Raw genomic sequence first — 56,850 nt, 5'->3', positions numbered from 1 at the left:
TGACTCCCCCGCCTGGGCTCCTCGGTGCTTTCCTGCTTCTCGGCGTCCACGACGCCCTCCCCTCGCTGGTGCTGATTCCGTACTTGTCGATCACTACTCGGCGAACCACGCTACCTATTCCCCTAACGGGTGAGCCGGATGGATCCGAGAACCACCCCGTCGCGTCGAACCGGTGAATGAGTCACGATGAGACTGGTCACAGCGTCGGCCCGGCCGTCGCACCGCACTATGGGGAGGCTCCATGTCCGCCGAGTTCGAGCAGCTGGTCGCGCAATTCGACCAGTTCCAGTCGCAGCTCCGGAACGTCGACGATCGGCTCGCGAGCATCGGCGGCATGCAGGACGAACTCAGCAGGATCGAGGCGACGGCGTCCTCTTCGGACCGTTCGGTGACGGTGGTGGCGGGGCCCGGCGGCGCGATCATGGACGTCAAGTTCACCGAAGACGCCCTTCGCCAGCGTCCGGACGCGCTTTCGTCGGCGCTGATGTCGACCATCCAGCAGGCCGTGGCCGAAGCGGCCCGCAAACAGGCCACGATCGTCGAAGAGCACATGGGCGACGACCTCAATCTGGTGGACCAGGTGCTGGAGACCCAAGCCGACCTGTTCGGCACCACCGTCGAGGAGATGCGGGCCCGGATGGAAGAGGAGTCGCCTTCGCAGCCGGCCGCCGAGCCGCACGCCGACGACTACTCCGAGCGTTCCGTCCTCAAATCCGCCGACGAACCGCAGCGGCCACAGACCCCGCCGCCCCCGGCGTCGAGCGCCTCGGACGGCGACCGTTTCCTGAAGAACCTCTTCGACGACGACCACTGATCCCGGGCCGGATCGCGTTTCGCGGGCTGAACGCGATCCGGGGCGCTGGGAACCGCGGGCGGGGCAGCCGGGTCCAAGGCGCCGATCACGACGAGCCGCATCGGAAGGTGCGCGAAGGGAGGGACCGCCGATGGCCGGAGGGCATGAGGTGGTGATCAGCGCTCTGCGCACCTACTCGGGCAAGCTCGGGCAGGACGTCCAGATCCCGAACGAGGTCGGACGGCTGACGCAGCAGTCCGACGTCGGCGACGAGTCATGGGGAGTCGTCGGCCTGTTCGTGAAGCACGAGTACACGTCGATGCTCACCGATCTGCAGGATCTGCTGATCGAGATGTCCGCGGGGCTGACCGCGGCTTCGGAGAAGCTCGGCAACGCCGCCACCGCCTACGAGCGGAACGAAGACGACAACGTCAAGGCGCTCAACGAAATCCTCAAGCTGCTGGAGCAGCCGGCGCAATCGAGGACACCGAAGATGGGGCCGGCCAAGTAGCGAGGGGGACTGATCGTGGCCGATCAGAAGATCACCGGCGAACACACCAAGATCCAGATCAACGACTACAACCCGGACACCATCCGCACGGACAAGATGCTGACCTCGCTGCCCGGGCCGATCGGCAGTGGTTTCAGCACTTTCGACACCGTCAAGAAGGCGACCGCAGACGGGTTCCAGGCCAGCGACATCGGGACGATCGCGGCCAGCGGCGCCGGCTTCGTCAGCTCGTGCATGGGCGTCGCGGACATCGCCAGCGACCCCATCGGCTGGCTGGTCGGCCAGGGGCTCAGCTTCCTGATGAACGTGTGCCAGCCGATCCAGGACGCCATCCACATGGTGAGCGGCGACGGTCCGGCGTTGTCGAACGCGGCGGGCAACTTCAACAACATCGGCGTCTACCTGCAGAACTACAGCAAGAAGTTCGGCGAGGACGCGAAGACGTCGCTGTCCCAGTGGACCGGTGACGCGGCGAACGCGGCGGGCGAGAAGCTGGCGAAGTTCGCGCAGGGCATCGACGGGATCGCGGCGCAGGCCGGGGACATCGCCCAGCTGCTGCAGATCTCCAGCATGGTGATGACGGTGATCGAGGAGTTCATCAAGGCGATCCTCACCGAGTTCATCACCTGGCTGATCATGATCTGGATCCCGGCGCTGGCCGCGGCCGTCCCGACCTGCGGTGGTTCGACGGCGACCGCGGGCGGGCTGACGGCCACCCGCGCGGTCTCGACGACGTCGAAGGTGCAGAAGTTCCTGAACAAGCTCCGCCAGCTGCTCGACAAGATCAAGCAGTTCCTCGGCAAGCTCAAGGAGTTCTTCGGCAAGTGGAAGGGCAACTACAAGGAGCTGATGGCCCACAACAAGTCCACCGCACAGCTGGCGGCGGGGCCGGGCGCGTCCGCGTGGGGCAAGTTCGCCTCGAAGGACGGCGCCATGGGCGGCAGGCTCGCGGACGGTTTCGGCGAGCGGATGACGTCGGCCACGAAGAAGGCCGCGCTGAACACCGTCGGGCTCGGCAAGGCCACGAATTCGGACGGCAGCTGGAAGACGCCGGAGACGGGCCGCGAGAAGGGCGAGGTCGCGGCGGGGGTCGCCGGGAAGGCCGGAACGTACACGTCGGGCGGGATCAAGGCGGGCCAGTACGGTTCGGTGGGTGACGACGAACAGACACCCGAGGAAGCCTCCGACAATCTGGACTTCTGAGCCGTGACCGCGTGGATCATCGCCATCGCCGCGGTGGCGTTGCCGATCGTGCTCGCCGTTTGGTGGATTCTCGCCGGGGCGGCGAAGAAACGCGGGCTGGCCACGTTGGCGCGGGAACGGGGCTGGGACTTCTACAGCGGTGCCAGGCTCGGTGCCGCGGGCGGGCGACACGAGCAGCCCGCGACGGGCCGGGCACCCGCCCCGTTGCGGCGGGCGGGCGAGTCGATCGACCAGGCGGTGGTGGGCACGCACCGGGGGAAGCCGTTCGGTGTCTACCGGTATCACCGGCCGGGCGCCGGGTTCCGGCAGGACGGCACCCGGGAGTCCGGTTCGCTGCGGACGGTCGTGCACGTCGAGACGGGCGCGGCCATGCCGGACTGCACGCTCTCGATCAGCGGATCCGAAGTGGACTGCTCGAATCCCGCGTTCGTCCTGCGTCCCGAGGTCCGTGACTGGCTGACGGGGAACGCGGGCCGGTGCCGCGAGTTCCATACGTCCGGGCGGACGGTGGCGGTGGTCCCGAAGGTGCTGCCGAGCGGGAAGCAGCTCCTGCGCACTTTGGACTATCTGGCCGACGTCGCCGACCGGGCCCCGCTCACCGCCACCCCACCGGATCGCGTTTAGGGGGCTAAACGCAGGTCAGGCCGTCCGCGCCGCCCGGATCGCCTTTCGCGGGCTAAACGCGATCCGGGACTTCCAGGGACTTCGCGAAGAAGTGGTGGGCGAAGGGTTCGTTGTTGAAGGGCTCGACCTCGTCGTAGCCGAGGCGCGCGTACAGGGCCCTCGCCTCGACCAGGTCGCGCCTGGTGTCGAGACGGATCAACGAGGCGCCGAGGCCGCGGGCGACGTCTTCGGCGGCGGCCACGAGCAGCGCGGCGCCGCCCTTGCCGCGCTCGGCCTTCCGCAGGAAGACGCGGGTGAGCTCGGTGATGTCGGGCGAGACGACCCGCAGCCCCGCGCACCCGGCGAGCACCCCGTCGCGCCAGGCGAGAAGGAAGGTGCCGGTCGGCGGGACCAGATCGCGGCTGTGGTGCTCCAGGAGCAAGCCGTCGAGCTCTTCTTCGGTGACCTGGCGCTCGTAGAAGCGGGACGCGATTTCGTCCAGGTACTCCCGCAGCAGCTGGGCGGCGTCCGGGTGATCGACGGGGGTGACTTCGAAGCTCCAGGTCATGACTACATTCTGCCGACCCTGGCCACCGGTTTTCCCCCTGCCGCCAGATCGCGATTAGGGGGCTAAACGCAGGTCAGGAGGGGGCGAGGCGGCCGGCGCAGGTGGCGACCTCCCCGGGGGCGGACTTCTCCGAAGTGACCACGGCGCCGCCCACGGCCACCCGGCATTCGACGACGCCCTCGCCCTGCCCCATCAGCTGGACGGTCGGCGGGGTGCCGGTGTTCTTCCACGTGAGCTCCTTGCGCCACGGCAGCGTCACCTGCAGCTCCTGGTGCACGAGTCCCAGCCCGTTCGAGTCGTAGACCACGGTCGCGGTCCCCGTCCCGGCGAGCTCGTACGCGATCCGCCAGTCGTTCGACACCGGCTGCGGCTGCGCCTGGCTGAGCGTCCGCGTGATCGTGCGGTCCGGTCCCCGCGACGGCGCGGCCTCGGTCGGTTCGCCGACCACGGCCACGGTCTCGGCCTGCGGCTCCTCGCCGCCGTTGAGCAGCACCACACAGGTCGCGAGCGCGGCCACCACGATCCCCGCGATGGCGATCCGCCCGATCAGTTGTCTGTCGGCCATCGGTCTCCTCACCGAAAGCGGCGGCGCGGCCCGTGAGCCGCGCCGCCACGGAAGTCAGGACGGCAGCAGCCGGCCGGGGACGCCGTTGAGCGACTGGATCAGCCCCAGCACCGGGACGCCGAGCGGCGCGAACGTCCAGATGTTGTTGAGATCGCTCGTGTCCGGTTCGTCGACGACCACGACATCGTTCGGGGCGTCCTGCGCGGCGAGTGCCGGAGCGGCCGAGCCGAGCACGACGAGACCGGCGAGCGCCGCGCCGGTGACCGCGCGGACGAAGGTCTTCTTCATGAGATTCTCCTTTGCTGGTAACGGTTTTACGAAATGGGCGTGATGATCCCGTAGATCGGGGCGAGGACGTCGGTCGGCACGGGGACGGTCGGTCCGAGCAGGCCACCGAGGTCCAGCCCGGGGATCAGCCAGACCGCGGGATTGCCGCCACCGGTGGGCAGACCCGGCAGCGGGTCGGCCGAGGCGACGCCGCCGGCGAGTCCGGACAGCGCGCCCGCGACGGCGAGTGGCAGCAGCACACGGGCCGCGATTCGCTTCATTTCTTCTCCCATTCTTTTGGTGAAATCACCGCAGTACCGAACTGATCGGCACGATCGTTCCGTCGGGGATCCATTGCCCCGCGTAGTTCCGGTCGGCGATCATCCCGACGGCGTGCGGTTCGCCCGGGTACATCGGCATGGCGTTGACCTGCGCCGCCGCGAAGATCTGGACGTCGCCGTTGATCGACCGCCACTGGTCGCCCAGCCAGCTCCGGAACCCGCCGAGCGTGGGACTTTCGCCGCCGAAGGCGTTGCCCGCGGCGACGGCGAAGCTGACGGCGACCTGCTCGCGCGGGTCGAACCTCAGCGGTATCGAGGAACTCGCGACGGAGTTGACGATCGGCCCGTTCAGCAGCCAGGGCGCCAGGTACAGGCCGTACTGGTGGGTCGGCTTGAGCCGTTGGGACTCGGCCGCGCGGGTCATCGCCGTGTAGCCGCCCGCCCAGCCGGACACGACGAGCAGTGCGGTGTTCGGCCCCGCCTCGGCCTGCACCGGCAGCCCGGCCTTCGCGGCGGTCTCGCGGACCAGCTTCGCGGCGGCCACACTGCGCGGCGAAGTGTCCTCGACGAGGGTGAGCGCGGAAGGCTTACGTCCGGCGAGGAATTCGACCAGTTTGACCAGAGAACCGCTGTCCTCACTGGAAAGCGCGTCCGCGGGGCAGGACGTGAGGACTTCACGGCGGTCGGCGATCAAGCCGCCCAAGGCGGCCGAAGCGCATTCGGGCGCGTCCGCGTCTTCGATGGCGAGGCCCGGCTCCTCCCCCGCGTCGACCTCGATCGTCGTCTTCTCCCCGCCCCGGCTGATGATCAGGTCGCTGCGCCCCTTCGGCAGATCGACCTCGGCCCAGGTGCCTTCGGCGCCGGGGCGCACGATGGCCTTGCCGATCAGGCCGCCTTCGATTCCGGCGGACAGGTCTTCTCCCGCGCTCGCGGGGAAATGGACTAGGTTCTTGCCGGGCCGCTGCGGGCTCACCAGTACGGGGAACCGCTGCTCACCCAGGGCGGCGTCGGCGAGCAGCGCGACACCGGGAGTCGGCAGCTTGGGCGGTTCGGGAATGGCCGCGAGGGCGCTCCAGGCGACGAAACCGACTGCCACAGCGGCCGCGCCGAACCGATAGGCACGCGTGGATTCCTTGTCCGAGAAGAAGAAACCCGCGACGACGGTGGCGGCGACCGGCAGCAGCGCGATCACCAGCAACGTCAGACCGAAGAGCGTGCCGTAGATCCGGCGGTCGAACCCCAGACCGGAGGAGAACAGCTGGACCGCACCCGCGACGACGAGAAGTCCGCCCAGGGTCAGGGAAAGCGGGCCGAGCCGGAAGTTGGTCTGGCGCCATTGCCCGGCAGGCACCCAGATGGAGAGAACGGTGACGCCGAACCACAAGGCCGCGGCCGCGACGTAGACGGTGTCGATGGCGAATTCGACGCCTGTCCGTCCGAGCGACGTTTCGAGCACGACCAACGCGGCGAGCGCGAGCGAGGCCCAGCGGCCTGCCGACGGCCAGCGGATCAGCACGGGAATCGCCAGCGCCAGCACGAGATGCACGATCAGCGCGATGACGTTGACATCGGTCGCGAAGGCGGAAACCGCGGCGAGCACGGCGGAAATCCCGCCGAGGGCGGCGATGGTGAGGCGAAGTCGGCTGGGCAGGTCACCCACCAGCGGGCGCAGGATCCCTGTGCCCGCGAGGAAAGCGGTCGCCAGCAGAAGTCCGAGCCGGAGCAGGACGAGGGCGATGTCGGCTCCGGCCGAACCCGAGCTCGCCGGTATGACGTGGTGATCCATGGGGGCCTTCTCCGAGCAGATCGGCGGAGCCGTGGGTGGCGGAGTGTGCCCGCCACCCACGACCTTCCGCGCCGAACAGGGTTACTTGAGATCCGCGTCCGCCACGACGAACAGTTCGGAGTGCGGCTTGGCGTTGCCGAAGGACCCGTGCGGCCAGGTCTTCCGGTTGAAGTTGATCCCGACCTGCCCGGTGAACTCGTCCCGGAAGTTCTGGTCGACCGCGACCTTCCCGTCCTCGCCGAGGTTCAGCAGGTTCACCTTGTGGTCACCGTCCAAACCGGACCGTGCGACGAAGTAGTTCGACACCGCGAGGTGCTGCGGCTTGTCGGTTTCGTGGTAGTACCCGTCGTCGCCGAGCACGAAGTTGTCGTACGCGCCCCAGTGCGGGCCGCCGCCGGAGGTACCCGGGTTGATCGGCGCCGCGCCGACGACGGTCGGCAGGTCGCCGCCGCCGCCCTGCTGGGACTTCTCCTTCGTGTCGATCCGGCCCTTGATGTTCTCGACCTTGTCGCCGGCGGCGAGCAGCTTCTGGATGTCGAGGACGTACACGCCACCGGTGGTGCCGGGGTCGTCCGGGCCGAGCGCGCCCTTGGACCGTCCGGTGATCGCGCGGTAGAGGTACTTGTCGTCGGGACTGGTCTGGATCCAGCCGCCGTTCGACCCGCCACCGTTGGAATCGTTGTTCGGGTGGATCGCCTTGTTCGCCGCGCCGTCGTCGAACACCTGGATCCAGTGCGGCTCCTTGGCGGTGATGTCCGGCGTGTAGAACACCGCGCCGCCCTGCATGGTCTGGGCGAACGCGCCCTTGTGCCCCGGCAGGTTGGTCACCGTGGTCTCCATGACCGCGCGGCTTTCCGCGTGCAGCGGGTCCGCGGGATCGGCCCTCGGGCCGTCCGGCAGGTACGAGACCGCCTTGAGCTTCGGCTTGTTGCGGTCGGAGATGTCCCACGTGCGGACGGTCGGCCGCCGCAGGTACGGCGACGGCTGCTTCACCGGGTCGAGGATGATGTTCCGCGGCTCGGCGTAGTCGCTGGTGACCAGGGTGTTGAGGTCCTCGCGTGCCTGGATGCCGTGCGGGTTGGCGCAGGTCGGCTTGTCCAGCTGCGGGAGGTTGTCGCACAGCTTCTTGTTGTCGCCCTGCGGTGTGGCGGCCGGGGACTCGGAAAGCACCTGCGCGTTCTGGTCGAAGCGGACGACCTCACCGGGGCTGCCGGCGAAACCGTTGCCCACCACGGTGGAACCGTTAGCGTAGGTGTGCGGGCCGGGCACGACCGGGCCGCCCATGTACGTGCCGTAGGCGGTGCCGTCCTTGAGCACCCAGTACGCGTCCGGCACGGAACCGCCGAGGGTTTGGGTCGGGAGGCTGACGCCCTTGAGCTTCAGCTGCGGCAACGCGGAGACATCGAAGGCGTACGTCGCCGCGGCGAACAGCGCTCCGGCGTAGATCGTGTCGCCCTTGTGCCACACGTACTGCATGTGGTGCGGCTCGTTCTCGACGAGCGGGCCGACGGTGGCGGTGTTGACGACCTTGCCGTAGGTCGGCGAACCCTGCGTCGCGTCGATCACGGCGAGGAAGTCCGGACCGGGCAACGCGTTCTTGATCTTGTTCAGGCCGCCGCCGAGCGAGCCCGGCAGGTTCTTGATGTCCTTGACCAGGGTGTCGGCGATGTTCTCGTCACCGGCCCAGACCAGCAGCCACTTCTTGCGCTTGCCGTCCGCACTCCGGGACGCCGCGACGTCCTTGGACACCAGATGGTTCTGGACCCAGTACTCCTTGCCGTCGGCCGCCTTCTTCGCGTCCTTGACGACCTGGACGTCGGCGTAGGCACTCGTCGAGGAGCCGGTATAGGTCACCGTGCCCGCGGCGAGTGCCGCCGCCAAGGCGCCTATCACCACTTTTCGCCACTTGGGCGAGTTGGATAGCATTCTTTCTCCCTGTTTTCGCTACCGAAGCGCCAGACAATCGGCACACCTCTCCCCTATTCCGCGCAGGCGTCACCGCACGGACCGAAGGGGAAAGCAATCAACCGCCGGTTCGCACAGGGAACCGTTGCGGCACAGTGGAAAGCGTCAGCGCACGGGAACCGGCGCATCCGTTTCGGATACGCGAATCAGCCTGCGTCGCGACAAACCCGGAATAGGTCAGGAATCCATACACAGCGCGCTTGCTTGCTGCCGCAAGTCAACGTGCCGGCGCCACACCAAGGCGACTGGGGATTGCATGGGCGAAATACTCGTGTGAACCCGCCGGAGTGTCAATCTCGTGATCAAAGAATGAGACATGCCACGGTCGGGTGATTTTCCCACGATGCGGATGGGCCATTGGGCCGAACGGGTGGCGGTTTTCCGAGCAGTGGGAACTAGACCACTTGGCGGCACTACGGCAGGTCACAACGGACCAGTAACCCTGCTCGCGACCCTCATCGCGGCGTTATGATTTCGTTACTCAATCCCGGGAACTCAGATGCCTCGGAGCCTTCAGGGACGAAGTTGCCATCGGAGCTTTTCGCTCCGCTCCTCGCGCTACGCCCCGGCCCCGACCTGCGCCCGCCCGCTCCGGATCGCGTTTAGGGGGCGAAACGCAGGTCGGCGCCGGATCGCGATTAGGGGGCTAAACGCAGGTCGGAGGTGGGGCCGCAGAGGGCCTGGTGCTTGAGGGTCGCCAGGGCGTCGTCGATGGGGTGCAGGGTTCCTTCGGGGTCCGGCTTGCGCCACCGCACGAGGTTTATCGCGGCGGAGAACTGCCGTCCGCCGTCGGCGCCGGCCCAGGCCATCGTCAACGCTCCCCAGACCGTGCCGTCGTGCCCCCAGAAGACGCCATGCCCCGGGATCTCGGTCTTGTACAGGCCGAGCCCGTAGTCGATCAGCCGCCCGTCCTGCGCGATGACCGGAACCAGACGCTGCATCTCCGCCAGCGAAGACGGGCTGACGATCTCCCCGTCCAGCAGTTTGCGGTAGAAGCGGTTGAGATCGTCGACGGTCGAGACCAGTCCGGCACCGGCCATCACCCAGGACATGTTGTAGACGCTGTAGTCGCGCGGCGGATCGATCACGCCGAACAGCGCTTCGTACATCCGCGAGTGCGGCTCATCGATATGCGGACCGGCGGGAAAGCCGGTGTTCGCGAGACCCGCGGGTTCGATGATGGCGCGGGAGATGTGCTCCTCCATCGGGACGCCGGTCAGGTGCTCCAGCAGTTCGCCCAGCAGCAGGTAGTTCGTGTTGGAGTAGACGCCGGGAGTACCGCCCGGCTCGCCGGTGGCGGGCGCGCCGACACCGAGCGCGATCAGGTCGGCCGGACGGAACTCCTGAAACCGATTGTCGTCGAGGCTCTCGGGAGCGAGCTTCTGAAGCGACGGGAACGCGTAGGGCAGGTACTCAGCGAGGCCGCTGGTGTGGTTGAGCAGCATGCGGATCGTGATCGCCCGGCCGCGTTCGCCAGGGACCAGCAGCGGCAGGAAGCCGCCGATCGGCGCGTCGAGGTCGAGCCGCCCCGCCTCGACCTGACGCAGAACCGCGGCGGAGACGAAGGTCTTGGTGATACTGCCGACGCGCTGCCGCATCCCGGTCCCGACGGGGTGCCCGGTTTCGAGGTCGGCGACCCCGGCGGCACCGCGCCAGATCCGCCCATCCGCCCGCACCTCGGCGAACACCCCCGGCACCCCCGCCCGATGGACGTCGTCCAAGGCGGACCGCAGGTTCTTCGTGGCCGAGTTCTCTTCTGTCACAAGGGATTCCATATCGACCATCCTTTCGACCGGCGGTCCCGGGATCGCCCGCCATCCGTCGCGCATCCAGGCGGATACCGCGCCGATCGTCGGCCGGATCGCGATTAGGGGGCTAAACGCAGGTCGGGGCGGGCAAAGGGAAAGCCCCCGGGTTGGGAGGACCGGGGGCTTTCTCGGGGTGATGGCCGCTATTCGGCAGGCTGACGACGGCGGCGGGAGCCGAAGACCAGAACCGCTCCGAGGCCCAGTGCGGCGAGCGCGAGCGCGCCGAGCCAGATCACGTCGGCACCGGTGCTGGCCAGCCCCGAACCACCTTGACCGCCGCCACTGCCCTGCCCGGCGGGCGTGGTCGTCGGCGCCGGGGTTTCGGATTTGCCGCAGTCCGCGGGCTGCGTGGGCACGGTGGGCGCGGACGCCTCGCCTGTCTCGGCCAAGATCCGGATCGGGAAGGGCTTGTCCTCCGGCCCGACAACCTGGATCTGCATCGGGTTCTCACCCCGGATCCGCCAACCCTGCGGTGTCAGGAAGTACAGCTTGTACTCGGGCCCTGGCGCCACCTTGCGGAACTCGAAGCGACCGTCAGCGTCGGTCGTACGCTCGCCGATGACGGGGCATTTCCCGTCGGAGACGAGCACGACCTTGACCCCGCTCACTCCCTTCGGATCACCCTGGCCGGCGAGGTGGACCACGTCACCGACGACGGTGGCCAACCCGCCCGGAACCGCTGCCTGGTCATGGGCCAGAGCGTGACCGTCGACATCGACCTCGCGATAGCCGAAGTCACAGCTCACCGTGACCACACCGCGGTTGAGCGCGGCGTCCGGCACCTTCTCGGCCACGTCGATCTTGCGCGTCTCACCGGGCGCGATCGTCACACCTGTCCCGAAATAGCCGAGATCTCCCCAGCTGTCTCGGCCCTTCAGGGCATAGTCGGCTCCATAGCGGTCGCAAGCCGCGACGATGCCCGTGAGCGGAATCGAGCCGGAGTTGGTCAGGGTCACGGAGACATGCGCGAGCTCGCCGGGTTTGTAACTGTCCTGCGTGAAGGCCATCGATGCCTTCAACGCACCGTTCAGCGGTGGCGCCCCCCGGATGAGCAACTCCTTCGGTTCGGTTCCGATCTGCACGAACTCGAACGGGAAGTGCCAGCCCTTGAGTTCCGCGCCGCCGAGGCGGTACCTGGCGACCGGGACTTCGCCGAAGTCGATCTTCCCCGCGTCGTTGCTCGTGGCCTCGTATTTGACGGCCCCGGAGTACTCCAGGATCAGGGTGATGCCGGACAGCTGTTCGCCGTCGTCGGCGCGGCCGTTGCCGTTCCTGTCGCCGAACACGAATCCCGTCGCGTGCCCGGTGACCTTGGCTACGGTGACGTCGCCGTAGAAGCCGCCGACGCCGAACCCGGTCACGTCGAAGAGATTGCCGCGGACGACGGCCTTGTCCTTGTCGATGCCCTGGATATGCCCGGTGGCAGCCACCTCGACTGTCGCGCCTGGCGCGATATCCACGCCCTCTTTACCCCAGCCCAGATCGCCCCAACTCGACACCGACAGATCGGCCGGGTCGGTGATGGATTGTGACACCTTCACATCGACCGCTGGGATCTCGCTGATGTTCTTGATTTTCAAGGTGAATCGGACGTTCTCGTCGGTCCGATACTCCTGCTTTTCGAAGACAACGGACGCTTCGAGCTTCGTCCGCTCGGCCTGCTGCTTCGGCGCCACCGGAGGTGCGCTCTCCGCAGCCGACGAACTAGGCGGCGCGCTGGAACTCGCCGGTGCTTCGGACGTCGCCGACGCACTCGACGGCGGTGAAGAGGGTGCCGGATCCGCTCCGGCTGGCGCGGCGAATACGCCGGTCAATGCCGCTACCGCGGCGAAGGTCGCGAGATAGATCGCCCCAGTACGTGAGCGGGATCTACCACTTGGCGATTTGTTCACGCAGAGTCACCCCTGATTACCAGATGGAAATGCGCATAGCCCCCGAATCGCGTAGAACCGGATCACCTTAACCGGATTCGTCAGGGGCCTGTACTCATTTCGGGTGTCTCGAAAACGGGAAGGGCCCCCGCCGGATCGGCGAGGGCCCTTCTCGTGGATTTCGCTTCGGTCAGCGGAAGTCGCGGCCGAAGTCGTAGTCGTCCAGCGGCACCGCGGCGCCCGGCGTGGAGCCGAACACGTCCGGGGTGTAGTAGCCGTCGTCGTAGGACGGGATCGCGTAAGCGGCGACCCGCGCCTCCTCGGTCGGCTGCACCTGGATGTTGCGGTACTTGTTGATCCCGGTACCGGCCGGGATCAGCTTACCGATGATCACGTTCTCCTTGAGGCCCACGAGCTTGTCCGAGCGGCCGTTGATGGCCGCGTCGGTCAGGACACGCGTGGTCTCCTGGAACGAGGCCGCCGACAGCCACGAGTCCGTGGTCAGCGAGGCCTTCGTGATCCCCATCAGCACCGGGCGACCCGAGGCCGGCTCGCCGCCTTCGGCGACCGACGCGCGGTTCTTCGCCTCGAACTTGGTCCGCTCGGGCAGCTCGCCCGGCAGGAAGTCCGTGGCACCGGAGTCGATGATCGTCACGCGGCGCAGCATCTGCCGCACGATGACCTCGATGTGCTTGTCGTGGATCGACACACCCTGCGCCCGGTACACCTTCTGGACCTCGTCCACCAGGTGCATCTGCGCCTCGCGCGGCCCCATGACCCGCAGGACCTCGTGCGGGTCCGGCGTGCCTTCGAGCAGCTGCTGGCCGACCGCGACACGGTCACCGTCGCCCAGCGGGCCGTTCGGGGTGTTCGCGAGCCGCTGACGCTTGGACAGCTTGTCGAAGACGATCTCTTCGCTGCCGTCGTCCGGGATCAGCGTGATCTTCCAGAACCGCTCGCTCTCCTCGATGCGCACGCGGCCATCGACGTCGGCGATCGGCGCCTTGCCCTTCGGGACCCGGGCTTCGAACAGCTCCTGGACACGGGGCAGACCGGTCGTGATGTCGTCACCGGCGACACCACCCTGGTGGAACGTACGCATCGTCAGCTGCGTACCCGGCTCACCGATCGACTGGGCCGCGACGATACCCACGGCTTCGCCGACGTCGACGAGCTGACCGGTCGCCATGGACCGGCCGTAGCAGGTGGCGCAGATACCGACGGCCGACTCGCAGGTCAGCACCGAACGCACCTTGACCTTGGAGATCCCGCTCGAGATGAGCTTGTCGATCGCCGGGTCACCGATGTCGTCACCGGCGTTGAGCACGACGTTGCCCTTGGCGTCGACCGCGTCGGTCGCCAGGTTCCGCGCGTACACGCTGGTCTCGACGTGCTGGTCGCGCAGCACCTTGCCGTCGCCGATGTCCTCGCCGATCGGCATGTTGATACCGCGGGTGGTACCACAGTCGATCTCGCGGACGATGACGTCCTGCGACACGTCCACCAGACGACGGGTCAGGTAACCCGAGTCGGCGGTACGGAGCGCCGTGTCCGCCAGACCCTTACGGGCACCGTGCGTCGCGATGAAGTACTCCGCCACCGACAGGCCTTCACGGAAGTTGGCCTTGATCGGACGCGGGATGTACTCACCCTTCGGGTTCGACACCAGACCACGCATACCGGCCAGCGACCGGACCTGCGTCATGTTGCCCGCCGCGCCCGACTTCACGATCATCGCGATCGGGTTGTCGTCCGGCAGCGCCGTCTCCATGATCTTGTGGACCTCTTCGGTGGCCTGCGTCCACACCTTGACGAGCTCGTTGTTGCGCTCGGCGTGCGACAGCTGACCACGCTGGTACCGCTTCTCGACCTGGTCGGCCTTGCCTTCGTACTCGTCCAGAATGGCCTTCTTGCCAGCCGGGACGAGCACGTCGGAGATGGCGACCGTGACACCCGAACGGGTCGCCCAGTAGAAACCGGCGTCCTTCAGGCGGTCCAGGGTCTGCGCGACCTGGGTCATCGAGTAGCGCTCGGCGAGGTCGTTCACGATCGCGGCCTGACGCTTCTTCGGCATCGGCTCGTTGATGAACGGGTAGTCCGCCGGCAGCAGCTCGTTGAACAGCACGCGGCCCAGGGTGGTCTCGGCCAGCCACGCCTTGCCCGGCTCCCAGCCGTTCTCCGCGAGCCTCGCCTCGTCGGCCTTGGCGGGCTGACGATCGGTGACGCGGATCTTGATCGGGGCGTGCAGGCTCAGCGCCTTGCGGTCGTACGCCATGATCGCCTCGGCGGGCGACGAGTAGGCGTTGCCCGCGCCGTCGGCGTTCTCGTTCAACCGGGTCAGGTGGAACAGACCGGTCACCATGTCCAGACGCGGCATGGCGAGCGGGCGGCCCGACGCCGGCGAAAGGATGTTGTTCGCCGACAGCATCAGGATGCGGGCCTCGGCCTGCGCCTCCGCGGAAAGCGGGAGGTGCACGGCCATCTGGTCACCGTCGAAGTCCGCGTTGAACGCTTCACAGACCAGCGGGTGCAGCTGGATGGCCTTGCCTTCGACCAGCTGCGGCTCGAAGGCCTGGATACCGAGGCGGTGCAGGGTCGGCGCACGGTTCAGCATCACCGGGTGGCCGGTGATGACCTCTTCGAGCACGTCCCACACCTGCGGACGCGACCGCTCCACCATCCGCTTGGCGGACTTGATGTTCTGCGCGTGGTTCAGGTCGACCAGCCGCTTCATGACGAACGGCTTGAACAGCTCGAGCGCCATGTCCTTCGGCAGACCGCACTGGTGCAGCTTCAGCTGCGGACCGACGATGATGACCGAACGGCCCGAGTAGTCGACACGCTTGCCGAGCAGGTTCTGACGGAACCGGCCCTGCTTGCCCTTGAGCAGGTCGGACAGCGACTTCAGCGGGCGGTTACCGGGACCGGTGACCGGGCGGCCGCGGCGGCCGTTGTCGAACAGCGCGTCGACGGCCTCCTGCAGCATCCGCTTCTCGTTGTTCACGATGATCTCGGGCGCGCCGAGGTCGATCAGCCGCTTCAACCGGTTGTTCCGGTTGATGACCCGGCGGTAGAGGTCGTTCAGGTCGGAGGTGGCGAAGCGGCCACCGTCGAGCTGGACCATCGGGCGCAGGTCCGGCGGGATCACCGGGACGGCGTCGAGCACCATGCCGCGCGGGTCGTTGCCGGTGGCCTGGAAGGCCGCGACGACCTTGAGCCGCTTCAGCGCGCGGAGCTTCTTCTGCCCCTTGCCGTTGCGGATGGTGTCGCGCAGGCTCTCGGCCTCCGCGGCGACGTCGAACTCGGTGGCCAGCTTCTGGATGGCCTCCGCGCCCATACCGCCGGTGAAGTACTCGCCGTAGCGGTCGACGAGCTCGCGGTAGAGCAGCTCGTCGGCGATCAGCTGACGGGTGTCGAGCTTGGTGAAGGTCGTCCAGACCTCCTCGAGACGGTCCAGCTCGCGACCGGCGCGGTCACGCAGCTGACGCATCTCGCGCTCGCCGCCTTCCTTGACCTTGCGGCGGACGTCGGACTTCGCGCCCTCCGCCTCCAGCTCGGCCAGGTCGGCTTCCAGCTTCTGCGCCCGTGCCTCGATGTCCGCGTCGCGCTTGGTCTCGAGGTTCTTGCGCTCGACGCCGATCTCGTTTTCGAGGGTCGGCAGGTCGTTGTGCCGCAGCTCGGTGTTCACACCGGTGATCACGTAGGCCGCGAAGTAGATGATCTTCTCGAGGTCCTTCGGCGCCAGGTCGAGCAGGTAGCCCAGGCGGGAGGGAACACCCTTGAAGTACCAGATGTGGGTGACGGGAGCGGCCAGCTCGATGTGGCCCATCCGCTCACGGCGCACCTTGGCGCGGGTGACCTCGACGCCACAGCGCTCGCAGATGATGCCCTTGAAGCGGACCCGCTTGTACTTACCGCAGTAGCACTCCCAGTCCCGGGTCGGGCCGAAGATCTTCTCGCAGAAGAGGCCGTCCTTCTCGGGCTTGAGCGTCCGGTAGTTGATGGTCTCCGGCTTCTTCACCTCGCCGAAGGACCACTGACGGATGTCGTCGGCGGTGGCGAGGCCGATGCGGAGCTCATCGAAGAAGTTGACGTCCAGCACGTCTTTACATCCCCTTGGGGTTGATGCGACTAGAGGAGTTGGCGAGCGGAGGCGGGAGCCCACGGGAGGCAGGCTCCCGCCTCATCGCGGGTCAGTGCACGACGTCGTCCACCGAGGGCGACTCGTTGCGGGACAGGTTGATGCCGAGGTTGGCCGCGGCACGCTCGAGGTCCTCGTCGTCGGAGTCGCGCATCTCGATCGCGGCGCCGTCGCTGGACAGCACCTCGACGTTGAGGCAGAGCGACTGGAGCTCCTTCAGGAGCACCTTGAACGACTCGGGGATACCCGGCTCGGGGATGTTCTCCCCCTTGACGATGGCCTCGTACACCTTGACGCGGCCGACCACGTCGTCCGACTTGATCGTCAGGAGCTCCTGCAGGGTGTATGCGGCGCCGTACGCCTGCATCGCCCAGCACTCCATCTCGCCGAACCGCTGGCCACCGAACTGCGCCTTACCACCCAGCGGCTGCTGCGTGATCATCGAGTACGGGCCGGTGGACCGGGCGTGGATCTTGTCGTCGACCAGGTGGTGCAGCTTCAGGATGTACATGTAGCCGACCGAGACCGGGTACGGGTACGGCTCGCCGGAGCGGCCGTCCAGCAGCGTGGCCTTGCCGTTCTGCTTGACCATGCGCTCGCCGTCGCGGTTCGGCTTGGTCGCGCCGAGCAGCCCGGTGAGCTCCTCTTCCTTGGCGCCGTCGAACACCGGGGTCGCGGTGTTCGTGCCGGGGTCGACGTCGTAGAGCTCCTCGTTGAGGTTCTTCGCCCACTCCGGGTTGCCCTCGATCTTCCACCCCTGCGACGCCAGCCAGCCCAGGTGAAGCTCCAGGACCTGGCCGATGTTCATACGACGCGGGACACCGTGGGTGTTCAGGATGATGTCGACGGGCGTGCCGTCCTCCATGAACGGCATGTCCTCGGCGGGGAGGATCTTGCCGATGACACCCTTGTTCCCGTGGCGGCCGGCGAGCTTGTCGCCCGGCTGGATCTTCCGCTTCTGGGCCACGTAGACGCGGACCAGTTCGTTGACGCCCGGGGGCAGCTCGTCGTCGTCCTCGCGCGAGAACACGCGGATGCCGATGACCTTGCCGGTCTCGCCGTGCGGCACCTTCAGCGAGGTGTCGCGGACCTCGCGGGCCTTCTCACCGAAGATCGCGCGGAGCAGGCGCTCTTCCGGGGTCAGCTCGGTCTCGCCCTTGGGCGTGACCTTGCCGACCAGGATGTCGCCGTCGCGGACCTCGGCACCGATGCGGATGATGCCGCGCTCGTCGAGGTCGGCGAGGACCTCCTCGGAGACGTTCGGGATGTCCCGGGTGATCTCCTCGGCGCCCAGCTTGGTGTCGCGGGCGTCGATCTCGTGCTCCTCGATGTGGATCGACGTGAGCACGTCGTCCTGCACCAGGCGCTCGGAGAGGATGATCGCGTCCTCGTAGTTGTGGCCCTCCCACGGCATGACCGCGACTAGCAGGTTCTTGCCGAGCGCCATCTCACCGTTCTCGGTGGACGGGCCGTCGGCGATGACCTGACCCTGCTCGACCCGGTCGCCCTCGTTGACGATCGGGCGGTGGTTGAAGCAGGTGCCGTGGTTCGAGCGACGGAACTTGTACAGTCCGTAGCTCTTCCGCGTGCCGTCGTCGTGCATGATCGTGATCAGGTCGGCCGAGAGCTCCTCGACCACACCGGCCTGCTCGGCGACGAGCACGTCACCGGCGTCCACCGCGGCACGCAGCTCCACGCCGGTACCGACCAGCGGGGCCGAGTTGCGCAGCAGCGGAACGGCCTGACGCTGCATGTTCGCGCCCATGAGCGCGCGGTTCGCGTCGTCGTGCTCGAGGAACGGGATCATCGCGGTCGCGACCGAGACCATCTGCCGCGGCGAGACGTCCATGTAGTCCACGTCCAGCGGGTCGATCAGCTCGACCTCGCCGCCCTTCTTACGGACCAGGACGCGGTCTTCGACGAAGGTGCCGTCGTCGTGGATCGGCGCGTTCGCCTGCGCCTTCACGTAACGGTCTTCCTCGTCCGCGGTGAGGTAGTCGACCTGGTCGGTGACGCGGCCCTCGACGACCTTGCGGTACGGGGTCTCGATGAAACCGAACGGGTTGACCCGCGCGTACGAGCAGAGCGAACCGATCAGGCCGATGTTGGGGCCTTCCGGCGTCTCGATCGGGCACATGCGGCCGTAGTGCGACGGGTGGACGTCACGGACCTCCATGCCGGCGCGCTCACGCGACAGACCACCCGGGCCGAGGGCGGACAGACGACGCTTGTGCGTCAGCCCCGACAGCGGGTTGTTCTGGTCCATGAACTGCGACAGCTGCGAAGTACCGAAGAACTCCTTGATCGCCGCCACGACGGGACGGATGTTGATCAGGGTCTGCGGCGTGATCGCCTCGACGTCCTGGGTGGTCATCCGCTCGCGGACGACGCGCTCCATCCGGGACAGACCCACGCGGATCTGGTTCTGGATGAGCTCGCCGACGGTGCGGAGACGACGGTTGCCGAAGTGGTCGATGTCGTCGGTCTCGACCGGGATGACCTGGTCGCCGACGGTCGCCTTGTCCTCGCCCGCGTGCAGGCGGACCAGGTACTCGATCGTCGAGACGATGTCCTCTTCGGTCAGCGTCCCGGTGTCGTACGGCGTGGTCAGGCCGAGCTTCTTGTTCAGCTTGTACCGGCCGACCTTGGCCAGGTCGTAGCGCTTCGGCTTGAAGAACAGGTTCTCCAGCAGCGTCTGCGCGCTCTCCTTGGTGGGCGGTTCGCCCGGGCGCAGCTTGCGGTAGATGTCGAGCAGCGCCTCGTCGGTGCCGGCGGTGTGGTCCTTCTCGAGGGTGGCGAGCAGCGTCTCGGAGAAGGAGAAGCGCTCGCGGATCGCCTCGGTGGTCCAGCCGAGCGCCTTCAGCAGCACGGTGACCGGCTGGCGGCGCTTGCGGTCGATGCGGACGCCGACGGTGTCGCGCTTGTCGACGTCGAACTCGAGCCAGGCACCCCGGCTCGGGATGACGCGGACGTTGAAGACGTCCTTGTCGGTGGTCTTGTCGACGCTGGTGTCGAAGTACACACCCGGCGAACGGACCAGCTGGGACACGACGACACGCTCGGTGCCGTTGATGACGAAGGTGCCCTTGTCGGTCATCACCGGGAAGTCGCCCATGAAGACCGTCTGGCTCTTGATCTCGCCGGTGTTGTTGTTCACGAACTCGGCGGTCACGAACAGCGGGGCCGCGTACGTCATGTCCTTGTCCTTGCACTCCTCGACGGAGGCCTTGACCTCGTCGAAGCGCGGGTCGGAGAAGGACAGCGACATGGATCCGGAGAAGTCTTCGATCGGCGAGATCTCGTTGAGGACCTCTTCCAGGCCGCCGACCGGGTTTTCTTCACCTTCTTCGACGCGGCGTTCGAACCACGCCTCGTCGCCGGTGAACCATTCAAAGGACCTGATCTGCACGTCGAGCAGGTTCGGGGTGCTGAGCGGCTCGCGAATCTTTGCGAAGGAGACCCGCTTGGGGGCTCCCGGGATTCCCGTGGACTCCGAGCGAGATACAGCCGAGGTGGTCGCAGCAGTGGCCTGGTTCGCGGGAGAGACTGCCAAGATGCGTCCTTCCGGGGACAATGAGCGGTGAGCAGCCGCGTCAGCAACAGCTGATGCGGACTGTCAAGGGTGCCGTGTGCCCACTATCCTAACTACCGGCTCCGGGCAGCCTGAAAGAGGGCAGCGCAAAGAAGCAGTCTAGCCCGAACGTCGCGGTCTGTCCAGGGGGCGCTCCCGATGGGGCCCAGCCTGCATCGCAACGTCTTCAGGTATGCCTCTCCTCGGCCTCCCCGGGCCGTCCCTCCCGCAAGGGCACCGCCGGTTCTCACCGTTGCCAGTAAGCGTGACCCCACAGGGGCTCTGAGTCAAGATGCCGCGCGGTGGTCCCGCCGGTTGGCGCAGCGTGGAAGTAGCTCCGCGCCGGGCGCTTCACAGGACGATCATCCTGGTTACCGCCCGGTACCCGCAGGTGGCGGCCCCGGCGCGCCGACCTGCGTTTAGCGGGCTAAACGCGATCCGGCCGCCGGGGCTTCCCGGACGGTCACCGGGTCGGGCCAGGCGATCGGCGGGGCGCCCAGGGCGGACCCGGGCCGTGTGACCGTTGTGACCGGTGGGCCGTCTGGTGCGGCGCACAGGCGGCGCGGCGCACCTGCGTTTCGCGGGCTAATCGCGACGCGCACCGGGGCGGGCGCTGCCAGACTGGGCGGCGTGAGCGAAACGTGGGAGCAGGACGCCAGTGCCGAGATGCCCCCGGTCTCCCTGCGGCCGGAAGCCGAGTTGCGGCAGGCCGCGGAGCGGAGCCCCCTTCTCGGCGAGGTCCGCGGATACGTCGCCGGGTCAGCCGGCGACGATCCGCTGATCGCCCGGTGGGCGGAGGTGGCCGGGCTGGTCCGCGACGTCGACGGCGAGCACGTGCCCGTCGAGGAGAACGCGACGCTCGTCGACGACCCTCTCCGGCTCTGGGAGCGGCTGTATTCGACGATCGGTGAGGCCGAGCTTCTGCCCTTCGGACTGGTCGCGACGATCACACTCACGCTCTACCGGTCGGGTCCGGTCGCCATGCCGGTCGAGCTCCTTTTCGAAGCCATCGAGCTCGCGCAGGCGCCGGACGAATCGACGCGGTACGCGACGAGCGTCGCGCTGGATCTGCTGGAACGGCTCGGCGCGATCGAGAAGGGTACCGCGGACCCGGCCGGGCTCGCGCTGATCGCCGAGATCGCCGGAAAACCCGATCCCTCCCCGCACGTACTCAGCCTCACCCCGATCGCCGTCTGGGCGATCAACAGGGCGCTCCGCGAGGCCGGAATGGACGCACCGGTCATCGGTGAGGCGGCGGAGAAGAGTCTCGGCGAGCTGAGCACACGCCTCGCCGCGTCCGGGCCGGGGGTCATCGACGCGGAGCTGAAGGCCTGGGTCCGGCACCGGTCACCCTCCGACGCGGCGGCCGAGGCGAGCGCGTTCCTCCACACGGCGCGGCTCCCCGTAGAACGGTTGTTCGCCTTGATCGCGCTCGGAGAGACCGGTGAGATCGGTCTGGAGACCGCTGCGAGGGTCCGGGCCGAAGGCGGTCTGGTCGGCGCGGCGGCCGCGATGTGGCTGTCCGAACGTGGCGCGGTCGACCGGGAAACGATCACCCGCGACGAGGTCGTCCTCGGGATGGCCGACCACTACGCGGCGATGCACGCGCTCGGCGCGTTCGTCCATCAACTCGCCGACATGGACGACCGCTTCGACATCGTGGACCTGCTGACGTCCTCCGGCCATCCGGACCGGCTCCAGCTCCTGAACGTCGTCGGCACGGACCACCCGGACCCGAAGATGGCCAAGAAGGCACGCACGGCGAGCTACAAGCTCCGGTCGAGCGGTGGTGCCTGAGCCCCCTGGTCCACGCGCCGACGCGTGACGTTTAGCCCGCGAAACGCAGGTCAGCGGGGTCGGGCGCCGTGAAGGCCTCCTTGAGGGACTCTGGGTCCCTTAAGGAGGCCTTCACGGAACGACGGGCGTCGCGGAGGCGGATCGCGTTTAGCGGGCTAAACGCGATCCGGGCGGGTCACTTCGAGGGGGCCGGGGAGGCCGGGGGTGAAGCGGGGGCCGAGGAAGCGGTGGGGTTCGGCGGAGCGGCGTAGGTGTTCATCGCCGTGATCTTCCACTTGTCGCCCTGCAGCTCCGCGTTCAAGTGCAGCTGCGCGCTCCCGGCGGTGGTCTTGTTCGTGTCGGCCCGCGTCGAGCTCTGGTCGACGAACACCATCACGTCGGCCCGGTCGCCTTCCAGCCGGATGACGGCGCTGCGGGTGACCTTGCAGGTCACGACCATCTTCTGCTGCGGGGCCAGCCGCTTGACCTCGCCCATCAGCAGGTTGTACTTCGCCCGCACGTCGTCGTTGACCAGCAGATCGGCCGCCGCGGTCTCGGTCTTCGCGATGTTGTTGTAGTCGTACGAGAACAGCGCCTCGGTCGCCTTCGCGACCTGGTCCTTGACCTGCGCGGTCTTCGCGACGTCCAGCAGCGCCGTGTTGTTCGTCGAGCTGGACACGTCGTCGGCCTGGATCTTGAAGAGCACCGCGGTCGCGGCCAGCAGCAACCCGACGACGACCAGCGCGCCCGCCAGGATCAGCTGCTTCGAGCCCGGCTTCTTCTCGTCCTTCGAGGATTCGTCGACCTCGGCTTCGGCCTCTTCGAGGTCGTCCGGCTTCTCCTCGGCGACCGCGCGGGCCTTCGCACGCGGGGTCGGCTTCGCGACGACCTCTTCTTCGGGAGCTTCAGGCTCTTCAGCGACCTCGGTGTCCTCAGCGGTCTCGACGGACTCGGCGGACTCGACCTCGGGCTCAGGCTCCGGCTCAGCAACCGGAGCCGGCCGCGGCGACGGACGGCGGACCGGCGCCGGCTTCGCCACCGGCGTCTCCTCGACCTCGACCTCCGAAGCCGGAGCCTCCGAAACAGGCGCGTCCGAAACCGGAGAAACAGGAGCGGAAGCAGGAGACGCACCGGGCCGTCGCAGGCCGGCCACCCGGGGGCGGCGCACCGGCGGAGTGCTGCGAGGGGGCTGGCGACGGGAGGGGGGCACTACGTGGCTCCGTTCTAGGTGACGCTCTTACTGACCGGCCGCGACGAGGGGCACGTTGTCGATCCCGGACAGCTTCCACTCATCGCCGACCCGGGTCATCGAGACCTCCAGGCGCAACGCCTTCGAGCTCGCCTTGTCGCCCTGGGTGACCTGGGTGGAGATGGCGGCGAGGAAGCTCGCCTTGCCCTCGTGGTCGTCGAGTTCCTCGACCGCGATGTCCTGGATCGTGGTCACGACCTTGGTCTTCGCGTCGCCGAGCGCCTTGCGGTAGGTCGGCTCCAGCTGGGCCAGCTGCTGGCTCATCTTCTCGTCGGAGACGGCCTTCTGCTTGTTGAAGAACTCGTCGAGGTTCTCGAAGTCGACCTCGGTGTACGCCTTGATCGCGGTGCCGCCCGCCTTGACCACGTCGTCCCGCGAGCGCGCCAGGTCGGCGTTGTCGTCCGACGCGGCCACGGCCCACATGACACCGAAGATCGCCGCGGCGAGGAAGGCGGCCAGCGCGAACGCCGCCGCCCCCAGTACCAGGGTCCGCGATCGAGAAGAACTCATGACACTCCAGGGTAGGTATACGGTCTCGGGCTCAGCCGGGCAGGCCCAGCAGCGTGCCGAGGGTGGGCAGGCTGACCCCGGGGCTCTGCAGGACGCTCGGCATGCCCTGCGCCGCGCGCAGGCTGGCCAGCTCCTCGGCCGAACGGCCCGCGTTCGCCGCGACGTCGCCTTCCGACGGGATCTGCGGAACCCCGTTGTACGGCACGTTCTGCGAACCGCGCACGTTGATCGGGCTGCCCTTCGGCTCGGCGCAGTACGCGTCGTCCTTCGGCGCGCGAGGCGTCGTGTCGGTGCCTTCGCGGTACTTGTCGAGGCCGATGTAGCCCTTGGTGCACGAAGGCGGGTTGAACAGGTTGAGCGCGAGGCCCAGGTGCGCGGTGCCGTCGTTGGCGACGCTGTTCGCGCCCGCGGCCAGCATCGGGTACGTCACCAGGCCCTGTTCGAGCCCGTCGAGCCGGGTCACCAGCAGATTCGACGTCGTGAGCAGGTTCGCCGTCAGCGCGCCCAGCCCCGGTCCGGATTCGGCGAGCACCTCGCTGATCTGGTTCGCCACCTGCGGGGTGATCCCGATCAGCTTCCGGATGTCGGCGTCGGAGTTCTTCAGCGTGCCCGAGAGCTTGTTGAGGTCCGCGCTGAACGACTTCATGGAGCTCGACATCTCGTTCTGCGTTTCGAGGACCTGCCCGCCCTTTTCCAGCAGCTGGATCGTCTGCGGGAGGTACTCCTGCGCGGTCGTGGTGAAGCTCCGCGCGGTGTCGAGCAGCCGCTGCAGGTCGGGGCCGGTGCCGTTGAAGGCGTTGTACGACTCGTCGACGACCTTGCGCAGCGAGTCGGTCGGCACCGAGGCCGCGAGGCTGTCGAGGTCGCCGATGAGCTGCTCGGTCGGCACGGGCGTCTTGACCTTGTCGGCCGGGATGACCGAACCCGCGTTCAGGTACGGTCCCTTGTCGCTCTTGGGCTTCAGGTCGACGAACTGCTCGCCGACCGCCGACCGGTTCGCGACGACGGCGTCGAGATCGGCTGGCACCTGTGGGGCGTCCGGCGAGATGTTGAGATCGGCTTCCAGCCCGGTCTTGGTCAGGCGCAGCTCGCCGACCCGGCCGATGTTGAAGCCGCGGTACGTGACCTCGGCGTTGGTGAAGATGCCGCCGGATTGCTTGAGCTGCAGCTTCACCGTGTAGCCCTCGTCGCCGAAGACCTGGCCGAGCCCGGCGAACCGGATCAGCGCGTACACGATGGCGACCACGGAGATGATCGCGAACGCGACCAGCTGGATCTTCGTCCTACGGACCAGCATCAGCCGGCACCTCCCGAAAGCACGCCGAAGATACCGGCGGGTCCGGTCTGCTGCGGCTGCCCGCCACCCTGCGGCGCGCTCGCCTGGCCACCGGCGACACCGCCGACGCTGTCCGGGATCGGCAGCGGCGGATTCGCCCCCGGTCCCTCCGTCCCGCCGGTCAAGCCCGGCACCGGGACGACGTCCTGGAGCGGGTTCTGACGGCTGCGGCCGAGGTTCTTGAGGATCTCGTTCAGGTTCAGGTCGATCTTCGCGAAGAGGTTGAAGTAGTCGCCCTTGACGCCGTCATAGGCGGCGTCGCTGAACGGGAAGGTCAGCAGGATCTCCAGCGCCTTCGGCAGGTCCGCGCCCGCTTCGCCGAGCTTCTGCAGCGTCGGCTGCAGTGCCTTGAGGTCGGCGACGAGGTCTTCCTTGCTCTTGTTCACCGTGTCGACGGCGACACCGGAGAGGTGGTTGAGCGCGTTCAGCATGGTCACCAGCTGACCGCGCTGCTGCTCCAGCACACCGAGCCCGGGGCCGAGGTTGTCGACCGCGCCGACCAGCTTGTCCTTCTGGCCGTTCAGCGTGAGCGAGAGCCGGTTCAGCCCGTCGAGCGCCCGCGTGATGTTCGCGGACTGCTTGTCGAGGTTCGTGACCAGCTCGTTGGTGTTGTTCAGCAGCGCCTTGAGCTCCGGCGAGCGGCCGGTGGTGGCGTTGTTGAGCTCCTTGGTGATGGTGTTGAGCTGTTCCACCCCACCACCGTTGAGCAGCAGCGAAAGCGCGCCGAGCAGTTCCTCGACCTCGACGCTGCGGTTCGTGCGGGCCAGCGGGATCACCGCGTTGTCGGCGAGCTTGCCCTGTCCGTCGGCGGGTGCGGCCAGCTCGACGTACTTCTCGCCGAGGAGGCTCGACTGCTTGACGTTGGCGAGCGCGTTCGCCGGCAGTTTCACGTCGCCGTTGACCCGGAGGGTGACTTCGGCGTTCCAGCCGTCCTGGGTCAGGCCGATGGCTTCGACCCGGCCGATGGCGACCTCGTTGACCTTCACCCCGGCCTGCGGGGTCAGGTCGAGGACGTCACGGAACTGCACCTTGACGGTGTACGGGTGGTCGCCGAGTTCGGCGCCGCCCGGCAGCGGGACGTCGTAGATCCCGCTGAACGCGCAGCCGCTCAACGTCAGCGCCGCGACGGTCCCGACAGCCGCGAAAGCAAGTTTCCTGTTCATCACTTGGCCGCCGTTCCGTAGAGCTGACCCGCGATCGGGAGCGGCAGCGGCGGCAGCTGGCCCGCCTGCGACGACTGGATCACCTGGGCGATGGACGGCAACGGCACCAGCCCGTCGACCAGCCCGGCGACACCCTTGCACGCGTCGCCCAGCGCATCGAGCGCGTCCGGGGTCTGCTTGAGCAGGTTGCACACCATCACCAGCGGCGGCTGGGTGAGCTCGTTGAGGTTGGCCCGCGCGTCGAGCGTGCCCGAAGAGGCGTTGTAGGTGTTGACCAGGTTCCCGAGGCCGACCGGGGCGACGTCGAGGATTTCGGCGAGCGCGCCGCGCTGGTCCACGAGCACCTTGGTCACGCTCGCCAGTTTGTCCACATTGGACTTGAGCCGGTCGCGGTTCTTCTCGATGAACGCCTGCACCGCGGTGAGCGTGTCGGACAGCTGCTTCACCGTCGCCGAGAGGTTCTCCCGCTCCCCCGCGAGGAATCCGCTGACGTCGGCGAGCTGCCGTTCGAAGTCACGGACCTGCTTGTCGCTGTTCACCAGCGTCTTCGAGAAGGAGCCGAGGTTCTCGACGGTCTTGAACAGGTCGTCCTTGTTGCCCGACAACGTGCCCGCGGCCTGGCCGAGCTTCGTGATCGTGTCGTGCAGCGCCTGCCCGTTGCCGTCGAAGTTCTTCGCGGCGGTGTCGAGCAGGTTCGACAGCGAACCGTTCTTGTTGGCGCCGTTGGGCCCGAGCGACTTGCTGACCCGGGACAGGCTGGCGGCGAGCTCGTCGACCTCCAGCGGCACCTCGGTGCGGTCGAGGCCGATGACGGCGCCGTCGGCGATCCGCGGGCCGCCCTTGTACGCCGGGGCCAGCTGCACGTAGCGGTCGCTGACCAGCGACGGCGACACGATGATCGCCTTCGCGTCCGCGGGCACCGCCACCGAACGGTCGTATTCGAGGTCGACGCGGACCTGGTTGCCCATCGGCTGGATCCTGGTGACCGTGCCCATGTCCACGCCGAGCATGCGGACACTGTTGCCTTCGTAGAGGCCGACGGTGCCCGCGAAGTACGCGGTCACGTGGTTGCGGCCGGCGTCCTTGAGCGTCCACCACAGCGCGCCGGCGACGACCAGCGCGAGCACGATCGCGATGGTGAAGCCGCGCGCGAGGCTGGAACCGAGACGGGTACTCATTTCTCGTAGCACCCCTTGTCGTTGATCGGCCCGAACGACGGCAGGACCAGTCCGCAGATGTAGTTGTCGAACCAGCGGCCGTTGCCGATCGTGTTCGTGAACACCCGGATGAACGGCGCGAACCGCGCGATGCCCTGGCCCAGGGCGTCCTGGTTGCGCTGCAGCATCGAGGTCAGCTGGTCGAGCTGGGCGAGTACCGGGTCGAGCTGCGCGTCGTTGTCGTCGACCAGGCCCTTGAGCTGGGTCGCGAGGTTGCGCGAGCCGTCCAGCAGCGCGGAGATCGCCTCCTTGCGCTTGGCCACCTCGCCGAGCAGTTTGTTGCCGTCGGCCAGCAGCTTCTGGAACTCGGCGTCCCGGTCGACGAGCGTCTGCGACACCTGCCGCGTGTTCGCGAGCAGGCTCGAGAGCTGCGAGTCGCGTTTGGCGATGGTGTCCGAGAGGCGGGAAAGGCCGGTCAGGGCGCCCTTCACGTCGGCCGGGGTGTCGGCGAAGGTCTCCGTGATGACGTCGAAGCTCTTCGCCAGCTGCGTCGTGTCGATGTCGTCGACGGTCTGCGAAAGACCGCGGAAGGCGTCGAGGACGTCGAACGGCGACATCGTGCGCTCACGCGGGATGGTCGCGCTCGGGTCGAGCGTGCGCTGCCCCTGCGGGTCGAGCGCCAGGTACTTCTGGCCGAGGACGGTCTTGATCTTGATCGCCGCGCTGGTCTTGTCGCCCAGCCAGGCGTCCTTGACCTTGAACGAGATCCGGACCTTGTCGCCGTCGAGCTTGATCTCGGAGATCTTGCCGACCTTCACACCGGCGACCCGGACGTCGTTGTCCTCCTGGAGGCCCGAAGCCTCGCTGAAGTCCGCGGTGTAGGTCGTCCCGCCACCGATGACCGGCAGGTCCTCGGAGTTCAGCGCGGCGATGAAACCGAGCAGCAGCACCGAGACGCCGACGAGCGCGATCGGGATCGGATTGCGTTTCCGGAACGACTTCATGCCGTGCACCTCGCCCGGTTCACCGGCAGCAGCGGCAGGTTGATCGGCTCGTTGATCAGCGGAGGCAGGGCGACGGCTCCCGTCATCTCACAGGCGAAGAAGTTGAACCAGGAGCCATAGTCGGCGGTGCGGGTCAGCGCCGTCACCTTCTGCGGCAGGAACTGGATGAAGTGCTCGACGATCGGCTGGCTGTCGTTGAGGTTCTTCGACAGCGTGCCGAGCGCGGCGATGTCCTGCTTGAGCGGCTCGCGGGCTTCACCGAGCAGACCGGAGGTCGTCTTGGCGAGGGTGCCGAGCGAGTCGATGGCGTCGCCGATCGGCTCGCGGTCCGCGGCCAGCCCGGAGACCAGCTGCTGCAGCTTGACGATCAGGTCGTTCAGCTGCGGCGTGTGCGCGTTGACCGTGTCGAGCACCGAGTTCAGGTTGTCGATGACCTGGCCGATCACCTTGTCCTTGTCGGAGATCGTGGTGGCCAGCGAGGCGGTGTGCTTCAACAGGCTCTCGACGGTGCCGCCCTCACCCTGCAGGACCTGGATGACCTCGTAGGACAGCTTGTTGATGTCGTCCGGGTTGAGCGCGGTGAACAGCGGCTTGAACCCGTTGAACAGCTGCGTCAGGTCGAGCGCGGGCGTGGTCCGCTCCAGCGGGATGTTCCCGCCGGGCTCCAGGTTCTTGCCGGAGGAGTCGGTGCCCTGCCCGAGCGAGACGTAGCGCTGGCCGACCAGGTTCCGGAACTTGATCTGCGCGGTGACCCCGGCGGGCAGTTTGCGTCCGGCGTCCACTTCGAACTCGACCTCGGCCTGGCGGCGGTCGACGATGCGGACGTCCTTGACCTGCCCGACCCGGACGCCGGCGATGCGGACGTCGTCGTTGGGCAGCAACAAGGTGGCGTCGCTGAACCGCGCCTTGTAGGCGTTGGTGCTGGTGGTGTTCACGTTGGCGATGCTGATCCCGAGGATGGTCGTGAACAGCACGGTGACCACGATGAAGGCGCAGAGCTTGATCAGCGGAGCGAGCAATCCCCTCACTGGACGTGCACCTCCGCTCCCCGGTAGAGCGGACCGACGAGCAGCGATCCCCAGCCGGGCACGTCCGAGGCGGACATGCCGACCTGCGGCGCGACCAGTTGCGCGAGGAAGTCCGATTCGGACGCGCTGTAGGACGGGCTACCGCCGGGCGCTCCCCCGCCGTTGTAACCGCCGACGTTCGCGAAGCCGTTCGACGGCGAAAGGCCGTCGTTCGCCGAGCGTGCCGGCTGCTTGACCGTGCTGCCGTCCTTGATCGGACCGTCCGGCGGGTACTGCGGGAACGGGTCCGGGAACTGCTTGAGGTCGTAGCAGCGCGGACCGCGTTTGTCCTCGAACCGTGGCTCGTCCTTGCCCGGCAGGTACGGCCCGCGGTTGACGGTGACCTCGATGGTCGCGTGCAGACCGGGCCGGTCGGTGCCCTTGCCGAGCGCCTTGTCGATCTTCGGCAGGTTGGCCGCCATCTGCCCGATCACGCAGGGGTACTCCGGCGCGTATTTCGCGAGCAGCTCCGCCGTCGGGCGGGCCGTGTCGGCGAGCCGGATCAGGTTGTCGGCGTTGTTCTGCAGGAACGTCTGCAGATCGACCGAAGCCTGGGTGACGCTGCCGTAGAGGTTCGCCAGGTTCATCTTCTGGTCCACCACGGTGCGGGTGGTGGTGCTCAGGTTGTCCAAGGTCTGCACCAGGTCCGGGGCGACGGCGTTGAGGTTGTCCGAGAACTTCGCGAGCTCTTTGAGGTTCTGCTGGAGCTTCGGCTCGTGCGGGTTCAGCTGCCCGACGTAGTCGCCGAGCTGCGCGAGGGTGTCGCCGAGCTGGTCACCGCGGCCGTTGAGGGCGGTGGAAATCGCCGACAGCGTGCTCGACAGCTTCTGCGGCTGGACGGCCTGCAAGACCGGCATCAGATGAGCGAAGGCCTGCTCCAGCTCGACCGCGCCGGACGTACGGTCCTGAGTGATCACGTCACCTTCGGCGATCGTCTTCTCCGACGGCGCGTCCGGGATCTCCAGGGAGACGAAACGCTCACCGAACAACGTCTTCGGCAGGAATCGCGCCGAAACGTTCTGCGGGATCAGTTTCGCCGACTCGGGATTCAGCGCGAGCGTGAGCTCGGCGCCGTCCGGGGTCGCGGTGATGTCCTTGACCGAACCGACGATGAGGCCGCGGACCTTCACGTCGGACTGCTTCAGCAACTGGTTCCCGATGTTGCCCGACTGGAGCTTCACGCTGACGACGGGCGTGAACGCCTTTTGGTACAGCGCGATGCTCAGCGCCACTCCGCCGATGAGCACGGCGACCAGGAGCAGACCCAGTAGCCTGCGCCGGACTGTCGCGATCATCCTGCGATCCTCACCGTGACGTCGGTTCCCCAGATCGCGAAACCGATGAAGAAGTTCATGATGGACACCGTGACGATGCTCAGCCGGACCGCTTTACCGACCGCCACGCCGACACCGGCGGGGCCACCGGAGGCCCGGTATCCGAAATAGCAATGGGACAGGATGATCAAGACGCTGAACAACAGCACCTTGATGAACGAATACAACACATCCTGTGGTGGTAGGAACAGGTCGAAATAATGGTCGTAGGTACCCGCTGACTGGTTGTAGATGTAGATAACGACCAACCGCGACGCGAGATACGAACTCAGCAGGCCGATGACGTACAGCGGGATGACCGCGACGAAACCGGCGATGATCCGCGTGGTCACCAGGTACGGCAGGCTCGGCACGCCCATGACCTCGAGCGCGTCGATCTCCTCCGAAATCCGCATGGCGCCCAGCTGGGCGGTGAAGCCCGCGCCGACGGTCGCCGAAAGCGCGAGGCCGGCGACCAGCGGGGCGATCTCGCGGGTGTTGAAGAACGCGGTCAGGAAGCCGGTGAAGGCCGAGGTGCCGATCGAGTTCAGCGCCGAGTAACCCTGGAGACCGACGAGGACACCGGTGAACAGGGTCAAGCCGACCATCACGCCGACCGTGCCGCCGATGACGGCGAGCGAGCCGGAACCGAAGCTCACTTCGGCCAGCAGCCGCAGGACTTCTTTCATGTAGCGGCGAAGCGTCCTGGGCGTCCACAGCAACGCGCGGCCGTAGAACGACATCTGGTCACCGAGGTTGTCCAGTGTCTGCAAAGGACGGTTGGCGACCCGCTTGGCGCCCTGGAGAAAGGTCATGCGTCAGTCCAGCTTTCCGGGCACGATCTGCAGGTAGATCAGCGTGATCACGAAGTTCACCACGAACAGCATGAGGAACGTGATGACGACCGACTGGTTCACCGCGTCGCCGACGCCCTTCGGGCCGCCGGACGGGTTCAGTCCCCGGTAGGAGGCGACGACCGCGGCGATGAAGCCGAAGATCAGCGCCTTCAGCTCGCCGACCCAGAGGTCCGGCAGCTGGGCCAGCGCGGAGAAGCTCGCCAGGTACGCACCCGGCGTCCCGCCCTGGAGGACGACGTTGAAGAAGTACCCGCCGAGCACGCCGATGACGCTGACCATGCCGTTCAGCAGGAGCGCCACCAGCATCATCGCGAGCACACGCGGCACGATCAGCCGCTGCACCGCGGAGACGCCGAGCACCTCCATGGCGTCGATCTCCTCGCGGATGGTCCGCGCGCCGATGTCCGCGCAGACCGCGCTACCGCCGGCGCCCGCGACCAGCAGCGCCGTGACCAGCGGACTGGCCTGCTGCACGGTGGCCAGCACCGACCCGGCGCCCGTGTAGGACTGGGCGCCGAGCTGGCGGGCGAGTGAACCGAACTGCAGCGAGATGACCGCGCCGAACGGGATCGCGACGAGCGCCGTCGGCAGGATCGTGACGCTCGCGATGAACCAGGCCTGCTGGATGAACTCCCGCAGCTGGAACGGGCGCTGGAAGATGCCACGAACGATGTCGAGGCCGAGAGCGAACAGGTTCCCGGTCTCGCGCACCATGCCGATTCCGGGGATCTTCGCCGATGAAGCGGGAGAGCTCACGCGCCACCTGACCCCGGATCTTGTGGCCGCAAGCGGTGGTTGCCCGCTCTCCCGGGGTGCGGGATGTGGGCGACCTGGTCGTCGGGCAGCTGGCCCTGGTGGTGGTTCGGGATCGAGCTGTCGACCGGCGCCGACCGGTGGCCGGCGGTGGCGAGACGCTGCGGGCGGACGCCGTAGCGCTGCTGCTCCTCCGGGGACAGCGACTCGATGATGCTCTGCTGCGCCTCGGGCGGCAGGCCGTGCAGGATCTGCATGACGCGGTCCTTGCGGCGGACCGCGCCCATCCGGGTGGGCACGCCGGGCGTCGGCTGCATCTGCGGCGGCACCCCGCTGACGTCCTCGACACCGCCCGCGTGGTGACCGGCCTCGAACATCGCGCGCTCGGCGGCGAGCTGAGCCGAGTCCTTCTCCTCGCTCATGCCGATGGGGCCGTCCATCTTGCCGTTGAGGAACTGCTTGACGACCGGCTCCTCGCTGGTCAGCAGCACCTCGCGCGGGCCGAACATGACCAGTTCCTTGCGGAAGAGCATGCCCAGGTTGTCCGGCACGGTGCGGGCGAGGTTGATGTTGTGCGTGACGATCAGGAACGTCGCGTCGATCTGCGCGTTGACGTCGAGGAAGAGCTGGGAGATGTAGGTGGTGCGGACCGGGTCGAGACCGGAGTCCGGCTCGTCGACCAGGATGATCTGCGGGTCCAGCACCAGCGCGCGGGCGAGACCGGCGCGTTTGCGCATACCGCCGGAGATCTCGCCGGGCAGCTTCTTGTCGGCGCCGTTGAGACCGGTCATCTCGAGTTTCTCGAGCACGATCCGGCGGACCTCGGTCTCCGACTTCTTCGTGTGCTCCCGCAGGGGGAAGGCCACGTTGTCGTAGAGGTTCATCGAACCGAAGAGCGCGCCGTCCTGGAAGAGGACGCCGAAGAGCTTGCGCACCTCGTAGAGCTGGTGTTCGGAGCACGTCACGATGTCGACGCCGTTGATCATGCACCGGCCGCGGTCCGGCTTGAGCAGACCGATCATCGACTTCAAGAAGACGGACTTACCGGTTCCGGACGGACCGAGCATCGCCGAGACCTCGCCCGGAGGCAGGGTCAGCGTGACGTCCCGCCAGATGGCCTGCTTACCGAAGGACTTGGAAAGACCTTCGATGACCACCTCGGCACCCATCGCACCTCCAGGAGCTGTTCCGCGTCGTCGCGCACTGCCTTCCCGTGCCACTGGCCCGAGAGGACGCATGCGTTCGCGCAGCGATACCCGCGTCAACCAGGTGCAACGAGCTGAGTGCGAACAGGTTACTCACCAGTTTTCTTTTCTGGCCAGACCCGCGGGTAACTTTTCGCACAGCCCGCCGCCTGCCCGTGCACCGCTAGCGGCACCGTAGTGCACGTCACTCCCGTGCGCAGATCCACGACCTGCCCCGGCCCAGGCCGGATCGCGTTTAGCCCGCGAAACGCAGGTCAGGCCGCCCGCGCCGCCCAGATCGCGTTTCGCGGGCTAAACGCGATCTGACGCCCTGGCGCGCCCGAATGCTTAGCCTTGCTACGCGTCGCGATTAGGGGGCTAAACGCAGGTCGGCGGGGACAGCGAAGGGGCGGGCACCCGTGTGGATGCCCGCCCCTTCGACGGTGCTGCGGTAGGCGCTGACGCGCCCGAGATCACTTGATGGCGATCTTGGCGCCCGCGGCCTCGAGCTTCTCCTTGGCGGCCTCGGCGGCCTCCTTGTCGACCTTCTCCAGGAGGGCCTTGGGAGCGGCCTCGACCAGCTCCTTGGCCTCCTTCAGGCCCAGACCCGAGACGACCTCACGGACGACCTTGATGACCTGGATCTTCTTGTCACCGGCGGACTCGAGGACGACGTCGAACTCGTCCTGCTCGGCGCCAGCGTCGGCGGCAGCGCCACCGGCGGCCGGGGCCGCGGCGACGACGGCGGCCGGGGCGGCGGCGGTGACGTCGAAGGTCTCCTCGAATTCCTTCACGAACTCGGACAGCTCAAGAAGGGTGAGCTCCTTGAAGGCGTCGATCAGCTCGGCGGTGCTCAGCTTCGCCATGGTGGCTTTCCTCTCTGAAACGAACTAAAAGTTCGGGGTGGGGGGTGTTCAGCTCTCGGCGGGTGCTTCGGCTGCTTCGGTACCGGCGTTGCGCTGCTTCTCCTCCAGCGCGGCAGCCAGGCGGGCGACCTGGGACGCCGGCGCCTGGAACAGCGCGGCGGCCTGGGACAGCTTCGCCTTGAACGCGCCCGCCGCCTTGGCGAGCAGGACCTCACGGCTGTCGAGATCGGCGATCTTGGAGATCTCGTCCACGGACAGCGACTTGCCGTCCATGTAGCCGCCCTTGATCACAAGCGCGTTGTTGTCCTTCGCGAAATCGCGAAGCGCCTTCGCGGCGTCAACCGGCTCACCTTCGACGAAGGCGATCGCGGTCGGGCCGACGAACAGGTCCTCGAGACCCTCGATGCCGGCGTCCGTGGCGGCACGCTTGACGAGGGTGTTCTTCGCGACCCGGTACTTGGCATTGGTGCCGAGAGCGCGGCGCAGCTGGGACAGCTGGGACACGGAGAGGCCGGTGTACTGGGTAACGACTGTGGCCGAGCTGCTGCGGAAGCTCTCCGCGATCTCGGCGACGGCCGCCTCCTTGTCGGGCTTCGCCATGGTCGCCTCCTCTCTTGGCTAGTGGTCCACTGGCCTTGAGAGCCCTGAAACGACGAAACGCCCCGGCGCAGACAGGCGCGGGGCGTCAGGGCACACGACGACATGCGTCGCGGGCGAGCCTCGTTCCTCCTGCGCGGGTCGCCCGCCCTAGCGGGGCCTTCGTTCTCCAGGCCGTATGACCAGGAGAAGACCAGCGGTCTTCGGTAGAACCTTGACAAGAGTACGTGACCCTCTTCCGCCGTCCGCACGGACCCCCTTCCGGAGCGCGTTTAGCGGGCTAAACGCGACCGGCGGAGTGCGCGGGAGGCCTCGCGAGGCATCATGGTGACGTGGCGGAGCAGCGTGATGACGGAAAGCCGGGCAGCGAGCCCGGCACGGACATCGAGCCCAAGGCGGGAGGTCAGCCCGCGCCCCGGCTGGATGAGGAGCAACTGCGCCAGTTCCAGCAGTTTCAGCAGTTCCAGGACTACCTGAAGTTCACCGAGGCACAGCAGCAGGGACTCGTGCCGTCGCAGACCACGCAGCCCGCGACCCAACACTACGGCGGGCAGCCACCGGCGCCTCCGGGGCCGCCGCCTGGCGAACTCGTGCACGCCCCTCGTCCGCGCATGCCGCGCTGGCTGCGACGTCTGGGCGGGAAGCTCCTCGCCTGGATCATCGTGATCGTGCTGCTCTGCGTCGGCGCCACCATCGTCTACCGGCAGATCTTCCCGAGCGACGCCGGACAGGACACGGCGACGTTCGTCCAGGGCGGCGGCGGCAAGCACCACACCAACCGCGTGCTCGCCAATAATCCGTGGGAGGCCGTGCGTGCCATCTACGACACGATCGGCAAGCCGTACCCCCCGGATGTCCGGGTCGAAACGGTCTGCCTGGCGATGACCGAACAGGCGCAAGCCCAGTTCGCCCGCGACCTCGGCTATCCGGACTGCGCGACCGCCGTCCCGGCGCTGAACGCCAAGGTCACCGACATCACGCCGTACATCTACGCGGTGCGCCCGATCTCGAGCGTGGTCCCGCGACAGAACCTGACGATTCACTCCTGCTGGTACAACATCCGCGGTGGCCCTCTGCTGGGCAGCTTCACCCTTCAGGAAGTCGAGATGGGCCAGTGGCTGATCACCAGCCATGCGAACTCTCCCGACCCCTGCCCCGCCCCGCCGACCACCAACTGACCTGCACGTCTTCACCCACAGATCGCGTTTAGCCCGCGAAAGGCGACGCGCCCGCCAGATCGCGTTTAGCCCGCGAAACGCAGGTCCGCACCCCGGATCGCGATTAGCCCGCGAAACGCAGGTGCGGGCGCCGGATCGCGATTAGGGGGCTAAACGCAGGTCGCGTCAGAGGTCGTGCGAAGTCAGGAAGCCGGCAAGGGCGGAGCCGAAGGCGGGGTGCATGACGGCGGCCATGTGATCGCCGGGCACGCGCACGAGGCGGGCACCGGCGATGGCGGCGGCCAGGCGTTCGGGTTCCGCGGCCAGCGGGTCGGTGTCCCCGGCGAGGATCAGGGTCGGCACGGCGATCGCCGTCAGGTCCAGTTTCGGATTCGCCGTCCCGCGCGCGACGGCCGCCAGCGCGATCCGGTCCGCCCGCAACGCGTCGGCCAGCGCGCGGAAAGGCGCCGAAGACGGCGGAAGCGTCGAGGGATCCGAAGCGAGCAACGCCTCGCTGATCGCCTCAGGCGTGACGACGCGGGTGTCGACGCCGCCGAAGTCGACGATCCCCGACCCGACCCCGCCGATCGCGAGACACCGGATCCGCGGGTCCGCGGCCACCGCGCCGAGCGCGATCATCGCACCCATCGAGTAGCCGACCATCGACACCTCGTCGAGCCCCAGGGAGTCGAGCAGCGCCGACACGTCGCGCACCATCGCGTCGTCGCCGTAACTCGCCTCGTCGTGCGGTTTCGCCGACCGCCCGTGGCCGCGCGCGTCCAGGCTGATCACGGTCAGCCCCGCGTCCTGGAGGGTGTCGACGACGCCGGGAGCGATCCAGTTGGCGTTCGTGTCCGCGGCGAAGCCGTGCTGCAGCAGTACCGGGCGCCCACGGCCTTCCCACACGGTGTAGCTCAGCTGAAGCCCGTCGAAGGACGCGAAGGTAGGCATGCCCTCCAGCAAACACGAAAAAGGGGCGGCCCCGCCGTAGCGGGACCGCCCCCTTCTCAGTGATGTCTAACTCAGCCTCACGCGTCCTCGGAGAGGAGGTTGCGGGTGCGGGCCGGGTCGACCGGGACACCCGGGCCCATCGTCGTGGAGATCGTGACCTTCTTCAGGTAGCGACCCTTCGCCGACGAGGGCTTGGCACGCAGGATCTCGTCCAGCGCGGCCGCGTAGTTCTCCACCAGCTTGTCGGTGTCGAACGAGGCCTTGCCGATGACGAAGTGCAGGTTGGCCTGCTTGTCCACGCGGAAGTTGATCTTACCGCCCTTGATGTCCGAGACGGCCTTCGCGACCGCGGGGGTCACGGTGCCGGTCTTCGGGTTCGGCATCAGGCCACGCGGGCCGAGGATGCGGGCGATACGGCCGACCTTGGCCATCTGGTCCGGCGTCGCGATCGCGGCGTCGAACTCGAGCCAGCCACCCTGGATGCGCTCGATCAGTTCGTCCGTGCCGACCACGTCCGCGCCGGCGGCCTCGGCCTCGGCGGCCTTGTCACCAACGGCGAAAACGATGACGCGGGCGGTCTTACCGGTGCCGTGCGGCAGGTTCACGGTGCCGCGGACCATCTGGTCGGCCTTGCGAGGGTCGACACCGAGGCGCATGGCGACCTCGACGGTGGCGTCCATCTTCTTGGAGGAGGTCTCCTTGGCCAGCTTGGCGGCCTCGAGCGGGGCGTAGAGCCGCTCGCGGTCCACCAGCTCAAGAGCCTGACGGTAGGCCTTGCTGTGCTTGGGCATTGCTTCTGTCCTTAACTCTTCAACGGATCAGTGTGGTGTTGGAGCCAGCACTTGGCTCTCCCACGGTGGTGCTGGGTGGAACTCAGTCGACGACCGTGATGCCCATCGAGCGGGCGGTGCCGGCGATGATCTTCGCGGCCTGGTCGATGTCGTGCGCGTTCAGGTCGGATTCCTTGGTCTTCGCGATGTCGCGGACCTGGTCCCAGGTGACCTTGGCGACCTTGGTCTTGTGCGGCTCGCCGGAACCCTTCTCCACGCCCGCGGCCTTCAGCAGCAGCTTCGCGGCCGGCGGCGTCTTGAGCTTGAAGTCGAACGTGCGGTCTTCGTACACGGAGATCTCGACCGGGACGACGTCCCCGCGCTGCGACTCGGTCGCGGCGTTGTAGGCCTTGCAGAACTCCATGATGTTGACGCCGTGCTGACCCAGCGCGGGGCCGACCGGCGGCGCGGGGTTGGCCGCACCCGCCTTGATCTGCAGCTTGATGATCGCCGCAAGCTTCTTCTTCTTGGGTGGCATTTCGTTTGTTCCTTCTTACTGACTTGAGTCCCCCGCACACCTGCCAGTACGCGGGGACTGCCGGCCGTCTGGCGGCCGTCAGATCTTGGAGACCTGGTTGAACGACAGCTCGACCGGGGTCTCCCGGCCGAAGATCGACACCAGGACCTTCAGCTTCTGTCCGTCCACGTTGACCTCGGAGATCGTCGCGGGCAGCGTCGCGAACGGGCCGTCCATGACGGTGACCGACTCGCCGACCTCGAAGTCCACCTCGACCGCGGGGGCACCCAGCTGAGACTCGGCGGAAGCGGCCTCGCCCTTGCCGGGCTTGGCGGGGGCGGCCGTCTCGACCTTGGGCGCGAGGAACTTGAGCACCTCGTCCACGGTCAGCGGCGACGGACGCGACGTGGCGCCGACGAACCCGGTGACACCCGGCGTGTTGCGCACCGCGCTCCACGAGGCGTCGTTCAGGTCCATGCGGACCAGGATGTAGCCGGGCAGCACCTTGCGCTGCACCTGCTTGCGCTGGCCGTTCTTGATCTCGGTGACCTCTTCGGTCGGGACCTCGATCTGGAAGATGTAGTCCTCGACGTCCAGGGTCTGGGTCCGGGTCTCGAGGTTGGTCTTCACCTTGTTCTCGTAACCCGCGTACGAGTGCACGACGTACCACTCACCGGGAGCGGCGTTGAGTTCCGCGCGCAGTTTGGCGACCGGGTCGACGTCCTCGTCGGCCTCGGGCTCGGCGGCGGTGTCGTCGTCCTCGGTGTCGTCGGTCCCGGCGGACGCCTCGTCGGCCTCCGCGACATCTCCGGCTTCGTCGACCTCGTCGCCTGCGGCGGGCACCTCGACGGAGTCCAGGTGCTCGGACTGCTCGTCGCCGAGTGCCGCGTGCACCTGCTCGTCGGAAAGCTCGGTCAGCTCATGACCGGCTGCTGTGCCGTTCTCGGAGGTCACGTTCCGTCCTCTCAGTTGATCGGTTGCCGTGGCGCAGGCCACCGTGCGGCGCCCTCAGGCACCGCGAACGGCTGCCTCAGCTGCCGAAGACGGCACCGACGACCTCTTTGAAGGCCAGGTCGAGGCCGCTCACCAGCGCCACCATGAACACCACGAAGACCAGCACCACCGCGGTGTAGGTGACCATCTGCTTGCGGTTCGGCCAGATGACCTTGCGCAGCTCGGCCCAGACCTCACGGATGAAGCGCATGAGCCGGGCGAAGATCGACGCCTGCTTCGGCTTGCGGTCGCGCTTCGGGGTCGCCGTGCCTTTGGCGTCCTTGGACTTCTCGGTCTTGTCCCCGGCCTTCGCCTTGCCGGCGGGGCGGGTCTTGTCGTCCGACTTGGCGTCGGCCTTACCGGACGGGCGCGCGGACGCACGGCGCTCACGCCGGGCAGCGGCGGTCACCGGGCGGGACTGCTCGTCGGGCTTCTGCCCGGCGTCGTCCTGCGCCTTCTCACCGCTGGCGTCGCTGTCGCTCACGACCACTCCTCCGCCTTCACCAGTTCGCTTACGCAGGGGTGACAGGACTTGAACCTGCAACCTGCGGTTTTGGAGACCGCTGCTCTGCCAATTGAGCTACACCCCTTTGGAACCCCGATGCTCTGGAGCTCCCGAGGACGCATTCCATCGTCCCCACCGCCGTGGCGGGGATGACCGTAGTGCGTTCCGAGACCAGAAGTCTACGGCAACCCCCGAACAGCTTCGCAACCGCGCCCCTCAAAGCGGCGCGGAGCAGCCTTCCGCGGGGAAAACTCCCCCACGGCCGACCCCATGATCGTGCCACGATGTCGCCATGAGCGCTCCCGCACCCTCGTCTTCGCCCGCCGCCCGCGTCTCGGCCCGCATCGGCGGCATCACGCCGTCGGCCACGCTGGCCGTCGACGCGAAGGCCCGGGAGCTCAAGGCGCAGGGTCGTCCGGTGATCGGGTTCGGCGCGGGGCAGCCGGACTTCCCCACCCCGGCCAACGTGCTCGAAGCCGCCGAAGCGGCGGTCCGCGACAAGGTCAATCACGGCTACACCGCCGCGGGCGGGCTGCCGGAGCTGCGCGAGGCGATCGCGGCGAAGACCGTCCGCGACTCCGGGTTCGAGGTCGACCCCGGCCGCGTCCTGGTGACCAACGGCGGCAAGCAGGCGGTCTACTCGGCGTTCGCGACGCTGCTCGACCCGGGCGACGAGGTGCTGCTGCCCGCGCCGTACTGGACGACGTACCCGGAGTCGATCGCCCTCGCCGGCGGTGTCCCGGTGCAGGTCACGGCGGACGAGACGACGGGCTACCTGGTCACCGTCGAGCAGCTCGAAGCCGCCAGGACACCGCGCACGAAGGTGCTGCTGTTCGTGTCGCCGTCGAACCCGACCGGCGCGGTGTACCCGCGCGAGCAGGTCGAGGCGATCGGGCGCTGGGCGCACGAGAACGGCCTCTGGGTGATCACCGACGAGATCTACGAACACCTGGTCTACGACGGCGCCGAAGCGCCTTCGATGCCGGTCTTGGTCCCGGAGCTCGCCGACCGCACGATCGTCCTCAACGGGGTCGCGAAGACGTACTCGATGACCGGCTGGCGGGTGGGCTGGCTGCTCGGTCCGCAGGACGTGGTCAAGGCGGCGACCGCGTACCAATCCCACTTGTGCGGCAACGTTTCCAACGTCGCGCAGCGCGCGGCACTGGCCGCGGTGAGCGGACCGCTCGACGCCGTTTTCGCCATGCGCGAAGCGTTCGACGCCCGGCGGAAGAAGGCTCTGTCCCTGCTTTCCGAGATCCCGGGAGTCGAGACTCCGGTGCCACTCGGCGCTTTCTACGTTTATCCGTCGGTGAAAGCGTTGCTGGGCAAGGAGATTCGTGGCGAGCGTCCGGCCGACACGGTGGCGCTGGCGGATCTGATCCTGCGCGAGGCCGAGGTCGCCGTGGTGCCCGGCGAGGCGTTCGGGACACCGGGCTACTTCCGGATTTCCTATGCCCTGGACGAAAACGATCTCGCCGAGGGGATCACCAGGATGGGCCGTCTGCTCGCGGAAGCACGGTGACCGTGGTGCGCTTGGGAATCGCTCTTCCGCAGTACGGTCCCCTCGCGTCGATGGACGCCGTCACCGGTTTCGCCGCGGCGGCCGAGGAGCTCGGCTACGAGTCCTTGTGGGTCGGGGATCGGGTGCTGGCGCCGGTCTCGCCGTCGGATTTCTACCCCGGCGGCACACCGGAACGGCCGTACCCGCCCGAATTCGTCACGTTCGCCGATCCGCTGATCCTGCTGACCGTCGCCGCGAGCGTCACTAACAAGGTCCGGCTCGGCACCAGCACGCTCACCGGGACGGTGTACCCGGCCGTGGTGCTCGCCAGGATGCTCACCTCACTGGATCAGGTGAGCGGTGGCCGCCTGGACGTCGGGTTGGGCATCGGCTGGCTTCGCGACGAGTACACGGCGACAGGCACCCCCTGGAAGGGGCGTGGCGGACAGCTGGAGGAGCTTCTCGACGTCCTCCGGAAGTTCTGGACCGGCGACCCCGTCGAGCATGAAGGCGAACGCTGGCGGATCCCGGCGTCGAAGGTGGGACTGCGCCCGGCTCAGCGCCCTCATCCGCCGGTGTTGCTCGGCGGGCTGTCGCCGGTGGCGCTGGATCGCGTCGGCCGTCGCGCGGACGGCTGGCTTCCGGCCGGACTGCCCGCGCCGTATCTGGCGAAGCTCTGGGACACCGTGGTGACCGCGGCCGAGAAGGCGGGCCGCGACCCCGGCACGCTGCGCCGGGTGCTGCGGATCAACCCGAAGCCGGGAACGGACCTCAAGGACGTCGCTGCCCAGCTGGAAGCGGCCGCCGAGACCGGGATCGCCGAAGCCTTCGTCGACCCCCACTACCTCGCGCGGGACGTCACGCACGCCCTTGATCTCGCCGCCGAGCTGCGCGACCTCGTCCCTAACGGCTGAAGGCCCTCCCCGTTCGCCGGGAAGGGCCTTCAGAAGGTCAGGATTCGCCGTCGGCGAGCTGGACGAGCGCGTGGGCCTTCGCGGCGTACTTCCAGTTGCCGAGGTCCCGGATGGTCTTGATCTTGAGCTCGGCGAGGAGTTCGTCGTGCTTCTTGGTCAGGCCTTCGAGCGCGGACGGCGGCGCGTCCAGCAGCTCACCGATGCCCTTGTCCTCCCATGCCTTGTCCACCAGCTTGTTCAAGTTCAGGCTCACGGTTTTCCGCCTTTCCTCGGGGGCAGGTACGCGCACCACCCTGAACGTGATCCACGTCTCAGGCAACCGGAGATCACCCGTTCACGCTCAGTTCACCGACGGTCGGACCGATGACAAACGTGACCCAGGTCGCGTACAACGAACGGGTGACGCAGCGGAGAACGGGCGGCGGCTGCCTCTTCCTGGTGATCGTGCTGTCCGTCCTGGGGATCGCTTACCACCTTTGGGAGCGTGGAACGGCGGTGACTCCGCCGGGGGTCACCACTTCGGACGGCGCGGGCCGGTACGTGGCGCTGGGCGACTCCTACACGGCCTCGCCGGGCACCGGACGGCCCGTGGGCGCGCCGGCGGGCTGCGATCGCTCGGACAACAACTACCCGAGCCTGCTCGCCGCGAAGCTGCGTCCGGCCGAGTTCGTCGACGTCAGCTGCGGCGGCGCCACGACCGAGCACCTCACCGGCGAGCAGAAGACCCGCGACGGCACGAACGCTCCCCAGCTCGATGCCGTCGACGGTGACACGACGCTGGTGACCGTCGGGATCGGCGGCAACGACGTGGGCTTCGCCGGCTTCGCGAGCCAGTGCGCGACGCAGGTGCAGACCGCTTCGCCCTGCAAGACCCAGCTGACCGCGGGCGGCCGCGACCAGCTCGCCGAACGGATCACCGCCGCCGCGGACCGGCTCGGCGGGATCCTGGACCAGATCCGCGCGAAAGCCTCTTCGGCGCGCATCGTGGTCGTGGGGTACCCGACGGTGCTTCCGGACGACGACGCCGGTTGCTGGCCCGTCCTGCCGGTCGGCGCGGGGGACGTGGCGTACTTCCGCGACTCGCTCAAACGGCTCAACACGGCGTTGCAGGACACCGCGAAGGCACACGAAGCCGGCTTCGCCGACATGTCGACCGCGAGCAAGGGGCGGGACATGTGCAGCGCCGCGAACCGGCGCTGGGTCGAAGGCCCCGCGCCGTCGGTGCCCGCGGCGCCGCTGCACCCGAACGCGCGGGGCGCGGCGGGGATGGCGGAGGTCCTGGAGAAGCTGCTCAAGCTCGCGTAGAGCAAGGGACCTTTGCTACCACTTACTTAGGCACGCTAAGCGAGTGGTAGCAAAGGTCCCTTGCTCCCCCGGGCGTCAGTTGCGGACGACCGCCTGCGCCTTGCCGAGCACGGCCTTGCCCTCGAACTTGGCGGTGATGTCGACGCGGGCGGTACCGTCGTCGTCGTTGACCACGGCGACCTTGCCGGTGAACTCGATCGTCGCCGCGCCCTCGTTCGGCACGACCACAGGGCGCGTGAAGCGCGCGAAGTAGTCGACGAGGCGTCCGGGGTCGCCGAGCCAGTCGGTGACGAGCCGAGCGCCGAGCGCCATGGTCAGCATCCCGTGCGCGATGACGTCGGGAAGGCCGACCTCCTTGGCGAAGGCCTCGTTCCAGTGGATGGGGTTGAAGTCGAGCGACGCGCCGGCGTAGCGCACCAGCTGGTCACGGGTGACGTCGATGGTCAGCGGCGTCAGTTCTTCCCCGACGGTGAACGTGCTCACGCGTCCTCCCCTCGGACCACGAGCTGGGCGTTCGTGGTGGCGATCAGACCGCCGTCGGCGCCGGAGATCTCGGCGCGCAGGTTGATGAAGTCGTTCCCGGCGCGGGCCATGATGTTGTCGATATGCGTCGTGAGCGACAGGACGTCGCCCGCGTGCACCGGCCGCGTGTAGGTGAACCGCTGATCGCCGTGGACCATCCGCGAGTAGTCGAGACCCAGCTCGGGGTCCGAGACGATCGCGTTGATCGAGGCGAGGTTGATGATCGTCAGGAACGTCGGCGGCGCGATGACGTCGGGGTAGCCGGCCGCCTTCGCCGCTTCGGGGTCGCGGTAGAGCGGGTTCGCGTCGCCGAGCGCGTCGGCGAACTCCCGGATCTTCTCGCGACTCACTTCATAGGTACTGGTCGGCGGGTACACCCGCCCGGTGAACGACTGGTCCAAGGCCACCCGAGCAGGCTACCGAACCCGAAAAATACCCGAAGCCGCCCTGGTGACCAGGGCGGCTTCGGGTAAGACAGGTAGAACCGCTAGACGCTCAGCGGGTCTCTTTGTGAGTCCGGTGCGTACCGCAGTTCGGGCAGAACTTCTTCATCTCCAGGCGATCCGGGTTGTTGCGCCGGTTCTTCTTGGTGATGTAGTTGCGGTGCTTGCACTCCTCACACGCGAGCGTGATCTTCGGTCGCACGTCAGTGGCAGCCACAGCATTTCCTTCTCTACTAGGCCTGGGATACCCAGGATTACCGCGTAGCGGTGGCCGGACTTGAACCGGCGACACAGCGATTATGAGCCGCTTGCTCTGCCAGCTGAGCTACACCGCCTTACATGAACCTGGCCGCGACACGCTTGCGTGACGCGGCTGAAGTTCTGAGCCCCTTTACGGAATCGAACCGTAGACCTTTTCCTTACCATGGAAACGCTCTGCCGACTGAGCTAAAGGGGCCTTGCCTCTCGCGAGGACTTGGAAAGATTAGCAAGTCCCCGCGAGGGGGTGGAACAGGGGGGTCCGTTACCGCGAAACCTCAGGTCAGCAGGGTGAGGACGGTCTCGGAGTGGCGTCCGGGCGAACGCGCCGTGCGGGCCTGCAGCCACGCCTCGAGGCGGTCCTCCGGCAGCGGCCGCGAGATGAGGTAGCCCTGAGCGACGTCACAGCCCATCGCTTCGAGCTGATCCCGCGCGACGTCCTCCTCGACGCCCTCCGCCACGACCGTGAGGCCGAGCGAGTGGCCCAGCTCGACGATGGAGCGCACGACCGCGAGGTCGCCGAGGTCGGTGCCCATGCCGAGGACGAAGCTCTTGTCGATCTTGACCTGGTCGACCGGGAGCTGCCGCAGGTACGCCAGCGACGAGTAGCCGGTGCCGAAGTCGTCGACGGCGAGCACGATGCCCAGTGAGTGCAGCTCCCGCAGGATCGGCAGCGCCTTCTGCGGGTCGGACATCACACCGGACTCGGTCAGCTCGAAGGTGAGCAGCTCGGGCGGGATACCGAAGCGGTCGAGTTCGCGCGCGACCTTCGTCGGGAAGTCCTCGTCGGCCAGGTTCCGCACGGACAGGTTCACCGCGGCGGAGATGCGCAGGCCCTCGTCGAGCCACTTGCGCACGCGCTTCAACGACTCTTCGAGCACGAACGACGTCAGGACGCCGATGAGGCCGGCGGCTTCGATCGCCGGGACGAACTCGTCCGGGCCGAGCCTGCCGAACTCCGGGTGCACCCAGCGCACGAGCGCCTCGACGCCCTGGATCTGCCGGTTCGGCAAGGTGATCTTCGGCTGGTAGTGGACGCTCAGCTGGCCTTCTTCGAGCGACTGCCGGAACTGCGTGACCATCTGGAACCGGCGCATGAAGATCTGGCCCATGCTGGCCATGTAGCCGCGGACCTCTTCGCCGCCCTTGGTGGCGCGGACGGCGACGTCGGCGCGCTGCAGGAGCCCGTCGACGTCGACCTGCTCGTCGTCTTCCGCCGAAGAGGTGGCGTAGCCGATCATCGCGTTGGCTTCGACGGAGAGCCGGTCGACCGGGTACGGGGCGACGAGTTCCGCGCGGAGCAGTTCCGCGGCGGCCTGGGCGCGTTCCGGGGCGCAGCCGACGAGGAGTGCCGCGAACGACGCGCCTTCGAGCCTGGCGAGCGGGACGTCGGGGCCGAGCGCGTCGCGGATCCGGCGGCCCGCGGCGATGACCATCCGGTCGGCCCACACGTAGCCGAGTGCGTCGCTGACGGTGGAGAAGACGTCCAGGTCGACCCGGAGCACGACCGCGTCGACCTGTTCCCGCAACGGTTCCTTGGCGACCTGGCGGAAGCCCGGCCGGTTGAGCAGACCGGTCAGCGGGTCGTGGTAGGCGTCGTGGCGCAGGGTCGCGAGCAGGCGCCGGTTGTCCAGCGACGTCGCGAGGTGGCTGGCCATCGTGCCGAGCAGCTGGACGTCGTACTTGCCGAACCCACGCCAGCGGCTCAGCCTGTCGTGCGCTTCGACGACGCCGAGGAGCTGGTTCGCGCTGCGCAGCGGGACGACCAGCGCCTCCTGCGCGCCGCGGTCGAGCAGCGCGGAGCGGACGTCGGGATTGGCTTCGGTGATCCGGAAGTGGCGGACGTGCGCGCCGGGCAGGCGCAGCAGCGGGTCGTCGGCGGCCGGGTCGACGGGCGGCAGTTCGTCACCCGCGACGACCATCCGCATGGTGTCCTTCGGCTCCAGTCGAAGCCTCAGCACGACGCGGCCTGCGGCGAGCTGGTCCTTGATGCGTTCGGCGATGGTCGCCCACTCGCGGACGTCGACGCCGCCGACGAGTTCGTCCGCGCGCCCGGCGGGCCGTGCGGCGGCCTGCTGACCGGAGCGCGCGACCATCAGGCTGACGTCGGACAGCGCTTCCATGTCGCGTTGCTCGCGCAGCAGATCCGAGTACGCCCAGTACAACGCGGTGAGGCCGAGGAAGACGGCGAGCACGAGCGGCCAGGCCTTCGGCGTCCCGGAAATGACCAAATAACCGGAAAGACCGACCGAAGCGTTGACGAAGCCGACGACGAGGATGCGGCCGGTCAGCCGGATCGCGGTGCTGACGCGCATGCGGCGGCGCAGCACGCGGACGGCGGCGAGCGCGAGCAGCGTGCTGACCAGCGGCGCGGTCAAAGTCCCGGCCAGCGCGGCGATCCAGGTCATGTCGTGGGCGCCGGAGGCCTGTTTCACCAGTCCTGCCACGGCGAACGCGCCGGTGATCTCCAGCAGGAAGGCGCCGGCGTTGTAGAGCACGCGGCCCGCGACCTTGCGGGCCAGCAAGGTCCCGATCCCCGCCGCGAGATGCGCGGCGAGCACGACTTCGAAGGGAGCGACGAAGAAACCGATCACCAGCGGGATCTCGGTGAACGAGATCGTCCACGAGATGCCGCTGCGGACGTCGACGTTGATGCCGAGCTGTTCGGCGAGCAGGAACGCGAGGGCGAGGATCGGCCCGATCCACAGCAGATCGTCCGAGGCCTCGAAGTCCAGCCAGAGGCTGACCGCGGCCGCGGCGGCGATGCCCATGGTGAGTACCGCGAAGGTGTAGACGCGGAACCGTCGCTCGTCGGTACGAGCCTCCGTAACGGCGCCTCCCTTGCCCGCTGCCGCCTGTGCGGCGCTCCCGGGCCTGCCGTTCGTGTCCGGCATCCGACCTTCCTTCCCGGCTGCCCAACCGGTCTTGTCCTACCGCGACCTCGGGGACGAGGGCAATACAGTACCCCGGAGGGCGTACCCAAGTCCCATTCGAGACAGTATGAGATCACCCCAGGGTTAACAATGGGCGCGTCGCGCTGACCTGCGTGGACCAAGGGGTGAAATGGGAGCGTTATTCGCGTTCCTTCCGACTACCGGAAGTCACCTGGCGCCACGCTCCGGCCAATCTCGTGAAGTTCCCGGCGGACCCGTCAGTAGGGGCTTGAATAGCCCTATGAATAGCCACGCCATCGCCGCCGGGCACGCCGAGCGGCTCGCCACCGTGGACGCCCTGCTCCCCGAAATGCCTGCACTGGAGCCTGTCGAGGGCTCCGTGTCACTCTCCGCGACGGCCGGCGACTCGGCCGCCGCCGGATTGTCGGTACGGACCGAGGCGGGTCCCGATTCCGTTGACTCTCCGTGGCGGGCCCTCGTCGAGCATCGCCTCGAAGCGCGCCTCACCGGCCCCCGCCCGGAAGCCGCTCTCGACGCATTACTCACCCGATGGGATGAACATCTGAAGACCGTGGCTCCACCTGGGGATGTCGAGACGGCGGCGACCGTCGTGCGGCCCAGCCGGGACTCCCCCGGCTCGGCCGAATTGCTGCGCCGCGGCTTCGCGCCGGTGCTGGTGATCGCGGTCCGCCCGGCCGACCGGCTCGCCGTGACCGGACCGCCCGCCACTCCCGGCGTGCACATCCGGCCCGCCGAAGCGGATGATCTCGAAACCGCCGTCGCACTCGAACTGGAATTGCAGCGTTATGACGCGCAGTTCGGTTCTGTCACTTTGCGCGAGGGCGCGGAGGAAACGATCACGGCGGATCTGTCGAAACAGTTGGGCCGCGAAAATCCGACGTTGTGGATCGCCGAGCTGTACGGCCGTCCGCTGGGCATGGTGCGGGTGCAGTTCCCCGGCGACACGGCGTGGATCCGCGGCCGGGTCGCGGCCGAGAAGGTCGGCTACCTGTCGTCGCTGGCGGTGGCCGAGCAGGCACGGTCGAGCGGGGTGGGGACGGCGCTCGCCGCGCACGCGCACCAGGTCTTCGACGAATGCGGCACCGACGCCGTGCTGCTGCACCACGCGCTGGCCAACCCGCGCTCGACGCCGTTCTGGTACGCGCAGGGCTATCGGCCGCTCTGGACGTACTGGCAGCGGCGACCCGCGGTGCCTTGATCCGGATAGGCTCGTTTTCGTGAAGAGGGACGATGACGCGGCCCCGGTGGCGCCGACCGGGGTCGACACCGAAAAGCCGTCCGCGGCGAGGATCTACGACTGGTTCCTCGGCGGGACCCACAACTGGGCGGTCGATCGCGAGTTCGCCCGCGCGTTGGAAAAGCAGTGGCGCTGGGTCAAACCGGGCGCGCGGCACAACCGCGAGTTCATGAACCGAGTCGTGCGCGCGGCGCTGGACGCGGGGATCCGGCAGTTCATCGATCTGGGCTCCGGTGTCCCGACAGCCGGGAACGTGCACGAGATCGTGCAGGAAGAGCTGGAGCCGGGCGACACGGCGAAGGTCGTGTACGTCGACTACGAGCCGGTGGCGGTGGCGCACGCGGAGCTGATCCTCGAACGTCACGAGGCGACCGACTGGGCGGGGATCGTCCAGGCGGACATGCGGCGGCCGAAGGACGTCCTGCGGCATCCGGAGACGCTGCGGCTGATCGATTTCGACCAGCCGGTGTGCCTGATGATGATGGCCGTCCTGCATTTCGCCGGACAGCACGACGATCCGCCCGCGCTGGTCGCGACGTACCGGAACGCGCTCGCGCCGGGCAGCTGGCTGGGGCTTTCGCACATGAGCTTCGGCGGCCAGACCGGCGAGGACGCCGACGGGCTGCACTGGATGGTCGAGCAGTACCGGAAGACGAGCAACCCGGTGTGGATGCGGGACCGCGAAGAGATCGAGCCGCTCTTCGGGGACTGGCCGCTGCTGGAGCCCGGCCTCGTCCATCTGCCCGACTGGCGACCCGTACGGGAGCTACGGCGGGACGAGGAAGGCGCCCGGCCGTTCGCCTGGTGCGGGGTCTCGGTGCACCCCTGACCTCGGACCTCTCGCCGGTTCGCGTCGCGTTTAGGGGGCTAAAGGCGACGCGGACCAGGCAGAGGTCGGATGAATGAGTGATCGCTGACGGCGAACGTGGAAAGGAAACAAACGGGTCGATCGGAGAGTTGAGCTAGGCAGACTCAACTAACCGAGGAGTGCACAGATGACCGACAACCGCCTCCTGCCCGTCCTCCCGCTCGATGACGACGTCGTGCTGCCGGGCATGATCGTCCCGCTCGACCTCGCCGACACGGAGACGCGCGCCGCGGTGGAGTCCGCCCAGGCCAACACGCCTGCCCAGGCTTCCTTCCCGGGGATCCGGTCCAGCGCCGCCACCAAGGCCGAGGTGCTGATCGTCCCCCGCGTCCACGGCGAATACGCCGAACTCGGCACTATCGCGACAGTCGAGCGCATCGGGCGCGTGCCCGGCGGCAAGACCGCGGTGCTGTTGCGCGGCACCCGCCGCGCCGTCGTCGGCCGCATCGCCGACGGCCCCGGCGCCGCCCGCTGGGTCCACGCCGAGGTCGCCACCGAGACCACCGACGACAACTCCGCGAAGCTCGCGTCCGAGTACAAGAGCGTCGTCCTCGCGATCCTCCAGCAGCGTGGCGGCTGGCAGATGATCGACGCGGTCCAGGAGGTCGAGGACCCGTCCGCGGTCGCCGACCTGGCGGGCAACTCGTCGTACCTCAAGACCGAGCAGAAACTCGAACTGCTCTCCGCCCTCGACGTCTCGGCGCGGCTCGAGAAGGCCCTCGAATGGAGCCGCGAGCAGCTGGCCGAGCTCGAGGTCACCGACACCATCCGCAAGGACGTCCAGGAGGGCATGGAGAAGCAGCAGAAGGAGTTCCTGCTGCGCCGTCAGCTCGAAGCGATCCGCAAGGAGCTGGGCGAGCTCGACGGCACGGCCAACGACGACGACTACCGCGCCCGCGTCGAAGCCGCCGAGCTGCCGGACGCGGTCAAGAAGGCCGCACTGTCCGAAGTGGACAAACTGGAGCGCACCTCCGACCAGTCCCCCGAGGGCGGCTGGATCCGCACCTGGCTGGACACGGTCCTCGAACTGCCGTGGAACGAGCGCACCACCGACGTCCACGACATCGCCGCGGCGCGGGACATCCTCGACGCCGATCACGCCGGCCTCGACGACGTGAAGGAACGCATCATCGAGTACCTGGCCGTGCGCAAGCGCCGTGCGGAGTCGGGCCTCGGCCCGGTCGGCGGACGGCGTTCGGGCGCGGTGCTCGCGCTCGCCGGCCCTCCCGGGGTCGGCAAGACCTCGCTTGGCGAGTCCGTGGCGAAGGCGATGGGCCGCAAGTTCGTCCGCGTCGCGCTCGGTGGCATCCGTGACGAGGCGGAGATCCGCGGCCACCGCCGCACCTACGTCGGCGCGCTGCCCGGCCGGATCGTCCGCGCCATCAAGGAAGCGGGTTCGATGAACCCGGTCGTGCTGCTCGACGAGATCGACAAGGTCGGCGCCGACTACCGCGGCGACCCGACGGCGGCGTTGCTGGAGGTGCTGGACCCGGAGCAGAACCACACGTTCCGCGACCACTACCTCGAGGTCGAACTGGACCTGTCCGACGTCGTGTTCCTGGCGACGGCGAACGCGCTCGAGACCATCCCCGGCCCGCTGCTGGACCGGATGGAGCTGGTCACCCTCGACGGCTACACCGAGCACGAGAAGGTCACCATCGCCCGCGACCACCTGCTCCCCCGTGAGCTGGAGCGCGCCGGTCTCGGCAAGGACGACGTCACGCTGACCGACGGCGCGTTCAGCCGCATCGCCGCCGAGTACACGCGGGAGGCCGGGGTGCGCAACGCGAACCGGACCATCGCGAAGGTGCTGCGCAAGGTGGCGACCAAGGTCGCGCTGGACGAGGTCGCGCTGCCGCTGACGATCGACGCCGACGGGCTGGAGACCTACCTCGGCCGTCCGCGGCACCTGCCGGAGTCCTCGCTGCCCGCGTCGACCCAGCGCACGTCGACCCCTGGTGTGGCCACCGGGCTGGCGGTGACCGGAGCCGGCGGTGACGTCCTCTACATCGAGGCGTCGCTGGCGGATCCGGAGTCCGGCTCCACCGGGCTTCAGCTGACTGGCCAGCTGGGCGAAGTGATGAAGGAGTCGGTGCAGATCGCGTTGTCGTACCTGCGTTCGCGCGGCGCCGAGCTGGAACTCCCGGTGGGCGACCTGAAAGACCGCGGCATCCACGTGCACGTCCCCGCGGGCGCGGTGCCCAAGGACGGGCCGAGCGCCGGCATCACGATGACGACCGCGCTGGCGTCCCTGCTTTCGGGCCGCGTAGTGAAGTCGGACGTCGCGATGACCGGCGAGGTGTCGCTGACCGGGCGCGTGCTGCCGATCGGCGGGGTCAAGCAGAAGCTGCTGGCCGCGCACCGGGCCGGGATGAAGACGGTGATCATCCCGCAGCGCAACGAGCCCGATCTGGACGACGTCCCGGCCGAAGTGCTGGCCCAGCTGGACGTCCACGCCGTGGCGAACGTCCGCGACGTGCTGGACATCGCGCTGGCCCCGGCGACGGCTCCGGTCGCCCAAGCGGCATAACGGCGCGAGGCCAAAGCCCCGGATCCCCTCGTGGGTCCGGGGCTTTCGGCTTGCCGAAATCCGGACGAACCCGGACATTGACTCGCCTTAAACTCCCTATCACGTTTTGATAACGTACATTGCGTGCCACCCAGCCGGGGTGCGTGATCCTTGAGAGGGCAAGGTCATGAGTCAAGGAATTCTTTCCCCGTTGCGGCCGAGGCGCAGGTGCGTTTCGGCCGGTCAGATCGTCTGTCTGAGCATTCTCACCGGATTCACCGCGGCGCTGACCTTCGCCGGCACCAGCGCCACTGTCGCCGCGGGGATCGCCATCACCCTGTTCGGCGCCGTTCTCCGTCACCCCGCGCCCGCCAAGGCACCCCGATGAACACGGAAACGGAGTTCATGGCGCGGCTGCGCGAACTCCGCGACCGAAGCGGCCTCAGCATCCGCGCACTGGCCGCCGCGACCGGCTGGTCCCGCAGCACCTTGGCCGACCTGTTGGCCCGGAACACCTTGCCGGGCAACGAAAACCAGATGCGAGTCCTGTTGCACGCCCTGCTCCGGACGGTCCCCGACGAGCGCGGGGTCGACGAGTATCTCGCCGACTGGCGTCACCTGATCGGACGTCGCCACCACCGCAATGGCGGATGCGCACCGCTCGACCGGATACTCGTCGCACTGGAAATCGCGGCACAGCGCGGCGGCTCCGAAGCACCGGGCCTCCGCAAAGCGAAAGAAATAGTGCTGCACGAAGGTTCCCTACGAAAGTTCCCTCCTCGCGGTGAATACGCCGCGAATTCACCTGGATGTCCCGTTCCGCCCGTACTCTCCGACCCGCTCCATCCCGCACCACCACATCAGCGGATGTCTCGGAGGCACGAGTGAAGCGACGGAATTTCCTGCGCGCGGCCGTGGTCGGCGCCGGTGTCACGGCGTTCGGAAACAGGCTCTCGGGAGCGGCTCTCGCCGCGCCCGCTCAGAACGGACCCAGCCCGTACGGCGCGCTCCAGGCCGCCGACGCGAACGGGATCCAGTTGCCGGCGGGATTCACCAGCCGTGTCATCGCCAGGTCCGGCCAGAAGGTCGCGAGCACCGGGTACACCTGGCACAGCGCCCCGGACGGCGGCGCGGTGTTCGCCGACGGCAGCGGCTGGATCTACGTGTCGAACTCGGAGATCACCCCCGGCGGGGGCGCGAGCGCGGTCAAGTTCGACGCGAGCGGGAACATCACCGGCGCCCACCGCATCTTGGCGAACACCCGCCAGAACTGTGCGGGCGGAAAGACTCCTTGGAACACCTGGCTTTCCTGCGAGGAGATCGACCTCGGGTTCGTCTACGAATGCCAGCCGAACGGTCCGGCCACGGCCGCGGTCCAGCGGCCCGCGATGGGGAAGTTCAAGCACGAGGCCGCGGCGGCCGACCCGGTGCGCAAGGTCGTCTACCTGACCGAAGACACCTCCGACGGCTGCTTCTACCGCTTCGTCCCGACAACCTGGGGCGATCTCTCCGCCGGAACGTTGCAGGTGCTCAAGGCCGGCACGGCGACCTCGGGCAGCTTCACCTGGGCGAACGTCCCCGACCCCGACGGCTCCCCCACCGCCACCCGTAACCAGGTGTCCGGTGCGAAGCGGTTCAACGGCGGCGAAGGACTGCACTACGCCAACGACACCGCGTGGTTCACCACCAAGGGCGACAACCGCGTCTGGCAGCTCAACCTGACGAACAGCACCTACGAGCTGGCCTACGACGACTCGCTGGTCAGCCCTGGCTCGGCCCCGCTGACGGGTGTCGACAACGTCACCGGGACCTCGTCGGGTGACCTCTACGTCGCCGAAGACGGCGGCAACATGGAGATCTGCATCATCACCCCGAACGACATCGTGGCCCCCTTCCTGCGGATCAACGGCCAGAGCTCGTCGGAGATCTGCGGCCCCGCGTTCACTCCGGCGGGGAACCGGCTGTACTTCTCCTCGCAACGCGGTACCTCCGGTTCGTCCTCGGGCGGGATCACCTACGAGGTGACCGGCCCCTTCCGTTCCTGAAACCGGCGTGCGGGGGCGTCGACGGCCCGGCGCCCCCGCACGGCTCAGGCGTTGGTGCGGTTCTTCTCCCGCAGCCGGTTCACCACGAAGAGGGTCAGGGCGATCGCGACGGCGGCGATCACGAAGTACTGGAAGAACCCGGCGTATTCCTCGACCAGATGCCAGCTCTCCCCGAGGGCGTAACCCGCCAGGACGAACACCGTGTTCCAGATCAGGCTGCCCAGCGTGGTCAGGGCCAGGAACCGCCAGAACGGCATGCGTTCGATTCCGGCGGGCAGGGAGATGAGGCTGCGGAAGATCGGCACCATCCTGCCGAAGAACACCGCCTTGGTGCCGTGTTTCCGGAACCAGGCTTCGGTCTTGTCGAAGTCGGACGCCTTGACCAGCGGGATCTTCGCCATCCAGCGCCGTGTTCGGTCGCGGCCCAGCAGCAGGCCGAGGTAGTACACGATGATCGCGCCCGCGACCGAGCCGAACGTCGTCCACACGAGTGCTTCCATCAGCGTGAACGTGCCCTGACTGGCGGAGAACCCGGCCAGCGGGAGCACCAGTTCGCTGGGGATCGGCGGGAAGAGGTTGTCCAGGCCGACGATGATCGCCGCTCCCGGACCGCCCAGCGCGTCCATCAGTGACACCGCCCAGCCGGCGAGTCCTCCCATCGGTTCACTGGCGGTTTGGGCGAGGAGGAGGTTCATGGCGGCCTTTCGTGGTCGTCTGCGGATGTCAACGAACGTACGAATCGCCCGGGTTCCGCACACTGGGGTGAAGCGGCACGAATCACTGCGGTAAACCGCAGTACCGATCTCCGGCTACCCCGCTAACCTCGCGTTATGCCCATTCCGCCGTCGATGCGCCGTTACCTGCGCAGAGCACTCCGCGGCACACTCGGTCTGGCGATCGGCGCCATGACCGCGGTCGCGGAGTTCTTCTATGTGCTCTTCGGCGGCCTCGCGCTCGCAGTTCCCGCGCTGCGGCAGCCCGTCCTGGCCGGTGCGCGTGTGCTGTCCGAAGTGGAACGGCGGCGGCTGGAGAAGTACTTCGGCGAAGAGAACGCCACGAACTACACCGATCACCGTGCGATGGCCTATCTCGTCCCGCGGTGCGTCATCGGCCTGCTCTGCGCCGCGATCTTCGTCCTGATCCTGCTGGGCGCCGGATCCGGGGTGATCATCGCCGCTCAGCTGTTCGAGGGTCAGTCGCCCGGAGGAGGAGCACCGGCCGACTGGTACGACCCGGTCACCACAGTCCTCTTCGGCGGGTTGCTCGTTTTCCTTGCCTTGCAAGGACTTATCGGAGCCGCGACGCTGGACGCCAGGCTGGCGAAGCGCTTTTTCGGCCCCAGCAGAAGCGAACAGTTGCGCCGGCGGCTCTCCGAACTCACGACCAGCCGGGCGGAAGTGGTCGAGGCGGTCAACGGCGAGCGCCGCCGGATCGAACGGGACCTGCACGACGGCGTCCAGCAGCGGCTCGTCGCGCTCGGAATGCTGCTCGGCCGGGCGCGTCGCGCGACCGACCCGGAACACGCGTCGGATCTGCTCCGGCAAGCGCACGAGGAATCCCAGCGCGCCCTGGTGGACCTGCGAGAGGTCTCGTGGCGGGTGTATCCGATCGCACTGGATACGGACGGACTGCATCCCGCGCTGGAGGCGCTGGCGGAACGCTCGGGCATCCCGGTCCACCTGCGGGTCGACCTGCCGGAACGGCCACCGGCAGCCATCGAGACCGTCGTCTACTTCGTCGCTTCAGAGGCGGTCACCAATACGATCAAGCACGCCGCGGCGACGCGGATCGACATCGAAGTGGAGCGGGACGGGGGCAGGGTGCGGGTACGGATCACCGATGACGGCACGGGCGGGGCGAGGAAGTCGGGCGGCGGGCTTTCCGGCCTCGCGATGCGCGTCGCGGCGGCGGACGGGCGGTTCACAGTGGACAGTCCGCTCGGCGGCCCGACCGTGGTGACCGCGGTGCTGCCGTGCGAGTGATCCTCGCGGAGGATTCGACCCTCCTGCGCGAAGGGCTGGTCCGGCTGCTGGTCGAAGAGGGACACGAGGTCGTGGCGTCGGTCGGCGACGGCGACGCGCTCCTCTCGGCGACGGCCGCCTACCGGCCGGACGTGATCGTCACCGACGTCCGGATGCCGCCGACCCACACCGACGAGGGCCTTCGCGCGGCGCTCGAGATCCGGAAACGCTGGTCGGAGATCGGGGTGCTGGTGCTCTCGCAGTACGTCGAGAAGCGCTATGCGGCCGAGCTGATCACCGGCGATGGTGAACGCGTCGGCTATCTCCTGAAGGACAGGGTCGCCCAGGTGGGCGAATTCCTGGACGCGCTCGAACGGGTGGCCGCGGGCGGCGCCGCGTTCGATCCGGAGGTGGTGCGACGGCTGCTCGCACGGACCACGCACACCGATCCGCTCGCGAAACTGACCGTCCGCGAACGTGAAGTGCTGGAGAAAATGGCGCAGGGGCACACGAATCCCGGAATCGCCGAGTCGTTGTTCATCTCGCTGAGCGCTGTCGAGAAGCACGTGAACGCCCTCTTCGACAAGCTCGAACTGGCCAGCACCGCCGGCTACAGCCGTCGCGTCCTGGCCATCCTGCGCTACCTCGGGTCCTGACCTCGAGTTGACAGGCAAGTGACGACTTGCCTATAACTGGGTCGTGGACGGCGACCTG

53 protein-coding genes and 3 tRNA genes (2 of these 56 cut by a window edge) are annotated in these 56,850 nt (G+C 67.9%); 18 read left to right on the top strand and 38 right to left on the bottom strand.

Annotation, left to right across the window (positions count from 1 at the left end; genetic code table 11):
* Positions 1 to 50, bottom strand: partial view of a hypothetical protein gene (locus AB8M46_RS15005; RefSeq protein WP_016331086.1) — the 5' end (the start) only. Its footprint begins 97 nt before the window's first position; the window shows 50 of its 147 coding nt (coding positions 1-50); the start codon lies at positions 48 to 50; the stop codon falls past the left edge of the window.
* A 191-nt stretch (positions 51 to 241) separates the two neighbouring features.
* Between AB8M46_RS15005 and AB8M46_RS15000 the strand changes: the two genes are divergently transcribed.
* From AB8M46_RS15000 to AB8M46_RS14985, 4 genes are all read left to right on the top strand, one after another.
* Complete coding sequence (locus AB8M46_RS15000) at positions 242 to 814, top strand: YbaB/EbfC family nucleoid-associated protein (protein ID WP_394360519.1); 573 nt, start codon at positions 242 to 244, stop codon at positions 812 to 814.
* A gap of 130 nt (positions 815 to 944) precedes the next feature.
* On the top strand, positions 945 to 1,304 hold the full coding sequence (locus AB8M46_RS14995; RefSeq protein WP_037332695.1) for a type VII secretion target: 360 nt from the start codon (positions 945 to 947) through the stop codon (positions 1,302 to 1,304).
* 15 nt (positions 1,305 to 1,319) lie between these two features.
* The gene (locus tag AB8M46_RS14990) at positions 1,320 to 2,507 is read left to right on the top strand and encodes a hypothetical protein (protein WP_052120220.1); all 1,188 of its coding nucleotides are present in this window, start codon (positions 1,320 to 1,322) and stop codon (positions 2,505 to 2,507) included.
* A 3-nt stretch (positions 2,508 to 2,510) separates the two neighbouring features.
* Complete coding sequence (locus AB8M46_RS14985; RefSeq protein ID WP_037332697.1) at positions 2,511 to 3,131, top strand: hypothetical protein; 621 nt, start codon at positions 2,511 to 2,513, stop codon at positions 3,129 to 3,131.
* A 52-nt stretch (positions 3,132 to 3,183) separates the two neighbouring features.
* Here the strand turns inward: AB8M46_RS14985 and AB8M46_RS14980 are convergent, their stop codons facing one another.
* The 10 genes from AB8M46_RS14980 to AB8M46_RS14935 form a co-directional block, all read right to left on the bottom strand.
* Positions 3,184 to 3,678: a GNAT family N-acetyltransferase gene (locus AB8M46_RS14980; protein ID WP_378420563.1), complete on the bottom strand. Its 495-nt coding sequence runs from the start codon at positions 3,676 to 3,678 to the stop codon at positions 3,184 to 3,186.
* Between the two features lie 73 nt (positions 3,679 to 3,751).
* Positions 3,752 to 4,243, bottom strand: coding sequence for a hypothetical protein (locus AB8M46_RS14975; protein ID WP_037332701.1), 492 nt, complete (start codon positions 4,241 to 4,243; stop codon positions 3,752 to 3,754).
* 54 nt (positions 4,244 to 4,297) lie between these two features.
* Positions 4,298 to 4,531 (bottom strand): hypothetical protein, encoded by a 234-nt coding sequence (locus AB8M46_RS14970; RefSeq protein WP_016331079.1) that lies wholly within the window; start codon positions 4,529 to 4,531, stop codon positions 4,298 to 4,300.
* A gap of 26 nt (positions 4,532 to 4,557) precedes the next feature.
* Complete coding sequence (locus AB8M46_RS14965) at positions 4,558 to 4,791, bottom strand: hypothetical protein (RefSeq protein ID WP_016331078.1); 234 nt, start codon at positions 4,789 to 4,791, stop codon at positions 4,558 to 4,560.
* A gap of 25 nt (positions 4,792 to 4,816) precedes the next feature.
* Positions 4,817 to 6,577, bottom strand: a complete 1,761-nt coding sequence (locus AB8M46_RS14960) for a hypothetical protein (protein ID WP_394360518.1) — start codon at positions 6,575 to 6,577, stop codon at positions 4,817 to 4,819.
* Between the two features lie 81 nt (positions 6,578 to 6,658).
* Positions 6,659 to 8,503 carry a selenium-binding family protein gene (locus AB8M46_RS14955; protein ID WP_233629560.1) on the bottom strand — a complete coding sequence of 615 codons (1,845 nt, stop codon included), beginning with the start codon at positions 8,501 to 8,503 and terminating at the stop codon, positions 6,659 to 6,661.
* A 677-nt stretch (positions 8,504 to 9,180) separates the two neighbouring features.
* Positions 9,181 to 10,305, bottom strand: coding sequence for a serine hydrolase domain-containing protein (locus AB8M46_RS14950; protein WP_394360517.1), 1,125 nt, complete (start codon positions 10,303 to 10,305; stop codon positions 9,181 to 9,183).
* Positions 10,306 to 10,493: 188 nt separating this feature from the next.
* The gene (locus AB8M46_RS14945; RefSeq protein WP_394360516.1) at positions 10,494 to 12,026 is read right to left on the bottom strand and encodes a hypothetical protein; all 1,533 of its coding nucleotides are present in this window, start codon (positions 12,024 to 12,026) and stop codon (positions 10,494 to 10,496) included.
* Positions 12,027 to 12,411: 385 nt separating this feature from the next.
* Positions 12,412 to 16,323, bottom strand: a complete 3,912-nt coding sequence (locus AB8M46_RS14940) for a DNA-directed RNA polymerase subunit beta' (protein ID WP_037332715.1) — start codon at positions 16,321 to 16,323, stop codon at positions 12,412 to 12,414.
* A gap of 91 nt (positions 16,324 to 16,414) precedes the next feature.
* On the bottom strand, positions 16,415 to 19,915 hold the full coding sequence (locus AB8M46_RS14935; RefSeq protein WP_037332717.1) for a DNA-directed RNA polymerase subunit beta: 3,501 nt from the start codon (positions 19,913 to 19,915) through the stop codon (positions 16,415 to 16,417).
* A gap of 648 nt (positions 19,916 to 20,563) precedes the next feature.
* On the opposite strand from AB8M46_RS14935, the gene AB8M46_RS14930 reads away from it, so the two are divergent.
* A complete protein-coding gene (locus AB8M46_RS14930) occupies positions 20,564 to 21,730 on the top strand; it encodes a hypothetical protein (protein ID WP_394360515.1) in 1,167 nt (388 codons plus the stop codon).
* A gap of 175 nt (positions 21,731 to 21,905) precedes the next feature.
* Here the strand turns inward: AB8M46_RS14930 and AB8M46_RS14925 are convergent, their stop codons facing one another.
* The 13 genes from AB8M46_RS14925 to rplJ form a co-directional block, all read right to left on the bottom strand.
* Entirely contained in the window at positions 21,906 to 22,748 is an 843-nt protein-coding gene (locus tag AB8M46_RS14925; RefSeq protein ID WP_394360514.1) for a hypothetical protein, read from the bottom strand.
* 198 nt (positions 22,749 to 22,946) lie between these two features.
* On the bottom strand, positions 22,947 to 23,468 hold the full coding sequence (locus tag AB8M46_RS14920) for a hypothetical protein (protein WP_037332725.1): 522 nt from the start codon (positions 23,466 to 23,468) through the stop codon (positions 22,947 to 22,949).
* A 31-nt stretch (positions 23,469 to 23,499) separates the two neighbouring features.
* Complete coding sequence (locus AB8M46_RS14915; RefSeq protein WP_394360513.1) at positions 23,500 to 24,765, bottom strand: MCE family protein; 1,266 nt, start codon at positions 24,763 to 24,765, stop codon at positions 23,500 to 23,502.
* Positions 24,765 to 25,967: an MCE family protein gene (locus AB8M46_RS14910; RefSeq protein ID WP_125732145.1), complete on the bottom strand. Its 1,203-nt coding sequence runs from the start codon at positions 25,965 to 25,967 to the stop codon at positions 24,765 to 24,767. The genes AB8M46_RS14915 and AB8M46_RS14910 overlap by 1 nt, the downstream gene beginning before the upstream one ends.
* A complete protein-coding gene (locus AB8M46_RS14905) occupies positions 25,967 to 27,145 on the bottom strand; it encodes an MCE family protein (protein WP_125732143.1) in 1,179 nt (392 codons plus the stop codon). Before AB8M46_RS14905 ends, AB8M46_RS14910 begins: the two co-directional genes overlap by 1 nt.
* Positions 27,142 to 28,128 (bottom strand): MCE family protein, encoded by a 987-nt coding sequence (locus AB8M46_RS14900; protein ID WP_037332735.1) that lies wholly within the window; start codon positions 28,126 to 28,128, stop codon positions 27,142 to 27,144. The genes AB8M46_RS14905 and AB8M46_RS14900 overlap by 4 nt, the downstream gene beginning before the upstream one ends.
* Entirely contained in the window at positions 28,125 to 29,156 is a 1,032-nt protein-coding gene (locus AB8M46_RS14895; protein ID WP_037332737.1) for an MCE family protein, read from the bottom strand. Before AB8M46_RS14895 ends, AB8M46_RS14900 begins: the two co-directional genes overlap by 4 nt.
* Positions 29,153 to 30,490: an MCE family protein gene (locus AB8M46_RS14890; RefSeq protein WP_394360512.1), complete on the bottom strand. Its 1,338-nt coding sequence runs from the start codon at positions 30,488 to 30,490 to the stop codon at positions 29,153 to 29,155. Before AB8M46_RS14890 ends, AB8M46_RS14895 begins: the two co-directional genes overlap by 4 nt.
* Positions 30,487 to 31,323 carry an ABC transporter permease gene (locus tag AB8M46_RS14885; protein ID WP_016331063.1) on the bottom strand — a complete coding sequence of 279 codons (837 nt, stop codon included), beginning with the start codon at positions 31,321 to 31,323 and terminating at the stop codon, positions 30,487 to 30,489. Before AB8M46_RS14885 ends, AB8M46_RS14890 begins: the two co-directional genes overlap by 4 nt.
* 3 nt (positions 31,324 to 31,326) lie before the next feature.
* Positions 31,327 to 32,079 carry an ABC transporter permease gene (locus tag AB8M46_RS14880; RefSeq protein ID WP_125732839.1) on the bottom strand — a complete coding sequence of 251 codons (753 nt, stop codon included), beginning with the start codon at positions 32,077 to 32,079 and terminating at the stop codon, positions 31,327 to 31,329.
* A 38-nt stretch (positions 32,080 to 32,117) separates the two neighbouring features.
* Positions 32,118 to 33,287, bottom strand: a complete 1,170-nt coding sequence (locus AB8M46_RS14875) for an ABC transporter ATP-binding protein (protein WP_125732138.1) — start codon at positions 33,285 to 33,287, stop codon at positions 32,118 to 32,120.
* Between the two features lie 488 nt (positions 33,288 to 33,775).
* Entirely contained in the window at positions 33,776 to 34,168 is a 393-nt protein-coding gene (gene rplL, locus AB8M46_RS14870) for a 50S ribosomal protein L7/L12 (RefSeq protein WP_016331061.1), read from the bottom strand.
* Positions 34,169 to 34,216: 48 nt separating this feature from the next.
* A complete protein-coding gene (gene rplJ / locus AB8M46_RS14865; RefSeq protein ID WP_016331060.1) occupies positions 34,217 to 34,768 on the bottom strand; it encodes a 50S ribosomal protein L10 in 552 nt (183 codons plus the stop codon).
* 329 nt (positions 34,769 to 35,097) lie between these two features.
* Between rplJ and AB8M46_RS14860 the strand changes: the two genes are divergently transcribed.
* On the top strand, positions 35,098 to 35,943 hold the full coding sequence (locus tag AB8M46_RS14860; RefSeq protein ID WP_394360511.1) for a hypothetical protein: 846 nt from the start codon (positions 35,098 to 35,100) through the stop codon (positions 35,941 to 35,943).
* A 165-nt stretch (positions 35,944 to 36,108) separates the two neighbouring features.
* Here AB8M46_RS14860 and AB8M46_RS14855 read toward each other — a convergent pair whose 3' ends face one another.
* The 6 genes from AB8M46_RS14855 to AB8M46_RS14830 all read right to left on the bottom strand — a co-directional run bounded on the left by AB8M46_RS14855 (position 36,109) and on the right by AB8M46_RS14830 (position 39,743).
* On the bottom strand, positions 36,109 to 36,873 hold the full coding sequence (locus AB8M46_RS14855) for an alpha/beta fold hydrolase (protein WP_037332746.1): 765 nt from the start codon (positions 36,871 to 36,873) through the stop codon (positions 36,109 to 36,111).
* 77 nt (positions 36,874 to 36,950) lie between these two features.
* Positions 36,951 to 37,664 (bottom strand): 50S ribosomal protein L1, encoded by a 714-nt coding sequence (gene rplA, locus AB8M46_RS14850; protein WP_037332749.1) that lies wholly within the window; start codon positions 37,662 to 37,664, stop codon positions 36,951 to 36,953.
* An 82-nt stretch (positions 37,665 to 37,746) separates the two neighbouring features.
* Positions 37,747 to 38,181, bottom strand: a complete 435-nt coding sequence (rplK, locus tag AB8M46_RS14845) for a 50S ribosomal protein L11 (RefSeq protein ID WP_005152062.1) — start codon at positions 38,179 to 38,181, stop codon at positions 37,747 to 37,749.
* Positions 38,182 to 38,259: 78 nt separating this feature from the next.
* Positions 38,260 to 39,114, bottom strand: coding sequence for a transcription termination/antitermination protein NusG (nusG, locus tag AB8M46_RS14840; protein WP_037332750.1), 855 nt, complete (start codon positions 39,112 to 39,114; stop codon positions 38,260 to 38,262).
* A 76-nt stretch (positions 39,115 to 39,190) separates the two neighbouring features.
* Positions 39,191 to 39,643: a preprotein translocase subunit SecE gene (secE, locus tag AB8M46_RS14835; protein ID WP_037332751.1), complete on the bottom strand. Its 453-nt coding sequence runs from the start codon at positions 39,641 to 39,643 to the stop codon at positions 39,191 to 39,193.
* A gap of 27 nt (positions 39,644 to 39,670) precedes the next feature.
* Positions 39,671 to 39,743, bottom strand: a tRNA-Trp gene (locus AB8M46_RS14830).
* Positions 39,744 to 39,950: 207 nt separating this feature from the next.
* Between AB8M46_RS14830 and AB8M46_RS14825 the strand changes: the two genes are divergently transcribed.
* Together AB8M46_RS14825 and AB8M46_RS14820 are read left to right on the top strand one after the other, a co-directional pair.
* Positions 39,951 to 41,180, top strand: a complete 1,230-nt coding sequence (locus AB8M46_RS14825; RefSeq protein ID WP_394360510.1) for a pyridoxal phosphate-dependent aminotransferase — start codon at positions 39,951 to 39,953, stop codon at positions 41,178 to 41,180.
* Complete coding sequence (locus AB8M46_RS14820) at positions 41,177 to 42,073, top strand: TIGR03619 family F420-dependent LLM class oxidoreductase (protein WP_073847297.1); 897 nt, start codon at positions 41,177 to 41,179, stop codon at positions 42,071 to 42,073. The genes AB8M46_RS14825 and AB8M46_RS14820 overlap by 4 nt, the downstream gene beginning before the upstream one ends.
* A 37-nt stretch (positions 42,074 to 42,110) precedes the next feature.
* Here the strand turns inward: AB8M46_RS14820 and AB8M46_RS14815 are convergent, their stop codons facing one another.
* Positions 42,111 to 42,326 carry a hypothetical protein gene (locus AB8M46_RS14815; protein WP_037332758.1) on the bottom strand — a complete coding sequence of 72 codons (216 nt, stop codon included), beginning with the start codon at positions 42,324 to 42,326 and terminating at the stop codon, positions 42,111 to 42,113.
* A gap of 119 nt (positions 42,327 to 42,445) precedes the next feature.
* On the opposite strand from AB8M46_RS14815, the gene AB8M46_RS14810 reads away from it, so the two are divergent.
* Entirely contained in the window at positions 42,446 to 43,378 is a 933-nt protein-coding gene (locus tag AB8M46_RS14810; RefSeq protein WP_148311752.1) for an SGNH/GDSL hydrolase family protein, read from the top strand.
* A gap of 75 nt (positions 43,379 to 43,453) precedes the next feature.
* On the opposite strand, the gene AB8M46_RS14805 is transcribed toward AB8M46_RS14810, so the two are convergent.
* From AB8M46_RS14805 to AB8M46_RS14780, 6 genes are all read right to left on the bottom strand, one after another.
* Positions 43,454 to 43,861, bottom strand: coding sequence for a MaoC family dehydratase (locus tag AB8M46_RS14805; RefSeq protein WP_394360509.1), 408 nt, complete (start codon positions 43,859 to 43,861; stop codon positions 43,454 to 43,456).
* Positions 43,858 to 44,307: a MaoC family dehydratase N-terminal domain-containing protein gene (locus AB8M46_RS14800; protein WP_072028953.1), complete on the bottom strand. Its 450-nt coding sequence runs from the start codon at positions 44,305 to 44,307 to the stop codon at positions 43,858 to 43,860. Before AB8M46_RS14800 ends, AB8M46_RS14805 begins: the two co-directional genes overlap by 4 nt.
* A gap of 88 nt (positions 44,308 to 44,395) precedes the next feature.
* The gene (rpmG, locus tag AB8M46_RS14795; protein ID WP_005152047.1) at positions 44,396 to 44,560 is read right to left on the bottom strand and encodes a 50S ribosomal protein L33; all 165 of its coding nucleotides are present in this window, start codon (positions 44,558 to 44,560) and stop codon (positions 44,396 to 44,398) included.
* Positions 44,561 to 44,605: 45 nt separating this feature from the next.
* Positions 44,606 to 44,678: transfer RNA gene (locus AB8M46_RS14790), tRNA-Met, on the bottom strand.
* 49 nt (positions 44,679 to 44,727) lie between these two features.
* Positions 44,728 to 44,800, bottom strand: a tRNA-Thr gene (locus AB8M46_RS14785).
* Positions 44,801 to 44,879: 79 nt separating this feature from the next.
* A complete protein-coding gene (locus AB8M46_RS14780; protein ID WP_125732123.1) occupies positions 44,880 to 47,495 on the bottom strand; it encodes a bifunctional diguanylate cyclase/phosphodiesterase in 2,616 nt (871 codons plus the stop codon).
* 280 nt (positions 47,496 to 47,775) lie between these two features.
* On the opposite strand from AB8M46_RS14780, the gene AB8M46_RS14775 reads away from it, so the two are divergent.
* The 6 genes from AB8M46_RS14775 (at position 47,776) to AB8M46_RS14750 (ending at position 54,175) form a co-directional block, all read left to right on the top strand.
* Positions 47,776 to 48,714, top strand: coding sequence for a GNAT family N-acetyltransferase (locus tag AB8M46_RS14775; RefSeq protein WP_378420588.1), 939 nt, complete (start codon positions 47,776 to 47,778; stop codon positions 48,712 to 48,714).
* A gap of 19 nt (positions 48,715 to 48,733) precedes the next feature.
* Positions 48,734 to 49,582, top strand: a complete 849-nt coding sequence (locus AB8M46_RS14770) for an SAM-dependent methyltransferase (protein ID WP_394360508.1) — start codon at positions 48,734 to 48,736, stop codon at positions 49,580 to 49,582.
* A gap of 166 nt (positions 49,583 to 49,748) precedes the next feature.
* On the top strand, positions 49,749 to 52,151 hold the full coding sequence (lon, locus tag AB8M46_RS14765; RefSeq protein WP_125732117.1) for an endopeptidase La: 2,403 nt from the start codon (positions 49,749 to 49,751) through the stop codon (positions 52,149 to 52,151).
* A gap of 166 nt (positions 52,152 to 52,317) precedes the next feature.
* On the top strand, positions 52,318 to 52,518 hold the full coding sequence (locus AB8M46_RS14760) for a hypothetical protein (protein ID WP_394360507.1): 201 nt from the start codon (positions 52,318 to 52,320) through the stop codon (positions 52,516 to 52,518).
* Entirely contained in the window at positions 52,515 to 53,018 is a 504-nt protein-coding gene (locus AB8M46_RS14755; RefSeq protein ID WP_394360506.1) for a helix-turn-helix domain-containing protein, read from the top strand. Before AB8M46_RS14760 ends, AB8M46_RS14755 begins: the two co-directional genes overlap by 4 nt.
* Positions 53,015 to 54,175, top strand: coding sequence for an alkaline phosphatase PhoX (locus AB8M46_RS14750; RefSeq protein WP_037332776.1), 1,161 nt, complete (start codon positions 53,015 to 53,017; stop codon positions 54,173 to 54,175). The genes AB8M46_RS14755 and AB8M46_RS14750 overlap by 4 nt, the downstream gene beginning before the upstream one ends.
* 44 nt (positions 54,176 to 54,219) lie before the next feature.
* On the opposite strand, the gene AB8M46_RS14745 is transcribed toward AB8M46_RS14750, so the two are convergent.
* Positions 54,220 to 54,870 (bottom strand): DedA family protein, encoded by a 651-nt coding sequence (locus AB8M46_RS14745; RefSeq protein WP_378420594.1) that lies wholly within the window; start codon positions 54,868 to 54,870, stop codon positions 54,220 to 54,222.
* Between the two features lie 153 nt (positions 54,871 to 55,023).
* On the opposite strand from AB8M46_RS14745, the gene AB8M46_RS14740 reads away from it, so the two are divergent.
* The 3 genes in view from AB8M46_RS14740 to AB8M46_RS14730 are tightly spaced (at most 43 nt apart) and all read left to right on the top strand, a layout consistent with a single transcriptional unit that may run on beyond the window.
* Positions 55,024 to 56,157 carry a histidine kinase gene (locus tag AB8M46_RS14740; protein WP_394360892.1) on the top strand — a complete coding sequence of 378 codons (1,134 nt, stop codon included), beginning with the start codon at positions 55,024 to 55,026 and terminating at the stop codon, positions 56,155 to 56,157.
* Positions 56,148 to 56,792 carry a response regulator gene (locus tag AB8M46_RS14735; RefSeq protein WP_394360505.1) on the top strand — a complete coding sequence of 215 codons (645 nt, stop codon included), beginning with the start codon at positions 56,148 to 56,150 and terminating at the stop codon, positions 56,790 to 56,792. The genes AB8M46_RS14740 and AB8M46_RS14735 overlap by 10 nt, the downstream gene beginning before the upstream one ends.
* A gap of 43 nt (positions 56,793 to 56,835) precedes the next feature.
* Positions 56,836 to 56,850, top strand: partial view of a helix-turn-helix transcriptional regulator gene (locus AB8M46_RS14730; protein ID WP_037332783.1) — the start only. 276 nt of this gene lie beyond the right edge of the window; the window shows 15 of its 291 coding nt (coding positions 1-15); the start codon lies at positions 56,836 to 56,838; its stop codon lies off the right edge, out of view.

The organism is Amycolatopsis sp. SB7-3 (assembly GCF_041021335.1).
GTDB lineage: Bacteria > Actinomycetota > Actinomycetes > Mycobacteriales > Pseudonocardiaceae > Amycolatopsis > Amycolatopsis japonica.
This window is presented reverse-complemented; position numbering and strand designations above follow the sequence as displayed.

Excerpts from the sequence above, each read along its gene's own strand:
- AB8M46_RS15000 (WP_394360519.1), top strand. The coding sequence starts at position 242 with ATGTCCGCCGAGTTCGAGCAGCTGGTCGCGCAATTCGACCAGTTCCAG.
- AB8M46_RS14995 (WP_037332695.1), top strand. The coding sequence starts at position 945 with ATGGCCGGAGGGCATGAGGTGGTGATCAGCGCTCTGCGCACCTACTCG.
- AB8M46_RS14980 (WP_378420563.1), bottom strand. The coding sequence starts at position 3,678 with ATGACCTGGAGCTTCGAAGTCACCCCCGTCGATCACCCGGACGCCGCC.
- AB8M46_RS14975 (WP_037332701.1), bottom strand. The coding sequence starts at position 4,243 with ATGGCCGACAGACAACTGATCGGGCGGATCGCCATCGCGGGGATCGTG.
- AB8M46_RS14970 (WP_016331079.1), bottom strand. The coding sequence starts at position 4,531 with ATGAAGAAGACCTTCGTCCGCGCGGTCACCGGCGCGGCGCTCGCCGGT.
- AB8M46_RS14965 (WP_016331078.1), bottom strand. The coding sequence starts at position 4,791 with ATGAAGCGAATCGCGGCCCGTGTGCTGCTGCCACTCGCCGTCGCGGGC.
- AB8M46_RS14960 (WP_394360518.1), bottom strand. The coding sequence starts at position 6,577 with ATGGATCACCACGTCATACCGGCGAGCTCGGGTTCGGCCGGAGCCGAC.
- AB8M46_RS14955 (WP_233629560.1), bottom strand. The coding sequence starts at position 8,503 with ATGCTATCCAACTCGCCCAAGTGGCGAAAAGTGGTGATAGGCGCCTTG.
- AB8M46_RS14920 (WP_037332725.1), bottom strand. The coding sequence starts at position 23,468 with ATGAGTTCTTCTCGATCGCGGACCCTGGTACTGGGGGCGGCGGCGTTC.
- AB8M46_RS14915 (WP_394360513.1), bottom strand. The coding sequence starts at position 24,765 with ATGCTGGTCCGTAGGACGAAGATCCAGCTGGTCGCGTTCGCGATCATC.
- AB8M46_RS14910 (WP_125732145.1), bottom strand. The coding sequence starts at position 25,967 with ATGAACAGGAAACTTGCTTTCGCGGCTGTCGGGACCGTCGCGGCGCTG.
- AB8M46_RS14905 (WP_125732143.1), bottom strand. The coding sequence starts at position 27,145 with ATGAGTACCCGTCTCGGTTCCAGCCTCGCGCGCGGCTTCACCATCGCG.
- AB8M46_RS14900 (WP_037332735.1), bottom strand. The coding sequence starts at position 28,128 with ATGAAGTCGTTCCGGAAACGCAATCCGATCCCGATCGCGCTCGTCGGC.
- AB8M46_RS14890 (WP_394360512.1), bottom strand. The coding sequence starts at position 30,490 with ATGATCGCGACAGTCCGGCGCAGGCTACTGGGTCTGCTCCTGGTCGCC.
- AB8M46_RS14885 (WP_016331063.1), bottom strand. The coding sequence starts at position 31,323 with ATGACCTTTCTCCAGGGCGCCAAGCGGGTCGCCAACCGTCCTTTGCAG.
- AB8M46_RS14880 (WP_125732839.1), bottom strand. The coding sequence starts at position 32,079 with ATGGTGCGCGAGACCGGGAACCTGTTCGCTCTCGGCCTCGACATCGTT.
- AB8M46_RS14875 (WP_125732138.1), bottom strand. The coding sequence starts at position 33,287 with ATGGGTGCCGAGGTGGTCATCGAAGGTCTTTCCAAGTCCTTCGGTAAG.
- rplL (WP_016331061.1), bottom strand. The coding sequence starts at position 34,168 with ATGGCGAAGCTGAGCACCGCCGAGCTGATCGACGCCTTCAAGGAGCTC.
- rplJ (WP_016331060.1), bottom strand. The coding sequence starts at position 34,768 with ATGGCGAAGCCCGACAAGGAGGCGGCCGTCGCCGAGATCGCGGAGAGC.
- AB8M46_RS14855 (WP_037332746.1), bottom strand. The coding sequence starts at position 36,873 with ATGCCTACCTTCGCGTCCTTCGACGGGCTTCAGCTGAGCTACACCGTG.
- rplA (WP_037332749.1), bottom strand. The coding sequence starts at position 37,664 with ATGCCCAAGCACAGCAAGGCCTACCGTCAGGCTCTTGAGCTGGTGGAC.
- rplK (WP_005152062.1), bottom strand. The coding sequence starts at position 38,181 with ATGCCACCCAAGAAGAAGAAGCTTGCGGCGATCATCAAGCTGCAGATC.
- AB8M46_RS14825 (WP_394360510.1), top strand. The coding sequence starts at position 39,951 with ATGAGCGCTCCCGCACCCTCGTCTTCGCCCGCCGCCCGCGTCTCGGCC.
- AB8M46_RS14780 (WP_125732123.1), bottom strand. The coding sequence starts at position 47,495 with ATGCCGGACACGAACGGCAGGCCCGGGAGCGCCGCACAGGCGGCAGCG.
- AB8M46_RS14775 (WP_378420588.1), top strand. The coding sequence starts at position 47,776 with ATGAATAGCCACGCCATCGCCGCCGGGCACGCCGAGCGGCTCGCCACC.
- lon (WP_125732117.1), top strand. The coding sequence starts at position 49,749 with ATGACCGACAACCGCCTCCTGCCCGTCCTCCCGCTCGATGACGACGTC.
- AB8M46_RS14760 (WP_394360507.1), top strand. The coding sequence starts at position 52,318 with ATGAGTCAAGGAATTCTTTCCCCGTTGCGGCCGAGGCGCAGGTGCGTT.
- AB8M46_RS14755 (WP_394360506.1), top strand. The coding sequence starts at position 52,515 with ATGAACACGGAAACGGAGTTCATGGCGCGGCTGCGCGAACTCCGCGAC.
- AB8M46_RS14745 (WP_378420594.1), bottom strand. The coding sequence starts at position 54,870 with ATGAACCTCCTCCTCGCCCAAACCGCCAGTGAACCGATGGGAGGACTC.
- AB8M46_RS14740 (WP_394360892.1), top strand. The coding sequence starts at position 55,024 with ATGCGCCGTTACCTGCGCAGAGCACTCCGCGGCACACTCGGTCTGGCG.